At 62.7% G+C, this 43,246-nt stretch carries 37 protein-coding genes and 4 pseudogenes; 25 read left to right on the top strand and 16 right to left on the bottom strand.

From position 1 onward, the window contains the following. Positions 1 to 79: 79 nt before the first annotated feature. Both ASG92_RS27475 and ASG92_RS16140 read left to right on the top strand, forming a co-directional pair. On the top strand, positions 80 to 658 hold the full coding sequence (locus ASG92_RS27475) for an ROK family protein (protein ID WP_082579546.1): 579 nt from the start codon (positions 80 to 82) through the stop codon (positions 656 to 658). A gap of 58 nt (positions 659 to 716) precedes the next feature. Next, entirely contained in the window at positions 717 to 1,301 is a 585-nt protein-coding gene (locus tag ASG92_RS16140) for a hypothetical protein (protein WP_056630309.1), read from the top strand. A 1,483-nt stretch (positions 1,302 to 2,784) separates the two neighbouring features. On the opposite strand, the gene ASG92_RS16130 is transcribed toward ASG92_RS16140, so the two are convergent. From ASG92_RS16130 to ASG92_RS27460, 5 genes are all read right to left on the bottom strand, one after another. Beyond that, complete coding sequence (locus ASG92_RS16130; RefSeq protein WP_056630303.1) at positions 2,785 to 4,350, bottom strand: rhamnulokinase family protein; 1,566 nt, start codon at positions 4,348 to 4,350, stop codon at positions 2,785 to 2,787. Continuing rightward, positions 4,347 to 6,395, bottom strand: coding sequence for a bifunctional rhamnulose-1-phosphate aldolase/short-chain dehydrogenase (locus ASG92_RS16125; protein ID WP_056630300.1), 2,049 nt, complete (start codon positions 6,393 to 6,395; stop codon positions 4,347 to 4,349). Before ASG92_RS16125 ends, ASG92_RS16130 begins: the two co-directional genes overlap by 4 nt. A 4-nt stretch (positions 6,396 to 6,399) precedes the next feature. Beyond that, a complete protein-coding gene (gene rhaI, locus ASG92_RS16120; protein WP_056630297.1) occupies positions 6,400 to 7,578 on the bottom strand; it encodes an L-rhamnose isomerase in 1,179 nt (392 codons plus the stop codon). A 64-nt stretch (positions 7,579 to 7,642) separates the two neighbouring features. Further along, the gene (locus ASG92_RS16115) at positions 7,643 to 7,987 is read right to left on the bottom strand and encodes an L-rhamnose mutarotase (RefSeq protein ID WP_056630296.1); all 345 of its coding nucleotides are present in this window, start codon (positions 7,985 to 7,987) and stop codon (positions 7,643 to 7,645) included. A gap of 181 nt (positions 7,988 to 8,168) precedes the next feature. Continuing rightward, entirely contained in the window at positions 8,169 to 8,414 is a 246-nt protein-coding gene (locus ASG92_RS27460; protein WP_200951993.1) for an ATP-binding cassette domain-containing protein, read from the bottom strand. A 17-nt stretch (positions 8,415 to 8,431) separates the two neighbouring features. On the opposite strand from ASG92_RS27460, the gene ASG92_RS16110 reads away from it, so the two are divergent. From ASG92_RS16110 to ASG92_RS16070, 8 genes are all read left to right on the top strand, one after another. Next, the gene (locus tag ASG92_RS16110; RefSeq protein ID WP_346762997.1) at positions 8,432 to 9,604 is read left to right on the top strand and encodes a LacI family DNA-binding transcriptional regulator; all 1,173 of its coding nucleotides are present in this window, start codon (positions 8,432 to 8,434) and stop codon (positions 9,602 to 9,604) included. A 638-nt stretch (positions 9,605 to 10,242) separates the two neighbouring features. Next, complete coding sequence (locus ASG92_RS16105; RefSeq protein WP_056630288.1) at positions 10,243 to 11,628, top strand: MFS transporter; 1,386 nt, start codon at positions 10,243 to 10,245, stop codon at positions 11,626 to 11,628. Between the two features lie 318 nt (positions 11,629 to 11,946). Further along, the gene (locus ASG92_RS16100; RefSeq protein WP_200951992.1) at positions 11,947 to 13,005 is read left to right on the top strand and encodes a glycoside hydrolase family 88 protein; all 1,059 of its coding nucleotides are present in this window, start codon (positions 11,947 to 11,949) and stop codon (positions 13,003 to 13,005) included. 178 nt (positions 13,006 to 13,183) lie between these two features. Further along, positions 13,184 to 13,948 carry a 2-dehydro-3-deoxy-D-gluconate 5-dehydrogenase KduD gene (gene kduD / locus ASG92_RS16095; protein ID WP_056630281.1) on the top strand — a complete coding sequence of 255 codons (765 nt, stop codon included), beginning with the start codon at positions 13,184 to 13,186 and terminating at the stop codon, positions 13,946 to 13,948. Positions 13,949 to 13,994: 46 nt separating this feature from the next. Beyond that, positions 13,995 to 14,834 (top strand): 5-dehydro-4-deoxy-D-glucuronate isomerase, encoded by an 840-nt coding sequence (gene kduI / locus ASG92_RS16090; protein ID WP_056630280.1) that lies wholly within the window; start codon positions 13,995 to 13,997, stop codon positions 14,832 to 14,834. A gap of 141 nt (positions 14,835 to 14,975) precedes the next feature. Continuing rightward, positions 14,976 to 15,614: a bifunctional 4-hydroxy-2-oxoglutarate aldolase/2-dehydro-3-deoxy-phosphogluconate aldolase gene (gene eda / locus ASG92_RS16085; RefSeq protein ID WP_056630276.1), complete on the top strand. Its 639-nt coding sequence runs from the start codon at positions 14,976 to 14,978 to the stop codon at positions 15,612 to 15,614. A 140-nt stretch (positions 15,615 to 15,754) separates the two neighbouring features. After that, a complete protein-coding gene (locus tag ASG92_RS16080; RefSeq protein WP_056630271.1) occupies positions 15,755 to 16,732 on the top strand; it encodes a sugar kinase in 978 nt (325 codons plus the stop codon). Positions 16,733 to 17,680: 948 nt separating this feature from the next. Continuing rightward, on the top strand, positions 17,681 to 18,991 hold the full coding sequence (locus ASG92_RS16070) for an ISL3 family transposase (protein ID WP_240987160.1): 1,311 nt from the start codon (positions 17,681 to 17,683) through the stop codon (positions 18,989 to 18,991). A gap of 127 nt (positions 18,992 to 19,118) precedes the next feature. On the opposite strand, the gene ASG92_RS28380 is transcribed toward ASG92_RS16070, so the two are convergent. Further along, a complete protein-coding gene (locus tag ASG92_RS28380; RefSeq protein WP_157372249.1) occupies positions 19,119 to 19,781 on the bottom strand; it encodes a hypothetical protein in 663 nt (220 codons plus the stop codon). 353 nt (positions 19,782 to 20,134) lie between these two features. On the opposite strand from ASG92_RS28380, the gene ASG92_RS16060 reads away from it, so the two are divergent. The 3 genes and pseudogenes from ASG92_RS16060 to ASG92_RS29890 form a co-directional block, all read left to right on the top strand. Continuing rightward, on the top strand, positions 20,135 to 21,016 hold the full coding sequence (locus tag ASG92_RS16060) for a hypothetical protein (protein WP_056630263.1): 882 nt from the start codon (positions 20,135 to 20,137) through the stop codon (positions 21,014 to 21,016). A 12-nt stretch (positions 21,017 to 21,028) separates the two neighbouring features. Then, entirely contained in the window at positions 21,029 to 21,355 is a 327-nt protein-coding gene (locus tag ASG92_RS16055) for an Lsr2 family protein (protein ID WP_056630259.1), read from the top strand. An 857-nt stretch (positions 21,356 to 22,212) separates the two neighbouring features. Beyond that, positions 22,213 to 22,398 (top strand): annotated as a pseudogene (locus ASG92_RS29890) (IS3 family transposase); the annotation flags it as partial. Between the two features lie 581 nt (positions 22,399 to 22,979). Here the strand turns inward: ASG92_RS29890 and ASG92_RS16045 are convergent. The 3 genes from ASG92_RS16045 to ASG92_RS27450 all read right to left on the bottom strand — a co-directional run bounded on the left by ASG92_RS16045 (position 22,980) and on the right by ASG92_RS27450 (position 26,431). After that, the gene (locus tag ASG92_RS16045; RefSeq protein WP_056630256.1) at positions 22,980 to 23,465 is read right to left on the bottom strand and encodes a hypothetical protein; all 486 of its coding nucleotides are present in this window, start codon (positions 23,463 to 23,465) and stop codon (positions 22,980 to 22,982) included. A gap of 85 nt (positions 23,466 to 23,550) precedes the next feature. Next, positions 23,551 to 23,841 carry a hypothetical protein gene (locus ASG92_RS16040; RefSeq protein WP_056630253.1) on the bottom strand — a complete coding sequence of 97 codons (291 nt, stop codon included), beginning with the start codon at positions 23,839 to 23,841 and terminating at the stop codon, positions 23,551 to 23,553. 976 nt (positions 23,842 to 24,817) lie between these two features. Continuing rightward, positions 24,818 to 26,431 carry an IS3 family transposase gene (locus tag ASG92_RS27450; protein WP_162256327.1) on the bottom strand — a complete coding sequence of 538 codons (1,614 nt, stop codon included), beginning with the start codon at positions 26,429 to 26,431 and terminating at the stop codon, positions 24,818 to 24,820. An 83-nt stretch (positions 26,432 to 26,514) separates the two neighbouring features. On the opposite strand from ASG92_RS27450, the pseudogene ASG92_RS29885 reads away from it, so the two are divergent. Together ASG92_RS29885 and ASG92_RS16030 are read left to right on the top strand one after the other, a co-directional pair. Beyond that, a pseudogene (locus ASG92_RS29885) lies at positions 26,515 to 26,670 on the top strand (type III polyketide synthase); the annotation flags it as partial. 175 nt (positions 26,671 to 26,845) lie between these two features. Next, positions 26,846 to 27,016: a hypothetical protein gene (locus ASG92_RS16030; protein ID WP_157372248.1), complete on the top strand. Its 171-nt coding sequence runs from the start codon at positions 26,846 to 26,848 to the stop codon at positions 27,014 to 27,016. On the opposite strand, the gene ASG92_RS16025 is transcribed toward ASG92_RS16030, so the two are convergent. Together ASG92_RS16025 and ASG92_RS28375 are read right to left on the bottom strand one after the other, a co-directional pair. Continuing rightward, entirely contained in the window at positions 27,013 to 27,462 is a 450-nt protein-coding gene (locus ASG92_RS16025; RefSeq protein ID WP_056630249.1) for a hypothetical protein, read from the bottom strand. The two genes, ASG92_RS16030 and ASG92_RS16025, sit on opposite strands and share 4 nt — an antisense overlap. 449 nt (positions 27,463 to 27,911) lie before the next feature. Next, positions 27,912 to 28,058, bottom strand: a pseudogene (locus ASG92_RS28375) (chromosome partitioning protein ParB); the annotation flags it as partial. 1,199 nt (positions 28,059 to 29,257) lie between these two features. Between ASG92_RS28375 and ASG92_RS16020 the strand changes: the two are divergent. From ASG92_RS16020 to ASG92_RS16005, 3 genes are all read left to right on the top strand, one after another. Continuing rightward, complete coding sequence (locus ASG92_RS16020; RefSeq protein WP_056630248.1) at positions 29,258 to 29,623, top strand: hypothetical protein; 366 nt, start codon at positions 29,258 to 29,260, stop codon at positions 29,621 to 29,623. Between the two features lie 747 nt (positions 29,624 to 30,370). After that, positions 30,371 to 30,775, top strand: a complete 405-nt coding sequence (locus tag ASG92_RS16010) for a VOC family protein (RefSeq protein ID WP_056630246.1) — start codon at positions 30,371 to 30,373, stop codon at positions 30,773 to 30,775. After that, positions 30,772 to 31,053, top strand: a complete 282-nt coding sequence (locus ASG92_RS16005; RefSeq protein ID WP_056630244.1) for a helix-turn-helix domain-containing protein — start codon at positions 30,772 to 30,774, stop codon at positions 31,051 to 31,053. The genes ASG92_RS16010 and ASG92_RS16005 overlap by 4 nt, the downstream gene beginning before the upstream one ends. A gap of 90 nt (positions 31,054 to 31,143) precedes the next feature. Here ASG92_RS16005 and ASG92_RS16000 read toward each other — a convergent pair. Beyond that, positions 31,144 to 32,187, bottom strand: a pseudogene (locus tag ASG92_RS16000) (IS110 family transposase); the annotation flags it as partial. A gap of 709 nt (positions 32,188 to 32,896) precedes the next feature. Between ASG92_RS16000 and ASG92_RS15995 the strand changes: the two are divergent. Further along, positions 32,897 to 33,124 (top strand): hypothetical protein, encoded by a 228-nt coding sequence (locus tag ASG92_RS15995; protein ID WP_056630241.1) that lies wholly within the window; start codon positions 32,897 to 32,899, stop codon positions 33,122 to 33,124. Between the two features lie 100 nt (positions 33,125 to 33,224). Here the strand turns inward: ASG92_RS15995 and ASG92_RS15990 are convergent, their stop codons facing one another. Continuing rightward, positions 33,225 to 34,166 (bottom strand): sigma-70 family RNA polymerase sigma factor, encoded by a 942-nt coding sequence (locus tag ASG92_RS15990; protein ID WP_082579541.1) that lies wholly within the window; start codon positions 34,164 to 34,166, stop codon positions 33,225 to 33,227. An 80-nt stretch (positions 34,167 to 34,246) separates the two neighbouring features. Between ASG92_RS15990 and ASG92_RS15985 the strand changes: the two genes are divergently transcribed. Then, positions 34,247 to 35,035: an NAD(P)H-binding protein gene (locus ASG92_RS15985; protein WP_056630238.1), complete on the top strand. Its 789-nt coding sequence runs from the start codon at positions 34,247 to 34,249 to the stop codon at positions 35,033 to 35,035. A gap of 599 nt (positions 35,036 to 35,634) precedes the next feature. After that, positions 35,635 to 36,036 (top strand): hypothetical protein, encoded by a 402-nt coding sequence (locus tag ASG92_RS15980; RefSeq protein WP_056630235.1) that lies wholly within the window; start codon positions 35,635 to 35,637, stop codon positions 36,034 to 36,036. Positions 36,037 to 36,058: 22 nt separating this feature from the next. Here the strand turns inward: ASG92_RS15980 and ASG92_RS15975 are convergent, their stop codons facing one another. Both ASG92_RS15975 and ASG92_RS15970 read right to left on the bottom strand, forming a co-directional pair. Further along, entirely contained in the window at positions 36,059 to 36,337 is a 279-nt protein-coding gene (locus ASG92_RS15975) for a DUF4190 domain-containing protein (protein ID WP_056630233.1), read from the bottom strand. Between the two features lie 197 nt (positions 36,338 to 36,534). Continuing rightward, the gene (locus ASG92_RS15970; RefSeq protein WP_082579540.1) at positions 36,535 to 37,446 is read right to left on the bottom strand and encodes a LysR family transcriptional regulator; all 912 of its coding nucleotides are present in this window, start codon (positions 37,444 to 37,446) and stop codon (positions 36,535 to 36,537) included. 246 nt (positions 37,447 to 37,692) lie between these two features. Between ASG92_RS15970 and ASG92_RS15965 the strand changes: the two genes are divergently transcribed. Genes ASG92_RS15965 through ASG92_RS15950 form a run of 4 tightly spaced genes read left to right on the top strand, consistent with a single transcriptional unit; the run spans position 37,693 to position 42,604 of the window. After that, the gene (locus ASG92_RS15965; RefSeq protein WP_056630231.1) at positions 37,693 to 40,116 is read left to right on the top strand and encodes a CoA transferase; all 2,424 of its coding nucleotides are present in this window, start codon (positions 37,693 to 37,695) and stop codon (positions 40,114 to 40,116) included. A 39-nt stretch (positions 40,117 to 40,155) separates the two neighbouring features. After that, positions 40,156 to 40,983, top strand: coding sequence for a crotonase/enoyl-CoA hydratase family protein (locus ASG92_RS15960; protein ID WP_240987159.1), 828 nt, complete (start codon positions 40,156 to 40,158; stop codon positions 40,981 to 40,983). 18 nt (positions 40,984 to 41,001) lie between these two features. Then, positions 41,002 to 42,171, top strand: coding sequence for a thiolase family protein (locus ASG92_RS15955; RefSeq protein WP_056630230.1), 1,170 nt, complete (start codon positions 41,002 to 41,004; stop codon positions 42,169 to 42,171). Between the two features lie 10 nt (positions 42,172 to 42,181). Next, positions 42,182 to 42,604, top strand: coding sequence for an OB-fold domain-containing protein (locus ASG92_RS15950; RefSeq protein WP_056630229.1), 423 nt, complete (start codon positions 42,182 to 42,184; stop codon positions 42,602 to 42,604). Positions 42,605 to 42,652: 48 nt separating this feature from the next. Here the strand turns inward: ASG92_RS15950 and ASG92_RS27440 are convergent. Next, positions 42,653 to 43,246, bottom strand: a 594-nt coding sequence (locus ASG92_RS27440; protein WP_157372247.1) for an IS3 family transposase, incomplete at its 5' end; no start/stop codon positions are given.

Raw genomic sequence — 43,246 nt, 5'->3', positions numbered from 1 at the left:
CCGCCTGCCTCGGTTCGCTGCCACGCAGATGCCAGACGCGGCAAATTCATAAACAGCTAACAGAGGACCAAACACAGGCATGACCTCACTTTCCATGATCGGCATCGACATCGGCGGAACCGGCATTAAGGGCGGCATCACTGACCTCACCACTGGCCGTCTGGAAGGAGATGGGGTACACATCGCGACCCCAAGTCTGCGCACGCCGCATGCCGTCGCTGACGTTGTCGCAGAGGTAGTCCGGGAACTGGAGCAGCGAGTTGAAGCGCAGTCAGTGGGTGCGCCGGTAGGGGTTACTTACCCCGGGATCGTCCAGCACGGCGTTGCCCGCTCAGCTGCAAACCTGGACCCTTCGTGGGTTGGCTTCGATATTCAAGCCCTCTTCACAGACCGTCTTCATCGAACTGTCGAGGTCATCAACGACGCGGACGCTGATCTTCGGACCGTGGCCGAACTACCTGCTGGCGGATGGCGCGGTCGCCAACCCGTACGGGGTCGATCTGGTCGCCAGCGACGGCGAATCCTGCGGCGATTGGCTGGTCGCCCACGGGATCGCGGCGCTCGACACGGCCGCCACCGTCGTCGACTCACTTCTGCCCGCAGGCCAGACGCAAATAAATCAACGACACGCAACACTAGCCAATCCCCAGGGTTCTAGGCAGAAGTGTGGCCTTCGTTCTATCGTTGCCGCTAAACATCAGTAGCCAGGGGCTTCCATGAATGCGAAGGAACATCGATCTCGGCGGATCCCGCGGGTCAGGATCACACCTTTCCAGTTCTTTTTTCTGGTCTCCGCCGTCTTTTTCGCGGCCATCACGCCCACACCTATCCAGTTCATGATCTCTGGAGTGATGGTCGCCCTCGCTGGCGTCGCCATGACCATCACCACTCTCAGGAAAGAACCAGCGCCGCCGGAAGTGTTTCTCGAGGAGGAGCATTTCGAGGGCGGCGGGAGCATACCCCTGAAAGGCGGAATCCTATCCAAGATGTGGGGCGGCCAGCAGCTGTTCCTGATGGTCTCTCCGCAGTTGCGGATGCTAGTGCTGAGCCCTACCGCAGGAGCCCTGGAATTCAGCCTCGCGTATGGGCTGGGGCGGTTCTTTGGGCCGTGGATTCTGCAACGGGAAGACGTTGCCGAGATCCAACATGTCCGGACATGGTTTGCTCCCTACGAGGGTGTAAGGGTCATCCCCACCGCCGGTCCCCCGTGGACATTCTCGACACGTGAGCCTGCCACCGTGCTGGCTTGTTTGGAGGAACTTGGCTACCCGGAGGCCGACGACGCATTCAGTTTGTGGTGACACCCTCCCTACCTTGGGCGAGCGGAAACATTCAAGATCGTTGGCATAGTCGGTATCCTTGCAGTTCCGCTCATCGCTGCTCTGATCAGCGGATGTTCAATTTGACGCCTTTAGGAGCATCGTCGTAGACACAACAGGGCCAGGGCGTCCGGAGCGCTGCGACGGCGCGCGCCCTGGACCCAACAGCCGGCCGCGCCAGCGGACGCCCGACAACTGGTTGCAGCGCAGCGGAAACGGTAATACTGGAATCCGCCCGGGACGTGGTTAAGGCGAAAAAGCCGGCGCTGGTGCGCCGGCTCTTTCTGTTTCCCTCGGAAAAAGGAAATCTGTGGTGCAGCGTCGCTGCTGCTGTGGTTACGGCTCGTCGAGCCGGTGGTCTTGTATTGGGAAGTCTACCGGACCGGTGGCCGGGCCTGCCGTGAGCATGCGCAGTTCCAGCAGGTCTTCATCTCACCGGGGCTGGAATCGATCCGGAAATCGAGAGCTGGGCAGAGTTCAGCATGGGCAATTTCAGGCCTCGGCTCGAGGAGCGGATGTTCCGCACCGAGTTATACACACTCAACCACCTTGAGAATATGGCAAGGTACTCGGGAGTGACACCGGGACGTGGGTTCAGGACTTTCGATCCTGACCAGGGCGATGGCTCATGAACTGACTAGCGCTCGAGTCCGCCGCGTTCTAGTGTCTTTCCCTTGCCCCCTGCTTGGCCATCTTGGCTGTCTTGGCCAGTGAGGGCTTTTGGGCTACGGCCGCTGTCGCCGGTGTGCCTTGGTATTTGTCTGCGAGAAATCGGGAAATGATCGCCTCGCGGTCGCCCTTGCCTTCGAGGCTTTCGGCCAGCTGCTGACGCTGTCGCAACCAGGTCCGTTTGGGCAACATAGTCGACACGTTTGCTCCGGCATTCCCCCGTCACGAGCTTGGAAGGGGGTGGCATCGGGTTAGGAGCAAGCGGCAGCGCACGCGTCAATCTGGACCTGGACGATCGCCCCCGTAGTTCGCCACGAGGTCGTCACACTCCCGGTCGTCGAAAAGCCCCAGGGTTCGCACTGTTTCGCCGAACCCGGTCATGAACTATCCCGAGCCGGCGCCGTCGGAAAGATATGTTTGGTTTTTTCGACATCGACGGCCTGCCCATGAAGCCCGCCATCGAAGAGAGAATGATCTCCATCGATGCCGAAGCTATGATCCCGTGCCCCGCCGCACCGGCGTCGCCGGAGGCATGCGCAAACTGGACGCTATCCGAGGCGCGGTCGGCGGCGGATGGATCAACGTCCTGATAACGGACGCTGATGTGGCGAGACAGCTTCTGGAGCCGCGACAACTCTAAATGCCGGGATCGAGCCTTCTCATCTCCTTCGTCTGCCACGCTCTGTGCCGTGTCAAGGCCGGGGATGAGTGCGAAATCGAATAATCACGTCCACCAGTAGTATCCGGCGAATCTCATCTGAAGGAGAGGGCGATTCTCATGGTGTTCGTTTCTTGGTCAGGATTCGGCAATGACCGGGCGCAGCAGCGGGCTCTCATCTGCGCCAGCGAGCACCGGCACGTAGCGCTCGAGCGCTGTTCCTGCAGCAACCAGGTCCCGGAGGTCTGTGAGCTTGCCGATTATCCGTCCTGTCGCGCGAGCCTGGACCATGATGTTGCCGAGGGCAGTGGCTTCGACCGGTCCGGCGATGACAGGTTTTCCGGTGGCGTTGGCGGTGAGCTGGCAGAGCAGCCTGTTCTGCGAGCCGCCGCCGACGATGTGCACGACGTTTACTGAAACGTCGGCGAGACGTTCGGCGTCGGCGATGGTGCGGGCGTAGCCGGTGGCGAGGCTGTCAAGGATGCAGCGGACGACCGCCGCGGGCCGTTCCTCCAGCGCGCCGCCGCCGGTGTGGACTGCGGCGCGGATGCGTTCGGGCATGTTGTCCGGGGCGATGAAGGCCGGGTCATCGGCGTTGATCCGGGGCCCGCCCTGAGGTAGTGCTGCCGCTGCTGTAAGCAAGCTTGCCAGTGACGGCGCATAGCCGCTTCTGGCCCAGGTGCGCTGGCATTCGCTGAGCAGCCACAGGCCGCCGGCGTTGCGCAAGTACCGGGTGGTGCCGTCCACGCCGCGTTCGTTGGTGAAGTTCGCGGCACGGCTGGCCTCGGTAAGCACCGGATGGCGCAGTTCCAGCCCCACGAGGGACCATGTGCCGGAGGAGATATAAGCAAAGTTCTCCGTCCGCGCCGGCACCGCGGCGACGGCCGAGGCGGTGTCGTGTGAGCCGACAGCGACGACCGTGGTTGCCGGGGTCAGCCCTGTATGGTCGGCGATTCCGGGGAGCAGGGTACCGAAGGTTTCGCCGGGTCGGATAAGCGGCGGGAACAGGTCCGTGGGCAGTCCCAGGGCGGTGAAGAATTCGGTGGCCCACTCGCCGGTGACGGCGTCGAAGAGGCCGGTGGTGGAGGCGTTCGTTTCCTCGGTGCGGCGCTGCCCGGTGAGCAGGAACGCGATCAGGTCCGGGATGAGCAGGGCCTGCAGCCCGTCCAGGCAGGATTCGGTGGCGAGCTGGTAGAGGGTGTTGAACTGCAGGAACTGTAGCCCGGTGGTGGCGTAGAGCCGTGCCGGGTCCAGCTTTTCGTGGACCCGGGCGACCGCGGCTCTGGAGCGGTCGTCCCGGTAGCTGTAGGGCTGTGCTGGGAGTTGGCCGGCGGCGGTGAGCAGGCCGTAGTCCACGGCCCAGGTGTCGATACCGACGCTGATGATGGTTTCCCCGCGCACTGCCGCTACTCGTCCGGCGGTGGCCAGGCCGGTGAGCACCTCGGCGAAGAGGGCTTCGAAGTCCCAGCGGAGGCCACCGTCAAACTCCACCACACCGTTCGGAAAGCGGTGCACCGTCTCGAGGGTGACCTTCGGGATCCCGCCGGTGACGGAGGCGCCACTGTCGACGGGGCCTCCGGCTGCAGGCGCGTTGCTGATGCGTCCGAGGATGACCCGTCCGGAGGAGGCACCGATGTCGACAGCGGCGAACAGGCCGCCGTCGACATCGGCCTGTGAAGCGGGCGCGGTGTCTTCCTGGTTCATCGCAGGAAGGCGGCGGCGACGCCGGCGTCGACCGGGATGTGCAGTCCGGTGGTGTGGGACAGCTCTGCGCTGGTGAGGACGGCGGCCGCGTTGGCCACGTGCTCGGGCAGGACTTCGCGCTTGAGCAGCGTGCGCTGGGCGTAGTACTTGCCCAGTTCCTGTTCGTCCACGCCGTAGACTGCGGCGCGCTTAGCGCCCCAGCCGCCGGCGAAGATCCCGGAGCCGCGGACCACGCCGTCGGGATTGATGCCGTTGACCCGGATCCCGTACTCGCCGAGCTCGGCGGCCAGGAGCCGGACCTGGTGGGCCTGGTCGGCCTTGGTGGCGGAGTAGGCGATGTTGTTCGGGCCGGCGAACACCGAGTTCTTCGAGGAGATGTAGACGATGTCCCCGCCCATGTCCTGGTCGATCATGACCCTCGCCGCGGCCTTGGCCACCAGGAAGGAGCCCTTGGCCATCACGTTGTGCTGCAGGTCCCAGTCCTTCTCGGTGGTTTCCAGGAGCGGTTTGGAGATGGAGAGCCCGGCGTTGTTCACCACGAGGTCCACGCCGCCGAACGCCAGCACGGCCGCCTGGATCGCTGCCGCGACCTGCTTTTCGTCCGTGACGTCGGCCTGGACGCCGACGGCGACATCCGCGCCGCCGAGTTCGGCGGCGACCGCCTGGGCGTTCTCCAGGTTCAGGTCCGCGATCACCACGCAGGCGCCTTCCGCGGCGAGCCGGGTGGCGATGGCCTTGCCGATGCCCGACGCCGCCCCGGTGACCAGCGCGATGCGGGTCGCGTGCGACTTGGGCTTGGGCAGGCGGGCCAGCTTGGCCTCCTCCAGGGCCCAGTACTCGATCCGGAACTTCTCGGATTCCTCGATCGGGGCGTACGTGGAGATCGCCTCGGCGCCGCGCATCACGTTGATCGCGTTGAGGTAGAACTCCCCCGCGACGCGCGCGGTCTGCTTGTTCGCGCCGAAGGAGAACATGCCCACGCCGGGCACCAGGACGATCGCCGGGTCCGCGCCGCGCAGCGCCGGGCTCTCCGGTGCCGCGTGGCGGTCGTAGTACGCCTGGTAGTCCTTCCGGTATACGGCGTGGAGTTCCTTCAGCCGTGCGATCGAGTCCTCGACCGACGCGTCCGCGGGCAGGTCCAGGATGAGCGGCTTGACCTTGGTGCGCAGGAAGTGGTCCGGGCAGGAGGTCCCCAGCGCCCCCAGCCGCGGGTGCTCGGCGGCTTCCAGGAAGTCAAGGACGACGGCGTCATCGCTGAAGTGCCCCAGCTGCGGTTTGTCCGTGGACGCCAGACCGCGGATCACCGGCGCCAGTGCGGCGGCCTTCGCCCGGCGTTCGGCCTCCGGGAGCGGGGCGTAGCCGGGGAGCTTGGGGCCGAACGGTTCTTTCTTGCCGTTGGCGGCGATGTACTTTTCGGCCTGGTCGATGATCCACAGCGAGTTGGCTTCCGCTTCTTCGCTGGTGGTGCCCCAGGCGGTGATGCCGTGCCCGCCCAGGATGGTGCCGACGGCCTGGGGATTGGCGTCCTTGATCGCGGCGATGTCCAGGCCCAGCTGGAAGCCCGGGCGGCGCCACGGCACCCAGACCACCTTGTTGCCGAAGATCTTCGTGGTGAGCGCCTCGCCGTCGGCTGCCGTGGCGATCGCGATGCCGGAGTCCGGGTGCAGGTGGTCTACATGTGCGGCGTCCACCAGCCCGTGCATGGCCGTATCGATCGAGGGAGCGGCGCCGCCCTTGCCGTGCAGGCAGTAATCGAAGGCCGCGACCATCTCGTCCTCGCGCTCCACGCCCGGGTAGACGTTCTTCAGGGCCTGGAGCCGGTCCAGGCGGAGCACGGCGAGGTTTTCCGCCTGCAAAGTACCCAGATCGCCGCCGGAACCCTTCACCCAAAGGAGCTGGACGTCGTCGCCCGTTACCGGGTCCTTCCCGGTGCCCTTCGCGGAGGTGTTGCCGCCGGCGAAGTTGGTGTTGCGCTTGTCCGCACCGAGTCGGTTGGACCGGGAAATCAGCTCTTCAACGGTCTTGTTGATGTTCTTGGTGCTCATTGGTTTAGGCGCCCCATCCGGCTTGCTGGCCGCCCACGCGGTCCTCGTTGATCTGTTTCTGGTAGCCGCTGGCCTTGAACGCGGCCATCGGGTCCGCGGGCAGGCCGCGGGATTCACGCCATTGGGCCAGCATCGGCCGGACGTCGGTGTAGAAGGCGTCGTTGAAGACGGCGTTGGCGGCCAGGACGTCGCCGGCGCGCTGGGCCTCGGATAGTGCCGCGGTGTCGATCAGCAGTGCACGGGCGGTCATTTCCTGGACGTTGAGCACCGAGCGGATCTGGCCCGGGATCTTCTCCTCCAGGTTGTGGCACTGGTCCAGCATCAGCGCGACGCGGGACTCTTTACCCGACGACTTGCCGAAGCCGCCGCCGCGGATCACCTCGTGCATGATGCGGAACAGCTGGAAGGGATCCGCCGCGCCGACGATCAGGTCATCGTCGGCGTAGAAGCGCGAGTTGAAGTCAAAAGAACCGAGCTTGCCGAGGCGCAGGAGCTGCATGACGATGAATTCGATGTTGGTGCCCGGAGCATGGTGGCCGGTGTCCAGGCAGACGAACGCCTTCTCGCCCAGGGCCAGGGTCTGGGCGTAGGACGTGCCCCAGTCCGGAACATCGGTGTGGTAGAACGCCGGTTCGAAGAACTTGTACTCCAGCACCAGGCGCTGGTCCTCGCCGAGGCGGGCGTAGATTTCCTGGAGCGATTCCGCCAGGCGGTCCTGCCGTCCGCGCATGTCGTCCTGGCCCGGGTAGTTGGTGCCGTCCGCCAGCCAGATCTTCAGGTCCCTGGACCCTGTGGCGTGCATGATGTCGATGCACTCGAAGTGATGGTCGATCGCCCGGCGGCGGACTGATTCGATGGAGGATGTCAGGGAGCCGAACTTGTACTCGTCGTCCTGGAAGGTGTTGGAGTTGATCGTGCCCAGCCCCATGCCCAGGCCGGCCGCGTATTCCTTCAGGGCGGCGTAATCGTCCACCTTGTCCCACGGGATGTGCAGCGCCACCGTGGGAGCCAGGCCCGTGAGCTCGTGGACCTTGGCCGCGTCCGTGAGCTTTTCCTGGACAGTGCGCGGGGTCCCCGGGGTGCCGAACACCCTGAAACGGGTGCCCGAGTTGCCGTAAGCCCACGAGGGAACCTCAATGCCAAGCTCCGAAAGCCGGCTTAAAGCCGTTGCTGTGTTGTTCATGATTTTTCTTTCGTCAGTGATAGGCGGTGAGTGGTTTGCCAGAGTCAGTGTTGGCAGTGTCAGGTCAGGGTCGCTGTTGGCCGGCGACCAGCTGCTCGTCGAGGTTGAAGACCTCCTCGAGAATCCGGAATCCTTCATCAGGCGGAACGTCGCTGTTCTGGAAGAGCGTGGCCATTTCCGCCTGCCAGCGGGCATTGACGTCTGTGAGAGCCATCCGGGCCCGCGCGGCGTCGAAGTCGTCGCATTCGAGGTAGCCGATCAGCAGTCCGTCGTTGTCCAGGTACAGCGAGTAGTTGTTCCAACCGGCCTCCTTCAGGGCAGCCAGCATCTCCGGCCACACCGCCGCGTGCCGCCGGCGGTACTCCTCCAGCAGCGCAGGCTGGATCGAGGAACGGAAACACACCCGCATGACCATCTCCTTCGGATTTGAGTGGAACGTGATTGCCGCTCCGGGTGGGTGGATTAGCCGTCATCCGCCCGGACCGGCCGCCAGTTGGGCCACGGTCAGGTCGGGGAACATCGTGGGTTCCTGGTAGATCACCGCGATGCCCGCTTCACGGCCGTGGAGCGCGTCCCGGAAGGACACTCTTTCACCGTCCAGGAGGACGTGGCCACGGTCCTCCTGGTGCTGCGAGGGTCCTGACCATCGTGGACTTGCCCGCGCGGTTCTCACCGACCAACGCGGTGACCTCTCCGGGGTGGAGCCTGAGCTGTGCTCCCTGCTGCGCTTTGACGGCACCAAAAGACTTATGGATGTCCTGCAGCTCCGACGTGGGGACTCCGCCGTCGGCGGCCGTTCGTCTGCTGTTGAGGGCGACTCCTGAGATGTCGTCCATAGCCGTTACTCCCTTGTATGAATCGATTCAATAGTGAACCTTCTCACACGGTAGGGTACGTTTCCGTTGCATGTCAAGGACCGCACGATCGGCGCTCACGGAACGAATCTCTCGCCAAGGGTGACCGGCAGGATACCATTGCTATAGGTTTGATTCGATTCAGAAGGACGGCTTCAGTACCGATGGGTCCTAGTGTGAAAGACGTGGCTGCGCTGGCGCAGGTTTCGGTGGGGACGGTATCCAATGTGCTGAATCGGCCGGAGCAGGTCACACCGGAGAAACGAAAGCGGGTACAGGCGGCTATCGCCCAGCTGGGATTCGTCCGCAATGAGTCGGCCAGATCCTTGCGTTCGGGGTCGAGTCGTAGCCTGGGAATGCTGGTTTTGGATGTGCGTAACCCCTTCTTCACCGATGTCGCCCTGGGTGCCGAGGATGTCGCCGAGGAGCACAAGCACTCGTTTATTTTGGCCAACAGCAGCGAAGATGCGCGGCGGGAGCAGGCATACCTGGACCTGTTCGAGGAGCAGCGCGTGCAGGGCATACTGATCACCCCCGTTGGAGATGTTCTGCAGAGGCTGGAAGCCATGCAGTCGCGGGGCATCCCGTCAGTCCTGGTGGACCGGCTGGCAGGCTCCGAGAATTTTTGCTCCGTATCCGTAGATGACGTGGCCGGCGGGCGGGCAGCTATTGAGCACCTCATAGCGGGCGGAGCCGAACGGCCGGCGTTCGTTGGGGGTCCCTTCACGCTCCAGCAGGTGGCCGACCGTCACGCCGGCGCCCTTGCCGCCGCCGCCGCCGCAGGGGTCCAGTTACAGGTGTTTGAAACTCCGAACCTGAAGTTTGAACGTGGTCGGCATGTTGGAGATCTCATCGGCGATCTTCGCCAATCGCGGCGACCTGATGCCGTGTTCGCCGCTAATGACCAACTCGCCCTGGGTCTCCTCCAGTCCTTTACCGCCAATGGCATTCGGGTACCGGATGATGTTGCCCTCGTGGGTTTTGACGACATCGATTTCGCAACGCAGTCGAGCATTCCCCTGTCCTCCATCGGGCAGCCGCGGCAACTCATCGGAGAACGGGCCGCCCGGCTGCTGTTTGATGAGATCGAGAACCCGCACGGCCACGAGCACCAACAGATTGTCTTTACCCCCGAACTCGTGGTCCGGGAGAGCAGCCGCCGTCCCGGCTGAAGTTGAACGTCTGGTACAAAGGGCCAGTCGCGATCCTCGACGAGCGCAACATCCGTCCCGGCCTACGTGGGCATCGTCTGGGCAGCGCTGCCCGCCGCTGCATGCGACCTGGTGCGACGTCGGGGCGGCGAGCTAATCGAATCAACTTCGATGGCGAGGATGCAGACGCACGGCGCTTCTATGAAGCGCGTCGTGAGGCTGGGCGCCGACACTTCGAGGAGGCTGAAAAGCCTCGACCGAGGCTATTCACAGCATGTCCACCGGCGCCTGCCGCTCTCGATTGGGATTGTGAAGAAGTGCACCGCGATCCACAGCCGGCGACCTGCAGGCGGACGGACCGCCTTGCCGCTGCCTCCTTCATTCACCTGACAGCACCTGTTCCTTCGACTTGGCTGACCATGTCGGGTCGCTCGGGACGGTCTCGTGCAGGTCACCCTGGAGCTTTCGTGGAGACGTTGACGTAATGCACGTCACCCCCTATGATTGTGAAACGATTCAGGAGATGAAACGATTCAGGTTGATGAGATCTTGTTGGCCCCCGGGCGGGGCTTGCCAGCCCCTCATACACCACGATCACAAAGACCACCCGGAACGGAACAGTTCCGGTCCCTTGCCAATGACGACGAAGGAAATCAGCGATGAGCATCACGCCCCCCGGGGATATCCGCCCCAACCTCGAAGCCAGCATCGGACGGAGGGACCCGAAGAAAGCCGCGATGAGCGGCTGGATCGGAAGCGCACTTGAGTACTACGACTTCGCGTTGTACTCGCTGGCCGCGGCACTCATCTTCCCTGCCATCTTCTTCCCGTCGGAGAACCCGACCGTCGCGATCATCGCCTCGCTCGCGACCTACGCGGTGGGCTACGTCTCTCGTCCGGTCGGCGCTATCGTCCTGGGCGCGTACGGTGACAGGCACGGCCGCAAGCACGTGCTCATCTTCGCGATGCTGCTAATGGGCTTCGCGACCTTCGCGGTCGGGCTCTTGCCCACGTACGGACAGGTCGGCATCCTTGCCCCCGTCCTTCTGGTGATCCTCCGCCTGATCCAGGGGTTCGCGGTCGCGGGCGAGCTCGGCGGTGCTAGCGCGATGATCGTTGAGCACTCCCCCGACGCCAGGCGCGGCTTCTTCGCGAGCTTCAGCCTTCAGGGCACGCAGGTCGGCTCAATTCTGGCCACCGGTGTCCTGCTTCCGCTCGCCGCTCTTCTCCCCAAGGACCAGTTCGAGACCTGGGGCTGGCGCATCCCGTTCCTGCTTAGCGCCTTCGTGATCCTGGCCGGGTACATCATTCGTCGTCGAGTGCAGGAGCCCCCGGCGTACCTGGCGCAGGCCGAAACGGGTAAGGCGAAGCGCCGGTTCCCACTCATCGACCTCCTGCGCACCCACCCATGGGTCTTGGTCCGTTGTGTCATCATGACGTTCACCAACGTGATCGGCATGGCGACCCTCATCTTTGGCGTGTCCTACGCGACGCAGAAGGGCTACGGCATCGGCTATTCCAGCAGCGAGTTCCTCTGGGTGACCCTCGTGGCTAATTTGACTGCAGTAGTGACGATCCCGATGTTCGGCGCGCTGTCCGACAGGATCGGCCGGCGGACGCTCATGGTGGCTGGCGGGATCGGCGGCGGTCTGCTGGCGGGTGGATACCTGTGGGCAATCGACCAGAGGAGCCTGGTTCTGGTCTTCGTGTGCGTCGTGATCGTGCAAGGGATCTTCTTCCAGATGTGGAACGCGACTTTCGCCACGTTCTTCCAGGAGCAGTTCCCTATGCGGATCCGCGTGACCGGGTTCGCGGTGTCACAGAACGTCGGCCTCATGATCGCGTCGTTCTTCCCGAGCATCTTCACGGCGGTCGCTCCCCCGGGGTCGACAAACGTCCCGGTCGTCATCGGGCTGATCACGTTGGGCATTTGCCTCGCCGCGGCGCTGGCTACCCTGCTGTCCTCCGACACTAAGGGCAAGTCGCTCGAGGACCTCGAAGCTCCTAAGGCCGGTTCGCAACCACTCACGAGCGAGCACGCGTGAGCTCGGCCATGATCGAGGGAGCAAGTCGCAGCTCGCGCCGGGTCAAGCGTCCCTCGATGACTCATCGCATGACGGAACAAACCACGAAGCGGCCGGGGCGCCGAGCGGGCATTGAAGACAGCCAGCGTCGCCCAATAGTTCAACGTCGATCCGCTCTGGACCTCATCCGCCTTCGGCGACGTACGGTGACGACGGCAGAACAATCGGAGAACAGTGATGACTGAAACGACGAAACGGTCACAGGCAGTGTGGCCAGTCAAGCACAGCCCGCTACTGCGGGCGCCGGAGCGGTTCATCTCGCGCATGGAGCTCCAAGGAATGATCCGCCAATTAACGGACAACCTAGTCAACATCACGGACGAGACAGGTCAATTTCTCCTTCGGCTCGACGACGGGCGAGTAATCGACACTAAAGGCTGGGCGGGCTGGGAGTGGACTCACGGCGTCGGTCTGTACGGGATGTGGCAGTACTACGACCAGACCGGTGAGTCGACGATGCGCGACATCATCGACTCCTGGTTCACTGCGCGGCTAGCCGAGGGCACCACGAAGAACGTCAACACAATGGCGCCGTTCCTGACGCTTGCCTGCCGCTACGAGGAGACGGGCGATCGCACACTCCTGCCGTGGCTCGACTCTTGGGGCGAGTGGGCTATGCGCGCGATGCCGCGCACACCTCATGGCGGCATGCAGCACATCACGTTGGCCGAGGAGAACCACCACCAGCTGTGGGACGACACCCTCATGATGACTGTCCTGCCGCTGACCAAGATCGGTCTGCTGCTCGACCGACAGCACTACGTCAGCGAGGCAACATTCCAGTTCCTCACCCACGTGGCGTACCTCATGGACCGTGAGACGGGGCTGTGGTTTCACGGCTGGTCATTCGACGGCAACCACAACTTTGCCAAGGCCCGCTGGGCGCGCGGGAACTCGTGGTTGACAATGGTGATCCCCGACTTCCTAGAGCTCGTGGACCTGCCCAAGTCCGACCCGGTGCGCCGGTTCCTGATTGAGGTCCTGGACGCCCAGGTCGCGGCCCTAGCTGACATGCAGGACACCTCGGGACTGTGGCACACGCTTCTCAACGACCCCTCCTCATACCTCGAAGCTTCAGCGACGGCGGGGTTCGCCTATGGAATCCTCAAGGCGGTGCGCAAGGGATACCTCGACCCCAAGTACGCTGCGGTGGCCGAGAAGGCAATCCGGGCTGTCATCGCGAACATCTCGGACGACGGCGAGCTGCAGCAAGTCTCGTTCGGCACCGGGATGGGCTCGGACCTGGACTTCTATCGCGACATCCCGCGCACGCCGATGCCATACGGGCAGGCCATGGCGATCCTGTGCCTCGCAGAGTATCTGCGAACCTACTACTGAGTCCCTGCTGGGCGGCAGACTGCCTGGACCTGGGTGCGGTTACGTGGGGTGCGAGACCCGCGCGGCTCGTGGCTGACGACGAGGCGCTCGCCGCGCATGTGCGCTGGCACACGGGGACCGTCCGGGTCACCGTGCCCGCGAAAGTCAAGACAACGTTCTTATCGATGGAGGAAAACTGATGGTTCTCGACTCGTTCCGACTGGACGGGAAGGTTGCCCTGGTGACGGGTTCATCTCGTGGCCTGGGGCAGGGCGCTGCGGTGGCGCTGGCGGAGGCGGGAGCCGACGTCGCACTGCTGAACCGGGCCCGGGCCCAGGAAACAGCCGAGAAGATCCAGGCTGTCGGCCGCCGGGTCCACGTGATCGAGCAGGACCTGGGCGCGGCGACCCCACAGGAGCTGGACGAGTCTGTCCAGTCCGTGGTGGAGGCGCTCGGGCGGATCGACATATTGGTGAACAATGCTGGGATCATCCGGCGGGCACCGCTGCTGGAGCACCCTTCTTCGGACTGGGATGACGTGCTGGCGATCAATCTGGACGCCGTGTTCCACCTGTCGCAGGCCGCAGCCAAGCGATACGTGGCCCAAGGCGGAGGGAAGATCATCAACATCGCTTCGATGCTGTCTTTCCAGGGTGGAATCCTGGTGCCTGGGTACGCGGCGAGCAAACACGCGGTGGCGGGGCTCACGAAGTCGTTTGCGAATGAGCTGGCCGCCCGTGGAGTAAACGTCAATGCGATCGCTCCGGGGTACATGGCCACCGACAACACGGCGCCGATCCGTTCAGACGAGGCGCGCGAGAAGTCGATCCTGGACCGGATCCCGGCCGGGCGATGGGGCACTGCGGCCGATCTGCACGGCGCGTTCGTCTTCCTGGCCTCGCCCGCGTCCGACTATTTGAACGGCGCGATCATCCCGGTCGACGGCGGCTGGCTCGTACGCTGACCGCCGCTGCAGAGACATCAACCCCTTTATAACTGGAGAAATCACTATGGAACAGCGCTACGCAACCAGCCCGGACCAGCTCCCGACCTTCGACACCAATGAGCTGCGAGAGCGGTTCTTGGTCGAGGATCTGTTTGTCCCCGGCGAGGTGAATGTCGTCTACACGCACCACGACCGGATCGTTCTCGGCGGCGCAGTCCCCGCGGGCAAGCAGCTTCCACTGCCGACGTTCGACGAACTTCGAGCGGAGTACTTCCTGACCAACCGCGAGGTTGGAATCATCAACGTCGGCGGCACCGGCACGATCACCGCGGACGGCGAGACGTACACTCTCCCCAACGGGGCGTGCCTGTACATCGGCCGCGGCACCCGGAACATCGTCTTCTCCGACGCCCCCGCGGGCGAGGAAACCGGGGGGGCACAGTTCTACCTGTTTAGCGCCCCGGCGCACACCACCTACGAAACCCAGCTGGTGCTCAAGGGGCAGGGCACGGTGCGCGAGCTGGGCGATCAGCTCACCAGCAACCGGCGGACCCTGAATCAATACATTCACGAGAAAGGGGTTCGGTCCTGCCAGATCGTCATGGGCGTGACCGAGCTTCACCCAGGATCGATGTGGAACACGATGCCAGCGCACACTCACGACCGGCGCACCGAATGCTACCTGTACTTCGACGTGCCGGACGACACCCGGGTGATCCACCTTATGGGCCAGCCGACCGAGACGCGCCACCTCGTGATCGCCGACCGGCAGGCGGTCATCTCACCGTCCTGGTCGGTGCACTCCGGCGTCGGCACCGCCGCCTACTCCTTCGTCTGGGCCATGGCGGGGGAGAACCAGTCCTTTGACGACATGGACGCCGCTCCCGTCACCTCTCTGAGCTGAGTTCAGGCGAGCCTACCGATGCCGCGGTCCGCGCCCCTCATGAGTGGGCCCGCTCATCCGCCGCTTCAAGGGACGGCCTCCGTGGCCTCAACACGGGCGAGTGACGACTACGTACCTGCAACCCATCCGAAGGAGATCCCGATGAGCGACACCCTTTCCACCCTCTGTGCATCGCGCCTCGTCCCCGTCGTCGTGCTCGACGACGCGGCCGACGCCCAGCCCCTGGCTGCCGCCCTTGTGGCTGGGAACCTTCCCGTCGCGGAGGTGACGTTCCGAACCGCGGCGGCAGCCGACGCGATCCGTGTCATGGCTGACCGCGGGGACATGCTCGTGGGAGCGGGTACGGTGCTAACCAGCCAGCAGGTCGACCAAGCGGTCGACGCCGGCGCGTCCTATATCGTTTCGCCCGGCCTGAGCCGGGCGGTAGTGGAGCGGTGCCAGGAGCACGGCGTGCTCGTGCTGCCCGGGGCCGTGACCGCCACCGAGATCCAGGCGGCACTGGAGCTGGGCCTGACCACAGTTAAGTTCTTCCCGGCGGGCACTTCCGGCGGCGCTGCCGCGATCGCGGCGCTCACCGAGCCGTTCGCCGGTGTTCGCTTCGTCCCCACCGGCGGCGTCGGTCCGAAGAACCTCCACGAGTACCTCGCAATTCCCGCGGTGGCGGCGGTGGGCGGTTCCTGGATGGTGTCCAAGGACCTGGTCCGAGCCGGTGACTTTGCACAGATCACCAGAATCGCCGCGGAGGGCGTGGCCTTGGCAAGACAGGGCGCACTCGCCTGACGCGCGCGGTCCGGCCCCGGACGGCCCAGCCCTACGCATCACAATCCCATCCGGGGACCCTTCCCGACCTGAGGAGCCACCATGTTAGTCAGACGAGTCAGTGCCCTGTCGACAGAAGCCACGGCAATAAAGGGATCAGCATGAGCGCCCAAATCGAACCCGGACAGAGTCAGGCCACCGACGTCGTCACCTTCGGGGAGACCATGGCCTTGTTCAAAGCTGACACGCCGGGCCCGCTGGCCCACGTCCCCGGCTTGAGCCTGGGAATCGGAGGAGCAGAGAGCAATGTGGCTGTGGCTCTGCAGCGCTTGGGCACCTCCGTCACCTGGCTCGGACGCGTCGGCAACGACAGCCTAGGAGACCTGGTCGTACGCGAACTCAGGGCAGAAGGGATCACCGTTGCCCCCATTCGCGACGATGCTGCCCCTACGGGGTTGATGATCAAAGAACGCCGCACCGCCGACGCTGTAAAGGTCTGGTACTACCGCTCGGGCAGCGCCGGGTCCCGTCTGCACCCAGACGACATCCCCGCCGACCTCATAGCGCGCGCACGTCTGCTCCACGTCACCGGGATCACCCCTGCACTTTCGAGCTCGGCGGCCCTGGCGACACAGCAAGCCATCGACTGCGCCAGGGCCGCAGGGGTACTGGTGTCCTTCGACCTTAACTACCGTGCCGCCCTCTGGCCCCAAGAGGCAGCAGGGCGTCAATTCCGGCAGATCATGGCCAAAGCAGACATCGTCTTCGCCGGCGACGACGAAGCCGCCATCGCTGTCGGGCCCGCTCCCGGGCCTGGGGAACTGGCTAGCCGCATCGCCGCCCTTGGACCCACCCAGGTCATCCTCAAACGCGGTGCTCAGGGATGTCTGGCACTGATCGACGGCAACGAATACGCCAGGGAAGCGGTGCCCGTGCGCGTGGTGGACACGGTCGGGGCCGGAGATGCCTTCGTCGGCGGCTACCTCTCCGAGATGCTCCGCAAATCGGACATCGACCAGCGGCTCCTGACAGCCAACCAGGTCGGCGCCTTCGCTTGCCTGGTTCCCGGTGACTGGGAAGGCATGCCGCGCAGAGCAGAACTGCACCTGCTGGACCCCAGCGACCCCGTCTCCCGCTAAAACATCCCCGCCGTCATGGATGAGGCGACCGCCGCCCTCAGCGGAGTGGAAGTAGACCAGCTGTTCGCGGTGGCGCGAGGGCTGCGCAATCAAGGTACGGGCATTCTCTTCATTTCCCACCGTTTCGAGGAAAGTGTTCGCCCTCTGTGACCGGATCAATCACCGTCATGCGCGACAGAACCTACGTATCCACCCACGTCACCGCGGACGTGACGGTTGAGCAGATCGTAGGTGAAAAGGTTGGGCGCGATATCGCTGAACTGTTTCCCAAGGCGCCGGCGGAAATCGGCCAGCCGGTTCTGAGTGTTCGGGGCCGTAGCAGGGACGGAGTTTTCCGGGATATCAGCTTCGAGGAGCGGGCCCGGGGAGATCGTGGCACGTGCCGGTCTCGTCGGGGCCGGCCGTACTGAGGTTGCCCGCGCGATCTTTGGCATCGACCCCTACGATTCCGGTGAGATTTCGTTCGACCACAGGCCCCTCAAAGGCGGGATCCCCAGGCAGCGATCAACGCCGGCATGGGGTTCCTTCCGGAAGGCCGGCGCAAGCAGGGACTGGTCATAGACCTTACGGTGAATCGCAATATTACCCTGACACTGCGCAACCATTTCGCGAAGGCCGGCTTGATCAATGCCGGGCAGAACGCTCCGCAGCCGAGGAATGGAGCAAACGTCTGCAGGTCAAGGCCGGATCTCCCGAACATGCCGTCTCCACACTGTGGCGAGCTAGGGGAACGCACCGTCGAAGAAGGCGGCACCGTGATTGTCGGTCCGCCGCCCGTGTTAAACAGGCCCTTCGCAGATGAGCATGGTTAGGGCTGGCTGAGACTACCGCCGCGCGGCGTAGTCCGGTGCGGTGCGGCGTGGTGCGGGGGGAAAGAGGTCAGGGCCTCTTTGAATTGGTAGCGACCAAGCAAACCAATTCCAAAAGAGACCCTGACGCGAAAACTCTATGTCTTGTTCCGGTGGCCGCTGGTGCACGCGCGCGGATGCTCTGCTCGGTGTCGAGGGCATCCACATCAGCTCCGTCACGGCAACCGCGAACGGCCTGGTTCTGCGAGTCGAAACTGGCGAAACCCTCAGCGGCTGCCCGGACTGCGGCGTCATCGCGGTCGGCCACGGACGCCGCCAGGTCCGGCTTCATGACATTCCCTGTTTCGGCAGGCCGGTGCGGCTGCTGTGGGCCAAGCGCGTCTGGCGCTGCCCGGACCCAGGCTGTCCGGGGAACACCTTCACCGAGGAACACCCGCTGGCAGGGCCGCGGGCGAAACTCACGGCCCGGGCAGTGGCATGGGCGACCGACGCGCGGCAGCGTTTCGACACCTCGGTCTCAGCCCTGGCACACCAGCTCGGCGTCTCCTGGCACACTGCCTGGGACGCCATCAAGGCGGAGGCCACCAGGCGCATCGGCATCACGGACCGGCTGGCCGGCGTGAACGCGCTCGGCGTCGACGAGCATGTCTGGTCACACACGGGCCCGCCGGGATCCGGCATGGTCACCGGGATCGTGGACCACACCCGTGACGCCCACGGGATGGTGCATGCGCGGTTGTTGGACTTGGTTCCTGGGCGGTCCGGGAAGGCCTACGCCGACTGGCTCAAAGACCGCGGCGCCGGGTTCACCGCCGGGATCAAGACAGCGGCCCTGGATCCGTTCCGCGGCTACGCCAACGCGATCCGCGACGAACTGCCCGAAGCCATCACTGTCCTGGACGCGTTCCACGTCGTGAAGCTCGGCTCAGCCATGGTCGATGAAGTCCGCCGCAGGGTCCAGCAGGACACCCTGGGCCACCGGGGCCGCAAGGGAAATCCGCTCTACGGCATCCGCAGGACCCTGCAGATCGGCGCCGAACACCTCAGCGACAAACAGGCCGCACGCCTCGATGCGAAACTCGCCGCCGGGGACCCGGACCACGAAGTCACCTTGGCCTGGCACTGCTACCAGAAGCTCCGGGCGATCTATCACGCCAGGCCGGAACGGGGCAGGGAACTCGTCAACGAGGTGATTGCATCGTTCCCGGCCTGCCCCATCCCGGAAGTCGCCCGGCTCGGCCGGACACTCAAACAATGGAAGAGCGCGATCCTCGCCTACTTCGACACCCACGGCGCCTCCAACGGCCCCACCGAAGCGATCAACGGCGTCATCGAAACCACCCGTAGAATCGCCCGCGGCTTCCCCAACCTCACCAACTACAGAATCAGATGCCTACTCGCCGCCGGCGGCCACCGCCCCTACCGGATCAGACAGACAAACCATGCCTAAATGCGAAGGGCCACTAACCTTCGCATAGGCTGGCGATCTGGCAAGTGGAGCTCATGCATGTCGTCTTATTAATTACGCTGATTATGAGCCAGGCAGTAATAGCAAAAAGGACTTGACGCACCACAAGTTAGAGACCAGCGTCCTCAATTTGGAGGTTCTTGAGAGTCTCGTGAAGTTGCTCCCGCGCACTCTCGACATATTTTTCTCGATCCGCCTCCTGTGCGCGTCGGACCTCTTCAGCAATCCGATTGACTCGTTGAATCGGTATTCTTTCCTTCACCTTCTTGCCGTTGCCGAGCGTGATTACCAATTTTATGCTGGCGCTCAACAACAATCGCCTAAACCAACAAATGAAGATATTTCCGGGTCGGCTGTTGTACTCCAGAAGCCATCTGGATAGAACAGACAGATCTACCTGCAGGGAAGTAGTGTGAGAATGGCGGATGGGCTTCCCATCCAAGTACCATTTTCGGCTATTGCGCGGCGAGCTAACACTTAGCTCTTCAACGTGTTGTAGACCTTTGAACCTGGGATGAATGACATCAACTCTAATTAGCGTCGTATCCGTCCGCCCTGAGTTGATCAAATCGAAGTCCAGGCCAGCTTGGTAGTTGCGGAGCACTAAGGCTGGATGTGCAAACCTCACCAATGCACCACTTGCCCTATTATTCCTCCTTGTCTCAACAAGGGCGAAGATCGCGATGACCGCCGAACACATCGCAACGCCCAACGCGGTAATCGGAACCCATACCGGCACATCAGTCATATATCCCCCAAGTTTTGTCGTCATCCAAGATGATACGTGAAGGGCAACACTGAAAGAGTCGCTTCTGTGCGAAAACTCGGGCATATTTCGGATCCCTGGCCCAGTCTTAGATCGTGTGGCGAGCGACTCCCAGGGCCAACGCCAAGCCCTCCATGGTGGGGATGTTGACGACAGTACGGACCGCCATGCGCGTTCCGGTTCTGACCACCTGATGCGTATCAACACAGCTATCCAAATAGGCTTGCGCCTTCTTCACGAGCGATTTTGAGTATTTGGTGAATCTAGCCGTGGTGCCCTAATTATGACGACTGACCTGTTGCCGTCAAGCGGACGACGCAAAAGGCAAATTGTCAGCGCCCCACCCTATAGTCACTGCTATGACAGCTATTACCTCATCAGACTTGGCCGAGATGGCCGCCCGCGCGCCCGCGCTGGCCGCCAACAATAAGATCCGCGTCTTCGACGCCATGTACTTGAATGAGCCAGACGTGACACTGGATGGGGAAAGCGTGAGCGTCGAGGAAGCGATTGAAGCCGCCGCGCTGAGCGCCGCTCCGTTCGTATCGGTGGACATGGACGAATTCGACCTCACAGACCTACTTGTCCAGATCGATGAGAATTTCCCGGAAGACTCACCGACGGTGGCGGAGCTCCGGCAGCTGGTCCGGAAGGCCGATGGCAAATACCGGGGTGAAAATGAGCGGCTGTGGCTGCGCTGGGGCGCCCAGGGATTGACCTACGAGTGGAGCGCTACGGCGGACTGGCGGCGGCAATTGGCCGTCGACATGGCCGAAGCTACTTATGAAGGCCAACGTCAATCCGTCGTCCAGGCGAAGACGCGGGACTCTGAAATTGATGCGTTGGTGGCGCTGCTTATGGACTCTCATGAATTCCGCGCCGCGATGCCGACCAAGCGAATCCCCACGGCTCAAGCCCAGCTAGCGGCCCAGCAGAACGTCGAAGATCAAGTGACCGAACCTGCCGCTTCACGCGCCAGCACCACGCTTGCCCGTCGCGTCTTGGAGTTTGAGATAACCCTCAAGCCTCAGCTGGAGGAGCTTGCTGAAGAGCTCCGCCACACCCAAGAATGGCGCGCCGCTGCGTCCATCCCAAAACGCCATGACGCCGCGATTACATTCCTGCTGGGCAAGGCCGAAGGATTCAGACTCAGTTCGAGTATCAGTGACCCACTCATGCGTGCGGCAAAGGAACTCGATGAGAAACTAGCCATCAAAAGACCCTTCCCGAAATACGACTGATAGCCTTTCAATATGGCACGTAAAGTAGTAACCCTTTTGGCAGATGACCTCGACGGCTCAGAAGCCAGCGAGACCATCCAATTCGCCTTCGATGGCACCGAATATGAGATTGATCTCAACGAAGCGCACGCGAATGAACTCCGAAGCGCTTTGAGCCGCTACACCAACGTCGCCCGTAAAACATCAGGAGGCCGCGGCCGGCCGGCAGGGCGTAAAACCACGACCGGTGGCACGGACTCCAAGGCTATTCGCCAGTGGGCGCTTGATAACGGCCTCCAGGTCAACACGCGCGGCCGTATTCAGGCCGAGATCGTGGAGAAGTACCAAGCGGCACACTAAAACCGAAGCCGCTCAGGAGGCTAGCGATTTCATCCGATCGGCACCGGCAGATCGAGTGTTTCAGCGAGTAAACTACATATCCACAAACTAAATCAGGGCTGGAAATCTAAACAGTTTCTGGTCCTGATTGCTTTATTTGTACTCGTCTTGGCCGACTGCCACGCTCGGAAGATGAAGAAATTATTGGTGTAGCTGATCGTGGACTAAGCCCAATATCCGCGTCGGCCGATCCCCGCCTCGGCGGCGCGGCCGGGCCCCTCCCCCGATTGCTGGGCAGGAAGACCGTACTCAATCTGTACGCGATGGTCTGTCTGATCGCATGCTACGACCCCACGGTCGGCTGGGTGCAACAACAGCTGGTATCTCCGTCCCAAAGCTCTCAACAACGGCCGCCTCGTGATGCATAGGCGCGGCCTGACGATCGTCAGAGTCGGCACCAACTCTTACCTCAGGGGTGGGTAGCGAAAATCCCCTCTGAACAGCCACTTTGCTTATGCATGCGGCACGGCAGGGCTGTGAGACCCATCCCCGAGAGTTCGCCAGAGATAGTTCACAAGAGGGGTGGGTATTGATTGCTCAAATGCACAAGCGTTTCAGCGACTTCCCTCGAAGGGGTCGATCACCGTATGTACGCCATGCACCCACGAATGCCCTTGTTCGTCAGCTCACCTTCGACCGTCAGCGCCCCAGCGCGACTGCACTTTCCTCCAGCGCTGCGTTCCGCCCGCTCTCACATGCATGGTTCCACCCATCTTGCCGAGGAAGACTGCGTGTCCCGCAGCTTGAACGCGTTCGTCGAACACTGCCTGCGGATGGCCCTGTGGCGGCGCCAACACACCGGACGCCCGGCACCGGTCGGACTGATCCATCACTCAGATGCGGGCAGCCAGTACACCTCCATCCGTTACACCGACACACTGGCCTTGGAGGGCATGCAGCCGTCCATTGGCAGCGTGGGTGATGCCTATGACAATGCCGCCGCCGAGACCGTGATGGGGTTGTTCAAGAACGAGGCCGTAGCGAAGGATTCACCGTTCCGCAGCGGGGCGTTGAAAACCGAAAGCGACGTGATGGAGATCGTCTTCGAGCCAGAGGAATATGAGCAGACATATTATGATCTACAAACCGGCCCGTTACCCGACGACGCCGCCAACAAACAGGCGGCATGATTCCCGGGACGGTTCAGGGTCAGAACTTTGATGTTTGTCTTGAGTTTTAGGCAGCGTTTTTCATTTCGGGCATCGTCGGCGCCGAACCGTGCCCTGGCGGAAACTCCTGTGATGCAAAATCAGATGTCATAGGCTCCCCTATCCCGTGTGCACGAAGGCCTGTCGCCCCCAGCTTGAACGAACAGTAGTCGAATGTGGGAGGGATTCGGCTCTCTTGCCAAGGACATAGGCCGAATACCGATCTCCATGTGGTGCTGGCGTCGACGCTCACGGGCTTGGTGGGTTCCGGCCGGCCTCCCTTATCATGCCCACGCGGTCGTTCAGATGACCCCGATTCGGGCGCCACAGAAGCCAGGTCCACCACATCTGGGCGGCGCCGAACACGATGCCTGCTGCCACGTTCGCAACCGGTACGAACGGTCCGGCAAGAACAATGAACCCCAAGGCACCGACGGCTAGAAGAACACCGGCGCCACGGGGAAACATTGCCGCCCGCGCGGCAGCGACACCCGTAACCCCATGCCCACCAACCAGCACAAGGCTATGATTCCCATTCCGATAAACGGCCAATTGAACAGCGGTCCGTTGAGGTCAAGCAATTGCGGCGCAGTGTCGGCCACCGCGGGGAATGCCAAGGCTTCAACCGACGCAACCGCGCCCGCCGCGGCGGAGCCCAGCAAGGTCAGGAGTAGGCCTGTTTGTCCCGTCCGGCCCAGCCTGCCCTCGTGAGCGGCAACAACTCCTGCCACACCGATTACCGACAAAACGCAGACCAGTGCGGCGAAAAGGTGAAGGCCCACCCAAGCGGGAGTGTTCCGAATTACCTCGCCGATGGGCTGGTTCAGGATGTTGGGATGCAGCGGCACCGAAACCGCCGCATCGATGCCGCTCACCGCCAATGAAAGCGCCGATATTCGCACGGGAACCCGCAGGGAGGCCATACTCCTCATCTTTTTGAATTATCCAAAGTCGGAACGCCCCGGTGACCACGCAGGGCGTTCCGCAATGATGCGGGCATCAACGTGGTCAGGCGTCAGGTCCAGCCGTCTGGAAATTGTGAATTTCGTAGTAGGTCATCTCCGGTGGCTGGATTCCCAGTTCCGCGGTGATGGGGCCGATCGTGTCCTGATAGAAGGCATCCGCCTGTTCCCGGGTCTGCCACACATCCACGATCCGGGATCCACCCTCGGTGCCGGACACCCAGTGGAACAGCCCGCCCGCGGCGCCAGGCCCGCCAGGCGTCATCCCCAAGCGTTCCAGGGTTTTGTCGTAATCCTCGAGTGTGCCCGAGAAATCCGCGATTACTGCAATAGCCATAATGGACCTCCATAGAAATCGAGGCCGAGATTCGCCCGGCAATCGCAACCGTAGACCTGGCCCGGTAGGCGGTCAATAGACTCCCGAACAGCTCCGCCACGTCGCCATGCCAAGGGCCCCGGCCTGCCATCCCGCCAGAGCTAGCTGCTGATATTGGTGAACGGCTGTTCAAGGTCCGCGATGAGGTACTCGACCTCCTCGATGCCGTAGGCGAGGTGGATCAGGTTTGACCGGCACGGCCAGTTCGGTGCAGCGGCCTCGCCGCCCTGATACGTGGCAGCTCCATCGAACCCACGGACCGCATCACCCTTCCCGCCTCAACCGAAGAAGCAGCCAAAGCTGCCGCCATCACGGACCGTATGGAAACTATCCGGAATCTGACCGGCGGACGAAGCGATCGACCAGGCCGCAAGTTCTGGGCAGGCATACTAGACGCAAACCCTGTCCGGCCGAAGACGAAGTCATCAGAGGTGTATCGCCGCGAAGGCGGCGAATGGAAGGTAGCCCATCGGCATGCCGACACCATGACCGAGTGACGGTGCCAGATCACATCCGCTATTCGGCAGGAGCGGACGCTCGCGTCACAACTGGAGGACCGCGTGACGGTCCCCGCCGCCGCGGCGGGAAGGCGATTGCGAGTGATGTCACTCTACCCGCCAGGGGTGGCGCTGTAACTGTCAGCCTCCGAAAACCATCGTCAGGTCACAGTTGCTACCTAGGCTTGGCGGTGGCCGCAGCTCGCGGCCCGAAGAAGGGTGGTCAACTCTTGAAGGAGAAGCTCAGCGTCCTAGTCCGCGTTGATCTGGATTGCGCCCGAGCCCAGATCGCGGCACGAGGGAATGTGAGATGCAGGGCTCCCATCTGGCGTTCTTCCTGGAGGAAGGCAACACCGCCCCCACTTACGCACTCAAGTGGCTGCGGGGCAACGACCCCTCAGCTCAGCCGCCCGAACCATTGTCTTGAACCGTCCCGGGAATCATGCCGCCTGTTTGTTGGCGGCGTCGTCGGGTAACGGGCCGGTTTGTAGATCATAATATGTCTGCTCATATTCCTCTGGCGCGGCGTCGTCGGGTAACGGGCCGGTTTGTAGATCATAATATGTCTGCTCATATTCCTCTGGCGTCTGGTGATCCAGGGCGGAATGCAGGCGTTCGTTGTTGTACCAATGGACCCACTCGAAGACGATCTCCATCACGTCGGTCTCGGTTTTCAACGCCCCGCTGCGGAACGGTGAATCCTTCGCGACGGCCTCGTTCTTGAACAGCCCCATCACGGTCTCGGCGGCAGCGTTGTCATAGGCGTCACCCACGCTGCCAATGGATGGCTGCAGGCCCTCCAAGGCCAGTGTGTCGGTGTAACGGATGGATGTGTACTGGCTGCCCGCGTCTGAATGATGGATCAGTCCCGCCGGTGCCGGTCGGCCGGTGTGCTGGCGCCGCCACAGTGCCATCCGCAGGCAATGTTCGACGAACGCGGTGTCCTTGACGGTTGAAGTTTCCCAGCCGACGATCGCGCGGGAGTACAGGTCGATGACGAGGGCGACGTAGACGAATCCGGAGTAGACCGGGACGTAGGTGAAATCAGTTACCCAGATCTGGTTCGGGGCCGGGGCGGTGAAGTTCCTGTTCAGCAGGTCGCCGGCGCGGCGGCCGTCCTTGCCGGGGATGGTGGTGCGGGTCTTCCGGCCTCTGATGAGGCCGTTCATGCCCTCTTCGCGCATGAGCCGGTCCACGGTGTGTTTGGAGGCTTCCGGGAATCCGTTCCGGCGCAGCCACTGCGTCATTTTCCGCCTCCCGTAGATGATCTCGGGCCGGGGGCGTCCCTTCGCATCGGGGACTTTCAAGCCGCGGAGTGCCGGAACGTAGGTGAAATCGGTCACCCAGATCTGGTTCGGGGCCGGGGCGGTGAAGTTCCTGTTCAGCAGGTCGCCGGCGCGGCGGCCGTCCTTGCCGGGGATGGTGGTGCGGGTCTTCCGGCCTCTGATGAGGCCGTTCATCCCTTCTTCGCGCATGAGCCGGTCCACGGTGTGTTTGGAGGCTTCCGGGAATCCGTTCCGGCGCAGCCACTGCGTCATTTTCCGCCTCCCGTAGATGATCTCGGGACGGGGACGTCCCTTCGCATCGGCGACTTTCAAGCCGCGGAGTGCGTCGGTGATGCGTGCGTCTTCGAGGGTGCGCAGGGCTGGCAGGCGTTTCTTCCACGCCCGGTAGGTTCGTGCGGCGACCTGCACGCCCTGCTCCCGCAGGACGGCACAGATCGACTCGACCGCATAACCAACAGAGCGGCGGCGAGGGTCGAGCTCCCTCGCGAAGAAAATCGAGGCCTGTTTGAGGATCTCGTTGGACTCCTTCAAGTCCCGCACCTCAGCCCGAAGCCGCTTGATCTCCTCCAGCTCATCACTGCTCGGACCGGTCTTCTCACCGGCATCAACCTGGGCCTGGACAACCCAGCGGCGCAGCGATTCAGGGCCGACCCCGAGCTTCGGCGCCAGTGCCTTGCAGGCAGCATAAATAGACGGGTATTCGGACAACCGATCCAAGGTCATGCGCACTGCACGGTCACGGACTTCGGGCGGAAACTGCTTGGGCATAATCACTATCTTTCTCACAGAAGATAGCGGCATCAAACCCGGGACGGTTCATCTTAATCCCGGGGCTCGTTACAGATTAGTCAATGACGATCTACCGGCGATCACTTGAAGCCGCAGTTCCCAAAACGATCTCGATCGAGACGGGAGCGCGTGACGTGATTGCAGTCCAACCAGGACTTTCGCGGCTAGGCTCCAGGCTGGCAAGCACCTGTTTCGATTCAGCGGCAATCAATACACGGCCACGGCTATTAACCAATTTCCGCTGGGACAAATCTATGACGCGGACCCGTCCAGATGCGCACGAAGGCGCGCTGGAGTGACTACCCTTAGGCTGATGCCATGCTGATCTGCATGAGTGATCCTTCATGCAGGGACGGACAGTTAGCCAGCGGATTTATACGGCATGTGGAGTCCGTGAACCAGCTGGTCGACGACCTCCGTGGCGCGGAACCGCCCAACGGCAAGGGCTGGGTCGCTTACGTTGGTGCCGTGCGGCTGCCATGTCTAAAGCTGAAGACTGCGATCGCCTCCGGCGTTCAGAAAGGAGCACAGTGGATGGAAGGCCAAATGACCGACGTCATCTAAGTTGCCAAGGACTTCGCAGGTCTCTTCTCCATGACGGCGTTTAGCATCCACAGGACTCCTGTGGTGATTCCCAGCAGTATCCCGACGGCGCTGGCGAGGATCAGGTGTTCGACACGCCAGTCCTCCGCGGTTCCGCCCAGTAGGTTTCCGATCAAGATGCCTGCCGCCCACGCGATGGTGGACGCGGCGGTCCATATAGCCCCGGTCCTGGATGTCCAGCGCATGGCCCACCACTGCAGCGCCCCGAGGAGGAGCCCGCCAACCAGCGCAAGAAGGGCCGTGGCATACCGGTCGGAAATCACATCGCCGATGACGTGGGCAAACCACAACGCCACTGTCGTACCGACCAGCCACCTCCATGACCCCAGATGCACCGTACGGAGGATCAACCACTGCGCACCGCCGACCAGAAGACCGGTCGCGATGCCATTGACGACAGCACCCACGAATCCTTCAGGATAGAAGAACCCGTCTATGGTCGGAGGGCTTCCTGAAAAATGAAAGATCAATCCTGAGAGGGCGAAGGCAGTGGCTGTACTTGCTACCCAGGCCGCGGCGAAAACCCCTGGTCTCCTGCCTGAAACATTTGCAGGATTCATGGCAGCCCCCTCTGATCGTCACGGCAGCCACGGCTGTCCTTGCTGAGATGAGGATAGGCCTCCACGACATCCCGGGGAAGGCTCACTGTCGCCTCAGCAAAGATGCCCGCGACGCCGCATTCAAAGAATCATCTGAAGATCGCCCCCTTCCGTCAGGGAAACGAACTCCCCAATGCCGCTCGACGAGATCCACAGAGGCGAACCCGGTGCCTGTTTGTTGGTGTTTCCTGGGAGGACGAAACGGCTTGGTGGGACGGGCAGACATGCTGTTGACCCTAAGGGTTGGCCGGTCCAAGGTGGGCGACGACGGGCACGAGCACGCCGTGTTCTTTGATGGAAGAGACGAACTCCTTGGTGAGTCCGGCTTCCTTGCGGACGTTGGCATCAACGGTGAGCGTCTTCGGGTCCAGCATTTCCAGCGTGGTTGTGGCGTTTGCGTTCATGGCTTTTCGTCCTTTGCTGAGGATGTTTGGTGAGGGAGCGGCGTGACCCGGCCAGCTACTTCCTTTCCTCCCCCGATGCTTCTATGTCTGTCAAGCGGCTGGAAACGGGTGCGGGCGCGGACCAAGTTGTTGCCGGGGGCGGTTCAGGTGACCGGCCAGCGTCCCCTCTCCCTCCGTTGTTTTGGCTGCTGGCGAAGCTTGCGGAGCTGTGGCCGACGGAGGCCTGTCTACCCGCAGGGCAAGGGGCGGGAAATTCCCGGAGGAAATCAGCGACGAAGGAGCGCCGAAGGGACATTTCCTGTCACGCAGGTCCCGACGAAGGAGGGGCTAGACCGGCCGGAGCGGACACGTACAATCCGAAGGACAGCAGCCAAAACAGAAGAACGCTTTTACAGCCCGAGCGAAGCGAGGCCCTTTTCAGCGTTTAACAGGGCTGAGGCCGGTACCTTGGGGCCGGCCTCAGTTTTCCCTCAGCAAAAGACATCTCACGGTGCTAAGCCGTCAAGCACAACTCCCGTCACTTGCCGCTCCGAGGTGGGTCAGCACCGCTAAGCGGCACGAAAGTAACCGGGCTCTGCGGAATCAGTTTCGTAGCACATGCCCGCGGCAACGGATCCACAGCAGACCCTAAGCGCATCGTCTGCCCCATATGCGCCCACGTTTACGAAAGCCTGCCCGCGGCTAAGAACTCGTAATCCGATCCTCGGTCTGCCCTGAGCTTTCCTTGATTTTCCATGCGTACAGTCCGGTGAATCCGCAGCCGCAACGACGTACGCCTTCTGCGGCCTCGGTAGGTGGCCCGCTCTAACCCTCAATAGGAGCGGGCCACTGTCCGTCTCACAGCCTTTCCTTGGATTCGCGGCTCGTTACACAGCGCCGCCTAAGCCGCCGTCTGGACAAGAAACAGGGGCGCCATGGCCGCTAAGAAACCGGCCAAAGCCCAAAGCGCAGGTTCTTCAACAGTCCCAATTTATCCCCCAACAGACCACGAAAAACCCCCAGACTGGGGGGTACGTCCCAAGAATTTCCCAAGGATGGAGTCCTAACTGTTTAACCCGCGGGTGAACCTAATTGCATCCGGCGACCTGTGATCTATGACGGCATCCCCAACTTTTCCGTCAGCCTGCGCATCCGCAAGCACATCTTCTTATCACGAGCTCGCGCTCCGGGCTTTCCCCCCAGATGACAGAGAGGTCATCATGCGTACAGTAATCCGTTTCCTTTCTCCCCTGGTCCTCCTCCTGGCGATGCTTCTTCCCGCCGGCGGGGCGTCCGCTGCTGCCACGGCGGGGGAGGGAGCCAATGTCATCAAGGAGTTTGGATGTACCGAGGGCGGCAACCCAGGGGCGCCCGCCCTGTTCACTACCCAGACCCAGGCAGTAATCACTCCGAGCGGGGACACCAAGTTGACCTGCCGTTTTGAGGGTCCGCCTGTGGAGGAAACCGTCTCCCTTCGGGACGTCCCCTGCTTTACATTCCTTGGCTTTGCTACGAACTCGACCTTCGTCTACACCAAGAGCGGCGAGGCAATTCTCACCTGCATCGTAACGCCTCAGCCTCAGTAGAATCCCGACGATAAGGGCTGCGTTCAGCTTGAGCTCGCTGGGCGCGACTCTTTCCCACCGCAGCTTGAAAGATAAGCGCTTCCTATTATTGTTTGGAGTCGATCTTCTTCGCCTGGCCCTATCAGGCGAGCGGTCGCCAGGAAGGCCCCGCAGACGCAAGTGCTGCGGGGCTTTTCGCTACCTGCACCCCTGTGCAGGGGCTGACGAAGATCCATACGGAAGAGGGAGTGGCGGGGATGGCGCAGGGTGACGTCGAGACGTACTACGAGGATGGGCAGTGGAAGAACAAGCGGGAGGGCACTAACCGCGCGTACGGTGGATAAGGCCAAGTTTGATGAAGGGCCTCGGGGCATGTTTTTTTGTGGGCGACACTGATGTCTGCACCGCACGGCAGCCGGTATAGGTGTGTCCTGACGGATTGACAGACATTCGCTTTCGACTTCCCAGGGCGTGATTTCGCGTCGGTTGCCTAACCACCGCGGAGCATGGGGAAGGGCCGGCGCTGATGCCCTGTCTCATAACCCCCAGTGTCCCGAATCCCTAGAGTTCCGAGACAATTTTTAGCTGGCCCATGGGAGCGCGACAAATAGCGCCGCCAAAAAGCCGCCATTTACCGCTGAAAGTCAACGCACGGTCTGGTCCCTATTACTCGCCCGTACCTCTGAACGTGCTCCTCCACACCTGCAAGTTGCGGACCGCGCGGCCGAGATCTTGACGTCACACTTGCATTTTGCAAGTATGAGCCGCATGAGCCTTTTCATCACCTGCCCGGTCGAGAGCGTCGAGCGCGCGACCGCCTTCTACACCGCCCTGGGCTGGACCCTCAACCCAGAAATGTCCGATCACAACGTGTCATGTTTCGCGATCGCGCCCGAGCAGTACGTCATGCTCGGCAGCCGCGAGATGTATGCGAGCGTCGGCGGCGCCGAGGAGCTGGTCGGCGGACCAGATACGCCCTCGAAGGTCACGGTCTCGTTCGACCTCGGCAGCCGTCAGGCGGTCGATGAGCTCGTCGAGCGCGCCGGTGCCGCCGGCGGGCGGATCGGTGATATCGACGACTACCCCTTCATGTACCAGCGCCAGTTCGACGACCCTGACGGCTACCACTACTCGCCGTTTTGGATGAAACCGGACGCCGATCCGACCGAGTGAGCGACCTCGCCGCGGCCCTCGATATCGTTGGAGCACGGTGGGCCTTGCTCATCGTGGAGCGGCTGCTCGACGGGCCGCAGCGCTACGGCGATCTGCAGCGCGACCTCGGAGTGCCGACGAACATTCTCGCGACCCGCCTGCGCGAGCTCGAAGCGGCCGGGGTACTGTCCCGTCTGCCCCTCCGGCACAACACCCGGGCCTATGCGCTGACCGATCGCGGGCTTGCCTTGCGTGAGGCGATCATCGCGCTAGGACGCTGGGGCAGCGATGAGGCCTAGGCGTGGCGCGGAATCGCGATACGCTCCGACGAGTTGGCTGGGCTCTGCCCCTGCAACACTTGGGCGGGCTGGATCCATAGAGGCGTAAAGGGTGTTGAGCTGACGGTAGAGGGTTCGGGCAAGGTAGCGCTTGAGGGATCTTCGGATTTCGCGGTAGCCGCGGCCTTCTTGGGTGCGTTTGGCGACGTACTCCCGAGTTCCGGGGTGGTGAATCATCCGCGTCATGGTGATGGTGTGCAGGGCACGATTGAGTCGCCTATCACCGCCCCTGTTGAGCCTGTGCCGGACAGTGTTACCACTTGAGGCCGGCAAGGGATTCACCCCTGCCAGTGACGCGAAAGCAGCTTCGCTGCGAACCCTTCCTGGATGCGACCAAGCCGTCAGGACCGCAGCGACTGAAACGGCCCCGGCGCCCACCATCTCCAACAGCGGGGCGGCGGGACTTTGCTGAATCAGCTCAGTCATGCGCTTCTGATTAGCCGCCAGCTGAGTGGTCACTTCGAGAACGCGGCGCGCCAACCGAACCGCTTCCTCCCGCGCAATCGCTAGTTCCATCTGCTCCTGCCGTTCCCGCCATCTGGTGATCGCGTTGATCTGGGCGGGAACCAGAGGTTTACGGGTATCGATTCCAAGATCATGTGCCCGGAGGAGGGCAATAAGTGCATTTACATTCATTGTTCGTTCCCGCGTCAGTTGATCCCGGGCTGCACTCAGGATCCTGAGCCCGGCACGGGTTCCTTCATCCCGTCGCGGAACCCGCAGTTGGGACTCCTCCAAGCCCAGGACAGCGGCTCCGATGGCCGTGGCGTCCAATGGGTCCGATTTGCCCAGCCCCCGACGGCCTCGGGCGTTCATACGTGGAGCTTCGGTGACGTCGTAACCGGCGTCCGTTACTGCCCTGGCCAGACGGGCCCCATACGAGCCGATACCCTCAACAGCCCACAGACACCCCATATCGCCGTCTGTCCTTCGGCCTACCCAGGAAAGTGCGCGTGAAATCCCTGCCGAGGTGGTCGGGAACTGCTCGCACGCGACCTGTCGCTTAGTGCTGGCCTCGATGATGGCGTAAGTATGCGTGCGGGCGTGACAGTCCACGCCGATGACGAACGGGCGGGTCTGCGCAACGATAATCAACGGAGCCACCCTCCTTCCTTTCGAATGGACAAGACAGGTCGCAGCACGACCGGCGCCGGACCTGGGAAGAGTCACTCCGAGGCAAAACTGTGATGAGCCACAACCTCAGAGGCTGGGCAAGCTTCTAATCAAGCCACCGACGTGGGACAGATCAACGCCGACCGCTCCACCCAGCGCGGACAAATCGGGGGAAACGCACCCTCAAGGGCAATTGTTTTTTCGAGTCACGCACCGGGCAGAACGACCGACATCAACACTGCCAGCTAGTCCCAGACCAGCCACGTAAAGACTCACAGTTGTTTTTTGGCTGCTGGCGAAGCTTGCGGAGCTGTGGCCGACGGAGGCCTGTCTACCCAAAGGGCACGGTGTGGGAAATTCCCGGACGAAATCAGCGAGGAACGAGCGCCGGAGGGAAATTCGCGCACCGCAGGCCCCGAGGAACGAGGGGCTAGACAGGCTGGAGCGGACACGTACAATCCGAAGGACAGCAGCCAAACAACGGTCGTAGACGCCACAGGACCGGACACGGCGGAGCTCTGCGACGTCGGGGCCGGGCCAACAGCCGGCCGCGCCAGCGGACGACTGATAATCAGTTGGAGTGCAGCGGCAACCAATGCGCTGATGCTCTGTTTGGCGCTCTTAGTGTCAGGGGGACACAGAAATGGGCCTCAGAAGTCTCTTTCAGCGAAAAGCAGTAACCACCGCACGTGTGAGCCCGGTTCTGGCGGCCACCGCCGGCCAGGACGAGCCCTTGTCGACGGAACTCCAGGAGGAACTGCAGGCTGCCTGGGTTGAACTGACTGAGGCAGCCAGAGGCTCAAAGGTGAACAGCTTCCACGCCTCCACCCGGACTGGCCGGCCTTGGACGGAAGACCCGGCCGCCGTCAGAGCCGTCGCAGCCACACTCCGTGAATTCCCGGTCTCGGACAGCCAATAGACCACATGGCAGCCAGCGGGCCTGCGTCTGTTGGCTCGTTCCTTACCTAGAGAAATGCTCTGGCTGTGTCAAGCATTTCTGGCCCCGGCACCCCAACGCGTCAGGAATCTTCACACGGCCGAGCAAGGCTTTCTACGGATGGCGATTGAATTGGCGGTGCAGTAGCGCTATTCTCGCTGAGGATTTCGCCCACATTCAGGTGATTCAGGCGCGTGGCGTCGGCGAGGACGTCGAGTCGGGTGATCCGGCCGTCCACGATCGTGAACGCCATGATGGACACGACCCGTCCGTTCAGCACCGCGGCTACACCGGGACGCCGGTCGATCAGGATGGGCGTGGAGTGCGCAGCCAGGCGCGCCGACAGGACCGCCTGCTCCCTGATCGCCTGAGCGCCTACGATAACCTGGCTGCTCGCGCCGTAGTCGGCGCGCAGCACGGCGCCATCGTCGAGCAGACCGAGCAGCGCCGTGAAGTCGCCCTGCTGGACCGCAACGAGCCACGCTCCGACGAGCTCACGTGCACGATCCGGCCTGGGCCGCACTGGGTCGGGCGCACTCTGGAGCCGCCGGCGGGCGCGGGAGGCAAGCTGGCGGGCGGCGTCTACCGACCGGTCGAGCACCTCGCCGATCTCCTCGAACGGACAACCGAATACATCATGCAAGACGAACGCCACCCGCTCGGCCGGAGTGAGAGTTTCGAGCACGACGAAAAGGGCCACGCTCAGATTGTCGCTGCGCTCGGCTTCCACTACTGGGTCGCCGGTCAGCGCGACGGGCTCATCCCACCACGGCTCCACCTGCCAGGAATGCTCGCGCGTGCGACGGGGCGACCGCAGGAGGTCGAGACTCATCCGGGAGACCACTGTCGTCAGCCAAGCATCGAGATTTTCGATCTCGTCGACGTCCGCGCGCTCCAGGCGCAACCAGGTCTCCTGCACAACGTCCTCGGCGTCGGCTCTGGATGAGAGCAGCCGGTTGGCGATCGCCACCAGCCGCGGCCGGGCATTCTCAAAGCGCCGAGCGAGAATTCTCTGATCGGTCATGTCACATCCTCATCGTCTCGATCGTCATCATACTGACGAGGCGGACGGCCTCGACGTGACATCGAACAAGGAGTCGAACCATGAATGCACCCATTCTCGTGACCGGAGGCACTGGCACCATAGGCAATCGGGTCGTCCCACTCCTACGAGCCGCCGGCAGGAACGTCCGCATCCTCAGCCGTCACCCACGCCCAAACGAGCCCGGCATCGAACACGTCGAAGGGGACACGGTCGCCGGCAACGGCCTCCAGCCGGCACTGAAAGGGGTGGACACCGTGCTGCATCTCGCTGGCGGCGCAAAAGGGGACGATATCGCGGCGCGCAATCTGGCGGAAGCGGCGAGGTCGGCGGGGACCTCTCACCTCATCCTCATCTCGGTCGTCGGCGCGGACAAGATGCCGATAGGGTATTTCCGCGCGAAGGCGGCAGCCGAGCGGGCTATCGCGGAGTCCGGCGTTCCATGGACGGTGGTGCGCGCGGCGCAGCTGCACGACTTCCTCCTCCCCTTGATGAAGGGTCTCGCGCGCATGCCGCTGACCCCGGCACCGCGCGGGCTGCGCTTCGAGCCGGTGCACGTCGGCGAGGTCGCCGCCCGCTTGGCCGAGCTCGCCCTCGCGGAACCGGCCGGACGCGTGGCCGACATCGCCGGGCCGGAGGTGCTCGACATCCCGCAACTGCTCGCTACCTACTCGGACTTCCACGGCCACCGTCACCCGAAGCTGCCCATCCGCCTGCCCGGAGCGCTTGGCCGCGCCTACCGGGCCGGCGAGAATCTCGCCGGTCCGGGGGCGCAGCGCATGATGTGCAGCTGGGGAGAGTTCCTCGCCGAGCAGAGCGCGGCCGCGCATACAGCATCCGCAATCGGGTAGAACCGGCGCGCGTAGGTGGATGATGTCCGTAACGTATGGTGCCATGTTCCAGGTCGCAGCTTCTCGACACTTCCAGGGCCGCGACGTTTCGTTTATGACTTAGCCAGCTTTGCCTTTGGCTCCGACGCCGGAACAGCTCTTAGGTGAATCGGTTGTGGGGATGCGCCACCCTGTCACATATCCGCCCGATGGAGGGGTGCTTGATAGGAAGGCGGGTATCGCTTTTCAGACCACCTTCACGCCTATCGAAATCGACTTTTCCGGCAGGACATCAGGGATCATTGAAGAAGAGTAGGCTGCCGCGTAGTGATCGTCCTTCACTTTCAAGGCTGCAGGTTAAACTCACGCCTTGGCGGCTGCGTTCCACTTCCTTGGTTCTATCGGGGTCCTGTCTCCAGTGGTGGACTGTGGCCGTTGACCCTCTCCCAGGGGACGGCCCCCCTGACCTACGATGCAGCCACCCAGAGGAACAACTACGTGTGGAAGACTCAGGACAGCTGGGCCGGAACCTGTCGGACGTTCGATAAGACGCTGAACGACGGCGGCTCACACCAGGCGATGTTCAGGTTCGTCCGGTGACGGGGAAAGGAGCGCCGACGATGAGCCAGGAACATGCTTCCGTCCGCCGTCGGGGATGGCCCGGCGTTATCCTCTGGTCGATCCTGGTCGTGGCGTCCATCGTCCTGATGGTCATCGGCCTGCTGAGGTCATTTTTCATCGGCTATACGGCGATACCGGAATTTGTAGAGGATGCACGTGTCGGCAGCCTGTACATACTTGCTGGCTCTGTGGCGTCGTTGGCAGCAGCCGTCTGGTCGCTCCTGCGCGGCCATCCGCACTGGGTAACGGCGTGCGTGGCAGCGCCTGCAATCATCGTCGGTGGCGTCGCCGTGGTGTGGCCTTACAGCGGGCTGCGGCACCTCGTCGCCCTCTTGGCCCTGCCGGGAGCGATCGCAGGAATCATCGGCGGAATGGTGGACCGCGGCTACCGCCGAACCTGATAGAGGGGCGACCTCACGAGTGTCAGGCGTTGCGGCCCTCTGACGAAAAGAGGGCGATGGTGATGTACGTGAAGATGGCCATGTAGGCGCAGCCGACGACGACAGCAGCAATGGCCAAGCCGCGGCCGCGTTCACCTGTGGTCTTGATCTGATTCAGGGCGATGAACCCAAGGATGACGCCGGTCACCCCGATAAGGAACGATGAGGCAAATGCGGCGACAGCAAGGGTGTTGGTCCTGGCAGGGGCGGATCCGTCGCCCTTGTGCTGCGGTGGTGGCGCCTGGTACTGAGGAGTGCTCATCGGTGTTGCCCTTCCAAGTCCGAAGTCGGTCCCCCCTGCCGAGATGCCGAGCCGCAATCAAAAAGTACCAAGTCCGACGCGCCCCTGTATCTACGTCAGCCGGATTCGCCTGCGGTCGATCCCGCTGCTATACGCCGCGCAGTCATATACGACCGTTTCTGAATACTGAATTCTGCGGAATCAGATGTCGCTCGAAACTAGACGATTTCGTCCAGGCTTCCGGCCTCCGAGCGGAGCAGATTGACTATTCGAAGGATGCGTTCGAGGTTCATGCCGTCCCGGGAACGCCATGCAACGCCGACCTTAAAATCTATCTCTCCGTCCGCTATGGGCGTTGCGAGCAGCGAACTTGTGTCGGTCAACCGGGAAAGCGGGGTGTCTTCTGAGTGGGTTCCGAGCATGATTTCGCCGGTTTTACGCAGTCTCGCGGTAAGGGTGACGACGTCACGGAGGTCCATTTCGTTGACGGCTGCAACACCTGCTTCCAGGAGCCGGTCGCGCGTCGCCAGCATGGGGGCCGGTTGGAGGTTGGACGGGAGCGTCAGGATCGTTCGGCCGGCAAGATCCCGGAGCCGGAGCTCGGATACGTGGAATGGCTCGGTGCTTGCGTCCCTGAAGGCCACGAACTTGTAGCGACCCAGTTCCCGAACTGCGATGTCGGGGTAGGTCACAGGCAGATGGACGAGTGCGATATCCAGGTCGCCGTGACGAAGTGAATGCAGAAGTTCTGAGGACATTTCCAGGTCCACGTTCGTCTCTGGTTCGTCGAGATCACCCAGGACGGTGGTCAGGCGTTCCACGTACCGGTTGGGGGCCCACGGCGTGGAACCGATCCTGAGGGGGCTGAGATAAGTGTCGCCCTTAGCCTCGCGCTGGAGAGCTGCAGTTTGGGCAAGGATCTCCACCGCTCTGGTCAGCGCGGCCTCACCTGCCGCGGTCAGTTTTAGCTCGTGATACCGCCTCTCGAACAATACGACCCCGAGATCACGTTCGAGGCCATGGATGGCCCTGCTCACCGGGGACGGGGTCAGGTTCAGTGAGACGGCCGCCCTGCCCACATTGTGATGGCGTGACGCCGCTACGAAGGCTCTCAAATATCCCAACTCCACCGACCCACCTTAGCGTCATGTGACGTGCATCTCACCACAAGTGACGGGCGACTTTTGCACCCCGCACGTTGCGTGAAGCGCAGCATGCTGACAGTGAACGATGCATTGTTTATCCCTCTTTTTTTGCGATGTTCAACCGCGCGCAGCGCTGGGACATTGGGAACTGCAAACCAGGGCTGAACCGCCCACTAACATTCCCGATTCGCGGTGCAGCGGATCTGAGTGCTCATACAAGGAAGTGTGGCCATGACCGAACAGTCAAACCAGTTGGAAGGACCCCTTGCAGGCGTCCGGGTGATCGATGCAGTCGACGGGGGGTGCGAGTCGACAGGCCGGTTGCTGGCCGACCTGGGTGCCGACGTCATCCGCGTCGAACCGCCGGAAGGCGCATCGTCACGCAAGACGGGTCCGGAGATCCAGGGCATCGGCCTTGCCTTCGCCGTCCGCAACGTCAACAAGCGGGGTGTGACCCTCGATCTGTCCTCGGACGAGGGCCGCGAACAGTTCTCCGCGCTGCTGAAGACCACCGACATTTTCCTCCACAACACTCCCCCCGAAGTTCTGGCCGGGCAGGGCTTCTCTCCCGAGCTCCTTCGCGCGATCAATCCGCGGCTGGTAGCCGTCTCCATCTCGGACTTTGGGCGCTTCGGTGACCGCAAAGACTGGATCGCCACCAGCGACGTTCATTTCGCCCTGAGCAGTGTCTTGTCCCGCTCCGGCCTGCCCGAAGTGCCTGAGCCTTTGCTGCCGCCAAAATTCTTGGCGTTCGAAGCTGCCGCGATCCAGGCTGCATGGACGGCCATCCTGGCACACATCAACTCACTCCGCACCGGCGCCGGTGACAACGTGGATTTCTCCATCTCCGAGGGACTGATTCAGATCCTTGATCCCGGGATGGGGATCGGAGGGAGCGCCCGGTCCGGACAGTCATTGCGGGACCTCCCGCCGGGTCGCCCGGATGCACGCCATCTCTATCCTATTTTTCCGACTCTGGACGGTCATGTGCGCATCTGCGTGCTGAGCGCGCGGCAGTGGCAGGGACTGTTCGCCTGGCTCGGTGAGCCGAAGGAATTTGCGGACCCGAAGTACCTCGCCATGAGTGAACGTTTTGCCGCGGCGGGAACGCTTTACCCGATGATCGGCAAGCTGTTCTCTGGCATGACCAAGCAGGAGGTTGTCGCCCAGGGGCAGTCGTTCGGGGTTCCGACCGCCGCGCTGGCGACGGCGACTGAAGTCCTGAACGAGCCGGCTTTCAGGGAAGCGGGTGGGTTCGCGGAGGCTGAAATCGCCGAGGGTCTGACGCTGACGATGCCGACGGGCATGGTCGAAATCGATCAGGAAAAATTCGGCATTCGCCGTCCCGCCCCCTATCCGGGAAGGGACAACGACGCCGTCTTCGCGGACCTTCATTCCCCGGCAACTGATCGGGTCTCCCATCGGGCACTGGGCACGAAGCTTCCGTTTGATGGCCTAAAGGTGCTGGATCTTGGCGTCATTGTCGTCGGCGGGGAACTTGGCCGGCTGTTCGCTGACTACGGAGCAGAAGTCATCAAAATCGAAAGCCGCGAATTCCCTGACGGCAGCCGTCAGTCCTTGGACGGTTCTGCCATGACCGAGAGCTTCGCCTGGGGCCACCGCAACAAGCAGAGCCTGGGTCTGAACCTCAAGTCTGAAGAAGGCCGCGACATTTTCCGCCGGCTCGCCAAGAACGCGGACGTGGTTCTGACCAACTTCAAACCCGGAACACTGGACAAACTCGGCCTCGGATACGAAACCCTGGCTGAACTCAACCCGGGAATCATCCTGTCCGAGAGCAGCGCCTTCGGCAATCACGGACCGTGGAGCGGCCGCATGGGCTACGGCCCCCTTGTACGGGCCAGTGCCGGCCTGAGCATGCTGTGGCAGTACCCGGATATCCCGGAAAGCTTCAGCGATGCAATCACCATCTACCCGGACCACGTGGGTGCCCGGCTCAACGCCGTCGCCGTGTCAGCCCTGCTGCTCCGGCGCCAGCGCACTGGCAAGGGCGGCAGGGTCGGAAGCGCCCAGGTCGACATCATCTTCGGTGGCATGGCAGATCAGCTGGCACTGGAATCGGTCAAGCCAAACTCCATCCGCCCTGAAGGCAACGACCGTGGAGAAGACGCCCCCCGGGGAGTTTTCCGGGCTTCGGGTGAGGACAACTGGGTCGTGATTGATGTGGTTGCCGGTTCGCACTTTGCCGGGCTGGCGAGGACCATCGGGCATCCGGAATGGCTCACCGAACCAGACCTCGGAACAGCGTCCGGGCGACTCAAGCGCAAAGATGAGCTCTCATCCGTGGTGCAGGCGTGGACGGCGGAGCGGACTGCCGACAGCGCGGCGGCCGAACTGCAGCAGGCCGGTGTTCCGGCCGGTCAGATGGCACGCATGGCCGACCTTGAACAGGACCTGCATCTGAAGCAGCGAAACCTGATCGGTGCCCTGACCCACCAGGCGTTCCCAACTCCTCTCCCCACACTCCTCGCCGAAGCACACTTCGAAAGCGTCCCTTCTCCCCGGCTCGCTCCGGCACCGTACCAGGGAGAACACACGCGATCCCTGGCCGGGCGGCACCTTGGCATGGACGAGACGGAAATCCAGCGCCTCCTGGACGAAAACATCCTTCAGGAATTCGCGGGCACCAAATAGCCCTCAAACCTCACCCTCCGCAGAAAGAACGGAAGAACAATGTCCACAGAAGCAATGGCCCAACAAGTTCAGCACCCGGCAGGTGTAGCCGTCCGCGTTGAGCGCCGCGGACACGTCCTGATCGTGACCCTCAACCGACCCGAAGCGCGAAACGCGATCAATCTGGACGTCATGATCGGCGTAGGCGAAGCCTTGGAGCTCGCCGAGGCCGACAGCAACATCTGGGTCGTCATCATCACCGGCGCGGGTGAGAAATCCTTCTGCGCCGGAGCGGACCTGAAGGCGGCGGCAAGCGGGGAACTCACTTCGGACAACGACCGCATCAGACGCTGGGGATTCGCCGGCTACGTCCACCACCACATCAGCAAACCCACCATCGCTGCCGTGAACGGCTTCGCCCTGGGCGGCGGCACTGAAATCGTGCTGGCGAGCGATCTGGCGGTCGCGGCCGAACACGCGACTTTCGGACTCCCCGAAGTGAAGCGCGGCATCTATGCAGGGGCCGGTGGGGCCTTCCGACTAGGACAGCAGATTCCCAAGAAAGCAGCAATGGAGGTCATCCTCACGGGCCAGCCGATCACCGCTGCCCGCGCTCTTGAACTTGGCCTTGTCAACCGCGTAGTTCCCGCGGAATCCGTCCTGGACGCAGCGCTGGAACTGGCTGAAGCCATATGTGCCAACGCGCCTCTGGCCGTTCAGGCGAGCAAGAGGATTGCCAACGGCATCAGCGCCGGCACCGTGGCTGCAGATGATGAGCACTGGCAACGGAACGGCGCCGAGGGCGCCCGTCTGATGAGCAGCCAGGATGCCCGTGAAGGCATGCAGGCGTTCGCGGAAAAACGCGAGCCTGTCTGGCAGGGCAAGTAGAAAAGGCGATCAAAGAACATGAACAACACGACACGCCAGCCAGTCATCGCCGGGCTGGGAATGACCGAGCTTGGAAAGGTTTACGAACGGACCCCTACGCAGTTTGCAGTGCAGGCGGTCAGGCTGGCTGCCACCGACGCCGGTCTCAACCTGGACGACATCGACGGGCTCATTGTTTCCGACGGGCTCAGCGGCCGTGTGGGACTTGAGATGCAGCGAGCCCTCGGCCTGACCGACCTGAACCTTTTCACCTACATGCAAGGCTATGGCTCGACCGCTGCACAAATGGTGCAGTACGCCTCCATGGCGGTGCAGTCAGGCATGGCCGAGACTATTGCCGTTGTCTGGGCCGACGCCCCCCTCAAGGAGAACCGCGGCGGCGGCTCTGCCTACGGCGCCGCCGCGGCCAGCGTTCCTTCCGGATGGCAGGCCATCACCGCTACGAGTGGCATCCTGACACCCAACAACATGTATGCCCTTGCCGCACGCCGGCACATGGACACATACGGCACGACCAGCGAGCAGCTTGGTGCCATCGCTGTTGCCCAGCGTGACTGGGCGGCAATGAACCCGCTCGCCCAGCTGAGGGGCACGATCACGATCGAGGACCACCAGACCTCAAGGATGATTTCGGATCCCTTCCACCTGTTGGACTGCTGCCTGGTCTCCAATGGCGGGATCGCCCTGATCATCACCAGCAGAAACCGGGCCGAGCAGCTTGCCCAGCCACCGGTGGCTATACTCGGCTGGGCACAGGCCCACCCGGGACGAACAGGAATCCGGAACGATAACTTCGGGCTCCTCTCCGGAGCGGCCCGGTCCGGGCCGGCGGCACTGAAAATGGCCGGAGTCACCCTGGATGAAATCGACGTCGTTGAACTCTACGACTGCTACTCATTCACCGCCCTGATCACCCTTGAAGACTACGGATTCTGCGCCAAAGGCGAAGGCGGCGACTTTGTCGCCCAGCCCGGCGTCCTGGGCCCGAAGGGATCGCTGAAGGTCAACACCGGCGGCGGTCAGCTCTCGTCGTACTACATGTGGGGCATGACCCCGCTGTCTGAAGCCGTCATCCAGGCCCGAGGGCAGGCAGGTCAACGCCAGGTCACTAAGCATGACCGGGTGCTTGTCTCCGGCAACGGGGGCATCCTCGACTACCACTCCACGCTCGTACTCGGAACCATCTAGGAGCCTCCCGATGGCCATATTCCCCATTGTTAGTGACCCAGCCACCGCAGAATTCCTGTCAGCCGCCGAACGCGGAGTTTTCCTGATCGTCAGGGACCGCCACACCGGAGAGTTCCACGACCCCACCACGGACGTCACCCTGGATCCGGAAAACCTGGAATACGTCGAAGCCAGCGGCGCAGGAACCGTCGTCTCCTGGTCCATCGCCCACGGCCGGAACGCGGACGGAACCCCGAAAGAAACCGCTATCGGAATCGTTCAACTGGCCGAAGGCCCGTGGTGGCGGTGCGAACTGCTCGGCGCAGAACCGGGAGAGAACCTCACCGGACGAAGCGTCTACGCAGACTTCATCAAGACAGGACCGGACGCAACCCACTCAACTGAACCGTCCCGGGAATCATGCCGCCTGTTTGTTGGCGGCGTCGTCGGGTAACGGGCCGGTTTGTAGATCATAATATGTTTGCTCGTACTCCTCTGGCAATCATGCCGCCTGTTTGTTGGCGGCGTCGTCGGGTAACGGGCCGGTTTGTAGATCATAATATGTTTGCTCGTACTCCTCTGGCGTCTGGTGATCCAGGGCAGAATGCAGGCGTTCGTTGTTGTACCAGTGGACCCACTCGAAGACGATCTCCATCACGTCGGTCTCGGTCTTCAGCGCGCCGCTGCGGAACGGTGAGTCTTTCGCGACGGCCTCGTTCTTGAACAGCCCCATCACGGTCTCGGCGGCGGCATTGTCATAGGCATCACCCACGCTGCCAATGGATGGCTGCAGGCCCTCCAGGGCCAGTGTGTCGGTGTAACGGATGGAGGTGTACTGGCTGCCCGCATCGGAATGATGGATCAGTCCCGCCGGTGCCGGTCGGCCGGTGTGCTGGCGCCGCCACAGTGCCATCCGCAGGCAGTGTTCGACGAACGCGGTGTCCTTGATGGTTGAGGTTTCCCAGCCGACGATCGCGCGGGAGTACAGGTCGATGACGAGGGCGACGTAGACGAATCCGGAGTAGACCGGAACGTAGGTGAAATCGGTCACCCAGATCTGGTTCGGGGCCGGGGCGGTGAAGTTCCTGTTCAGCAG

The organism is Arthrobacter sp. Soil736 (assembly GCF_001428005.1).
In the GTDB taxonomy this organism is placed as follows: domain Bacteria; phylum Actinomycetota; class Actinomycetes; order Actinomycetales; family Micrococcaceae; genus Arthrobacter.
Note: the sequence above shows the minus strand (reverse complement) of the source record. Positions and strands in the feature narration are given on the sequence as shown.

Coding starts and splice junctions, on each gene's coding strand:
- ASG92_RS27475 (WP_082579546.1), top strand. CDS start 80: ATGACCTCACTTTCCATGATCGGCATCGACATCGGCGGAACCGGCATT.
- ASG92_RS16140 (WP_056630309.1), top strand. CDS start 717: ATGAATGCGAAGGAACATCGATCTCGGCGGATCCCGCGGGTCAGGATC.
- ASG92_RS16130 (WP_056630303.1), bottom strand. CDS start 4,350: ATGAACCAGGAAGACACCGCGCCCGCTTCACAGGCCGATGTCGACGGC.
- ASG92_RS16125 (WP_056630300.1), bottom strand. CDS start 6,395: ATGAGCACCAAGAACATCAACAAGACCGTTGAAGAGCTGATTTCCCGG.
- rhaI (WP_056630297.1), bottom strand. CDS start 7,578: ATGAACAACACAGCAACGGCTTTAAGCCGGCTTTCGGAGCTTGGCATT.
- ASG92_RS16115 (WP_056630296.1), bottom strand. CDS start 7,987: ATGCGGGTGTGTTTCCGTTCCTCGATCCAGCCTGCGCTGCTGGAGGAG.
- ASG92_RS27460 (WP_200951993.1), bottom strand. CDS start 8,414: ATGGACGACATCTCAGGAGTCGCCCTCAACAGCAGACGAACGGCCGCC.
- ASG92_RS16110 (WP_346762997.1), top strand. CDS start 8,432: ATGAATCGATTCAATAGTGAACCTTCTCACACGGTAGGGTACGTTTCC.
- ASG92_RS16105 (WP_056630288.1), top strand. CDS start 10,243: ATGAGCATCACGCCCCCCGGGGATATCCGCCCCAACCTCGAAGCCAGC.
- ASG92_RS16100 (WP_200951992.1), top strand. CDS start 11,947: ATGATCCGCCAATTAACGGACAACCTAGTCAACATCACGGACGAGACA.
- kduD (WP_056630281.1), top strand. CDS start 13,184: ATGGTTCTCGACTCGTTCCGACTGGACGGGAAGGTTGCCCTGGTGACG.
- kduI (WP_056630280.1), top strand. CDS start 13,995: ATGGAACAGCGCTACGCAACCAGCCCGGACCAGCTCCCGACCTTCGAC.
- eda (WP_056630276.1), top strand. CDS start 14,976: ATGAGCGACACCCTTTCCACCCTCTGTGCATCGCGCCTCGTCCCCGTC.
- ASG92_RS16080 (WP_056630271.1), top strand. CDS start 15,755: ATGAGCGCCCAAATCGAACCCGGACAGAGTCAGGCCACCGACGTCGTC.
- ASG92_RS16070 (WP_240987160.1), top strand. CDS start 17,681: ATGTCTTGTTCCGGTGGCCGCTGGTGCACGCGCGCGGATGCTCTGCTC.
- ASG92_RS28380 (WP_157372249.1), bottom strand. CDS start 19,781: ATGACGACAAAACTTGGGGGATATATGACTGATGTGCCGGTATGGGTT.
- ASG92_RS16060 (WP_056630263.1), top strand. CDS start 20,135: ATGACAGCTATTACCTCATCAGACTTGGCCGAGATGGCCGCCCGCGCG.
- ASG92_RS16055 (WP_056630259.1), top strand. CDS start 21,029: ATGGCACGTAAAGTAGTAACCCTTTTGGCAGATGACCTCGACGGCTCA.
- ASG92_RS16045 (WP_056630256.1), bottom strand. CDS start 23,465: ATGGCCTCCCTGCGGGTTCCCGTGCGAATATCGGCGCTTTCATTGGCG.
- ASG92_RS16040 (WP_056630253.1), bottom strand. CDS start 23,841: ATGGCTATTGCAGTAATCGCGGATTTCTCGGGCACACTCGAGGATTAC.
- ASG92_RS27450 (WP_162256327.1), bottom strand. CDS start 26,431: ATGCCCAAGCAGTTTCCGCCCGAAGTCCGTGACCGTGCAGTGCGCATG.
- ASG92_RS16020 (WP_056630248.1), top strand. CDS start 29,258: ATGCGTACAGTAATCCGTTTCCTTTCTCCCCTGGTCCTCCTCCTGGCG.
- ASG92_RS16010 (WP_056630246.1), top strand. CDS start 30,371: ATGAGCCTTTTCATCACCTGCCCGGTCGAGAGCGTCGAGCGCGCGACC.
- ASG92_RS15990 (WP_082579541.1), bottom strand. CDS start 34,166: ATGACCGATCAGAGAATTCTCGCTCGGCGCTTTGAGAATGCCCGGCCG.
- ASG92_RS15985 (WP_056630238.1), top strand. CDS start 34,247: ATGAATGCACCCATTCTCGTGACCGGAGGCACTGGCACCATAGGCAAT.
- ASG92_RS15980 (WP_056630235.1), top strand. CDS start 35,635: ATGAGCCAGGAACATGCTTCCGTCCGCCGTCGGGGATGGCCCGGCGTT.
- ASG92_RS15975 (WP_056630233.1), bottom strand. CDS start 36,337: ATGAGCACTCCTCAGTACCAGGCGCCACCACCGCAGCACAAGGGCGAC.
- ASG92_RS15965 (WP_056630231.1), top strand. CDS start 37,693: ATGACCGAACAGTCAAACCAGTTGGAAGGACCCCTTGCAGGCGTCCGG.
- ASG92_RS15960 (WP_240987159.1), top strand. CDS start 40,156: ATGTCCACAGAAGCAATGGCCCAACAAGTTCAGCACCCGGCAGGTGTA.
- ASG92_RS15955 (WP_056630230.1), top strand. CDS start 41,002: ATGAACAACACGACACGCCAGCCAGTCATCGCCGGGCTGGGAATGACC.
- ASG92_RS15950 (WP_056630229.1), top strand. CDS start 42,182: ATGGCCATATTCCCCATTGTTAGTGACCCAGCCACCGCAGAATTCCTG.